Source organism: Streptomyces sp. NPDC029296, assembly GCF_055569255.1.
In genome coordinates this window covers 43,870-99,086 of record NZ_JBVHXT010000015.1, presented here as the reverse complement: position 1 = coordinate 99,086, position 55,217 = coordinate 43,870, and the positions used below count along the sequence as shown (strand labels likewise).

Genomic DNA, 55,217 nt, shown 5'->3' with positions numbered 1-55,217 from the left:
AGTACCCCGCTGAGCAGGAACGCCACGTTCCGCTCGGTCTCGGTCCAGGCCCGGGTGTCGAGTTCGACGGACTGGACGAGGGCGCACTGGACCCGGTAGCCGTGCTCGGTCAGGTCGCGGCCGACGCGTTCGGCGGCGTCCCGGGTGGCGGCGTGGGTGACGATGCGCTGCGGGCGCCGGTCGGCGACCGCGGAGAGGACGGCCGGTCCTCCGCCGCCGACCCGTACGACGTCCGGCTCGGGCAGGTCCTCCAGGACGTGCGGGGCGCCGCCATGGACGATCTGGAGCTGCACCCCGAAGCGGCGGGCGGCCCGCTCGGCGCGGGCGCAGGCGTGCGGGTCGCGATCGACGGCGATGACGGCCGCGCCGGCGCGGGCGGCCTCGGCGGCGAACGCGCCGGCGCCGCAGCCGATGTCCCACACGAGGTCGCCGGTCCGGGGCCCCAGGCGGGCGAGTTGGGCGGCGCGCAGCAGCTCCTTCTCCCCTTCGCCGAGACCACCGGCCGAACCACCGCCGGGGCCACCGGCCGAACCACCGGAGGGGCCACCGCCCGGGCCACCCCCCGGCCCGTCGCCGTAACCCGCGTCCACTTGGAGGCCGTACCCCTCATCGGGCTGTGGGCCGTAGCTCGCGTCCGGCTGTACCCAGCCCCGCGGGCCGGTGCCCGGGTCGCGGCCGGCGATCCAGCCGCCGCCCTCCCCCGCGCCGGCCCGCCCGCCGATGACGATGACGACGTTGGGGTCGCGCCAGGTGTGGTCGGCGGCCTTGTCGGAGGTGACGACGCTGACCTGTTCGCGTTCGGTGCCCAGTTCCTCGCAGATGACGAAGGTGCGGTGCACGCCCTCCAGCAGCAGCCCGAGTTCGGCGGGGCCGGCGCCCGGCGCGGTGAGGACGGCGACCTTGGTGTGGGCGCGGCAGACGTTCACGGCGCGGCGCAGGGTGCGCGGGTGGGCGACGACCACCTGGGCGTCGTCCCAGGGCATGCCCGCCCGGGCGAAGGCGGTGGCGACGGAGGAGACGGCGGGGACGACCTCGACCTCGAGGCCGAACTCGGGCGCGCGCAGGGTGCGGACGACGCCGAAGAAGCCGGGGTCGCCGTCGGCGAGGACGACGGCGGTGCCGCGGTGGGCGGCGATGCGGCGGGCGGCCAGGGGGAGGCTGCCGAGGCGGACGCGTTCGGCGGTGGGCGGTACCTCGGGCAGCGCCAGGTGGTGGGCGGCACCGGCCACGAGGGTGGCGGCGCCGAGGGCGCCGCGTGCCGCGGCGGTCAGCGGCGAGCCGTCCCAGCCGATCACCGTGACCCGGTCGGCCATCGTCGTCAGTCTCCAGTGGTTCTGCGCGGGTCTTCGGGGAGGGAGCCCGTTCGCGGGCTCCGTGAGCGTACCTGGTGACGCCCGGAAGTCTCAGTTCCAGTCCGAGTACGAGGTGAAACCACTCGCGTCGGCCAGCTGCTCGCCGACCCCGGCGAGGTCCTCGGGCAGCAGGCTCCAGACGATGACGTCGGTGCGTACCCGGGCCCAGCCGCCGTCCTCGGTCCTGGAGCGGGCTATCCAGGCGTTGCGCAGCACGCCCTCGCTGATGCAGCCGATCTTCTGGGCCACCTGCTGGGAGGCGGTGTTGCCGGCGGCGGTGCGCAGTTCCAGCCGCTCGAACTCCTGGTCGTGGAAGAGCCACTGGGCGATGGCGAGGCAGGATTCGGAGGCGTAGCCCTCGCCGCGGGCCCAGGGCGCGATGACGTAGGCCAGTTCGCTGGAGCGCACCCGCCAGTCGGTGTTCTTCAGGTGGACGAGGCCGACGAGCCGCTGGGTGAGGAACTCGGTGACGGCGAGGACGATGCCGTGGCCGCCGGTGCGCTCGCCGGGGGCGAGCCGGGTGATCCAGTGGCGGGCGTCGGCCTCGGTATAGGGGTGGGGGACGGTGGTCCAGGCGACGACCTGCTCGTCGTTCATCATCTCGGCCAGGGCGGGCACGTCGTCCTCGTCCAGGGGACGCAGCACCAACCGCTCCGTGCTGATGGAGATGTTGGGGAAGGTGCTCGTCATGCGCCGCTCCGTAACCTTCGGAAGATTCCTCGGAAGACCGTCCGGGCCGTCAGGTCCGCTGAACTGCCCAGCATGCAGCATGAAACCACCGAAGCGCACGACGGGGTCCGTTCCCGGCGAGGGAGCGGACCCCGTGCGTCGCCGGACGCGGTGGGCGGGCCGTCAGCCGCCGGTCGCGGGCAGGACGGAGCCGTGGTACTTGTCCTTGATGAAGGCGCGTACCTCGGGTGAGACGAGCAGGCCGGCGAGCTTCTTCACCCGTGGGTCGTCCTCGTGGCCGCGTTTGACGGCGAGGAGGTTGGCGTACGGGTTGTTCTTCGCCGACTCCAGCAGGATCGCGTCCTCGGCGGGGCTGAGGCCCGCGTCCTGGGCGTAGTTGTTGTTGATGACCGCGGCGTCCACGTCGTCGAGCGAGCGCGGCAGCTGGGCGGCCTCCAGCTCCTTGAACCTCAGGTGCCGGGGGTTGTCCGCGATGTCGGCGGGGGACGCGTCCGCGCCGGCGCCCGCCTTCAGCGCGATGACGCCGCCGGCGGCGAGCAGCTTCAGGGCGCGGCCCTCGTTGGTGACGTCGTTGGGTACGGCGACGGTGGCGCCGTCGGCGAGGTCGGTGACGTCCTTGGTCCGGTGCGAGTAGACGCCCATGGGCGGCAGATAGGGCTTGACGACCGAGACCAGGTCGGTGCCCTTGGACTTGTTGAAGTCGTCCAGGTAGGGCTGGTTCTGGTAGAGGTTGGCGTCCAGCTCGCCCTCCTGGAGGGCGGTGTTGGGCAGGACGTAGTCGGTGAACTCCTTGATCTCCAGCTTCAGGCCGGCCTTGGCGGCGAGGTGGTCCCTGACGTAGGTGAGCACCTCGCCGGCCGGGACGGCGGTGGCGCCGACGACGAGGGTGCCGTCCTTGCCACCGCCCTTGCCGGAGTCCGTGCCGGAGCCGCAGGCGGTGAGGCCGAGGCCGAGGGCCAGGGCCGCCACCGCGACGACGGACGTGCGCATGGCTTCAGTCCCCCTCCGCGGGTCAGAAGGAGGGGATGACCGAGCCCTGGTACTTGTCCTCGATGAACTTCTTGACCTCGGGCGAGGTGAGGAGCTTGGCGAGCTTGGTCACCCGCGGGTCCTTCTCGTTGCCCTCCTTGACGGCGAGGAAGTTGCCGTAGGGGTTGTCCTTCGGGGACTCCAGGACGAGGGCGTCCTTGGCGGGCTTCAGGCCGGCGGAGATGGCGTAGTTGCCGTTGACCACGGCCGCGTCGACGTCGTCCAGGGAGCGCGGGGTCTGGGCCGCCTCGACCTCCTTGAACTTGAGGTCCTTGGGGTTCTTGGTGATGTCCCGCGGGGTGGCCTCGTTGCCGGCGCCGTCCTTGAGGGTGATCAGCCCGTTGTCGGCGAGCAGCTTCAGGGCGCGGGCCTCGTTGACGGCGTCGTTGGGGACGGCGACGGTCGCACCGCTCTTGAGCTCATCGGCCTTCTTCACCTTGTGGGAGTACAGGCCGAGCGGTTCCAGGTGGACCGTGACGACGGGCACGATGTGGGTGCCGCGCTTCTTGTTGAAGTCGTCGAGGTACGGCTGGTTCTGGAAGTAGTTGGCGCCCACCGACCCGTCCTCGGTCGCCGTGTTCGGCGCGATGTAGTCGGTGAACTCCTTGACCTCCAGGTCGAGGCCCGCCTTCTTCGCCAGCTTGTCCTTGACGAAGTTCAGGATCTCGGCGTGCGGGGTCGGGCTCGCGGCGACGATCAGCGGGCCGCTGGTGTCGGAGGAGCCGGAGTCCTTGTCGGAGCCGCAGGCGGTCAGCCCGAGGGTGAGGGCCGAGGCGGCGAGGACGGCGGTGGTGAGCTTGGCGGTGTTACGCACGAAAAGTGCCTTTCCTTAAGGGTGGTGCGACCCCGGGTACGGGTGACCGGGGAGCCTGGGTGCCTTACGCGACCTTGCTGATCTCGGCCGCCGCGGGCTCCTTGGCCTTCAGCAGGCGGAGCTTCGGGGCGGGTCCGGAGCGGGCGCCGCGGCGGTGCAGGGAGCGGGCGGCGAAGTCGCCGGCGAACTGGATGAGGGAGATGACGACCGCGAGGATCGCCACGGTGATCCACATCAGTTCGGTCTCGAAGCGCTGGTAGCCGTAGCGGACGGCGAGGTCGCCGAGGCCGCCGCCGCCGACCGTGCCGGCCATGGCGGAGTAGCCGATGAGCGCGATGATCGTGGTGGTGGTGGACGCGATCAGCGAGGGCAGGGCCTCGGGGACGAGGACCTTGCGGACGATCGTCCAGGTGTTGCCGCCCATGGACTGCACGGCCTCGACGAGCCCCTGGTCCACCTCGCGCACGGCCGTCTCGACCAGGCGGGCGAAGAAGGGGATGCCGCCGATCGCGAGCGGCACGATCGCCGCGGTGGTGCCGATGGTGGTGCCGGTGACCCAGCGGGTGAAGCTCATCAGCGCGACCATCAGGATGATGAACGGCATGGAGCGGCCGACGTTCACGACCTGGCCGATCACCTTGTTGGCGAACACGTTCTGCAGCAGGCCGCCCCGGTCCGTGAGGACGAGGAGGATGCCGAGCGGCAGGCCGGCGACGACGGCGATCACGGTGGACCAGAGCACCATGGTGAGTGTCTGGCTACACGCGTCCGACAGCAGCGGCTGCATCTCCGACCAGGTCACTTGGCACCTTCCTTCACCAGCGGGGCGTCCTGGCCCACGACGTCGATCTGCAGTCCCTGTTCACGCAGGAAGCCGATCGGGACCACGTTCTCCTCGTAGCGGCCGGGAAGCTCGATACGCATCCGGCCGACCTGGAGGCCGCCGACGGTGTCGATGGCGGCGCCGAGGATGGAGATGTCGATGTTGTAGGTGCGGGCGAGCTGGGAGACGACCGGCTGGGTGGCGCTCTCGCCCTGGAAGGTGACGTCGAGGACGGTCCGGTCGGCGCCGGTGGCCTCGCCGCCCACCGGGAACAGCGCGGCGGCCAGCGTGGAGCCCGGGGTGGCCAGCAGCTCGCTGACGGTGCCGGACTCCACGATCCGGCCGCGCTCCATGAGGGCGGCGGAGTCGCAGATCGACTTCACGACGTCCATCTCGTGGGTGATGAGCAGGACGGTCAGGCCGAGCTGCCGGTTCAGGTCGCGCAGCAGCTGGAGGATGGAGCGGGTGGTCTCCGGGTCCAGGGCGCTGGTGGCCTCGTCGGAGAGCAGCACCTTGGGGTCGCCGGCCAGGGCTCGGGCGATGCCGACGCGCTGCTTCTGGCCGCCGGAGAGCTGGGCGGGGTAGGCCTTGGCCTTGTCGGCGAGCCCGACGAGGTCGAGCAGCTCCAGGGCCTTGCGCGAGCGCTCCTTGCCGGACGTGCCGAGGATCTCCAGCGGCAGTTCGACGTTGTCCTGCACGGTCCGCGTGGACAGCAGGTTGAAGTGCTGGAAGACCATGCCGATCCGGCTGCGGGCGCGGCGCAGTTCCCGGCCGGCGCGCGGGCCGCGTCCGGCCAGGGCGGTGAGGTCCTGCCCGGCGACGGTCACGGTGCCGGAGGTGGGGCGCTCCAGCAGGTTGACGCAGCGGATGAGGGAGGACTTGCCGGCGCCGGACTGGCCGATGACGCCGTAAACCTCGCCTTCGCGGACGTGGAGATCGACGCCGTCGAGGGCGGTGACCTCACGGCCGCGGGAGCGGTAGACCTTGGTCAGGCCCGAGGTGGTGATCACGTGGGTTTCCGTCACTGTCGAGTGCGCGGGCGTGGGTGGTGCCCGGGCACGGGTGCATGCGGTTGCGGCAGGGAGAGTGTCCGTGCGGCTTCGTACGGCCTACGGCGCACGGACATGCCACGGGTCTCGCTTCGGGGCGCGAGGCTCAGCTGATGCGGGGGCCCTCTAGAAGGCGCACATTCGACACATCAGGCAACACATACAACGAGCACCGGGCGTCGTGGTCGCCTCGGTCGCAAGGGTGCGGCAGCTCGTCGTGGTCATGCGATCAGTAAACCAGACGGACGGTCCCGACCGGTCGCCGCTGTCCGGATGGTGGACAGCGGCGGACAGCGCGGTCCGGGATCTCAGCCGTGGCGGGATATCGTCACGTCCCGGTCGGTGACCAGTACGGACAAGGCCGACAGGTCGTCCACCACCAGGTCGGCGTCCAGCTCGGCGGCCCGGTGGGTTGTGGCCAACGCCACGGTGGTCATGCCGGCCGCGCGCCCGGCCCGCAGTCCGGCGGGCGCGTCCTCGAAGACGACGCACCGCGCGGGGTCCACGCCGAGCTGCCGGGCGGCGAGCAGATAGGGCTCGGGGTCGGGCTTGCCGCGGGTGACGTCGTCGGCCGCGACCAGGGCCTTCGGCGCGATGCCGACGGCGCCGAGGCGGGCCTCGGCGAGGCGGCGGGTGGCGGAGGTGACCACGGCCCAGCGGTCGGCGGGGAGGGCGTCCAGGAAGTCCCGGGTGCCGGGCAGCAGGCGCACGCCCCCGTTCGGCACGTCCTCGACCTCCAGCTGCTCGACCCGGGCGACCGCCTCCGGCACCAGGCGGGCGGGCAGCAGGTCGGCGACGATCTCGACGGCCGTGCGGCCGTGCAGCTCCACGCGGCCGAACTCCTCGGCGGTGATCCCGTACTCCCGGGCCCAGCGGGCCCAGCAGCGCTCGACGGAGTCGAGGGAGGAGACAAGGGTGCCGTCGTTGTCGAACAGGAGGGCGTGCGCGTGGATCGTCATGGCCCCGACCCTACGGCGTTCGGCGGGGGCGGCGGCTCCGGCGGGTTTGCGCCGTAATAGGGTCACGGCATGCTCAACGCCCTGATGCTGGTGACCGGGGTCGCCGCGCTCCTGCTCGCCGCCTGGTGCGGCTGGGCCGCCTCTCGCGACCAGCCGACGAAGGACTGGCACTTCATCGGCATGGCCGTGGTGTCGGTGCTGGCCCTGGTGCAGCTGGTGGCCGGGATCGTGCAGCTGGCGCGGGGCGAGAAGCCGGAGCAGGGCACGACGATCTTCGTGGCGTATCTGCTGGGCTCGTTCGCGTGTGTCCCGGCGGCGGGGTTCATGTCGCTGGCCGAGCGGACCCGCTGGGGCTCGGTGACGGTCGCCGCGGCCGGGGTGGTGCTGGCCGTCCTGGAAGTACGGCTCTACGACATCTGGGGAGGCTGAGGTGACGGCGGTTCAGGAGAAGCCGGCCCGGCTGATCGGCGGGCCGGGCATGCTGCTGGTCTGGTTCTACGGCGTGATGGTGGTCGGCGCGCTGTCGCGTTCCGTCTACCAGATCGCCACGGAGTTCGACCGGGCGCCGCTGGCGTACACGCTGTCGGCCGTGGCGGGTGTGGTGTACGCGTTCATCACCTACACGCTGGTGCGGGGCGGCGAGACGGCGCGCAGGGCGGCGCTGGTGTGCTGCGCCGCCGAGCTGGCGGGGGTGCTGGTCGTCGGCACGTGGACGCTGGTCGAGCCGTCCGCGTTCCCGGACGCGACCGTGTGGTCGGAGTACGGCATGGGGTACGTGTTCATTCCCGTGCTGCTGCCCCTGTCCGCGATGTACTGGCTGCGGCGGGCACGGGAGCGCGGGGCGGCCTGAGACGGGCGCCCTTCCCCTCAGGCCGTGGCGACGAAGGCGCCCGCCTCCTTCTCCAGGATGATCAGCTCCACCCCGTCGCCGCCCTTGGCCCGGCCCACCGCCTCGTAGCCCGCCTTGCGGTACAGGCGGAGGTTGCCCTCGCTGCGGTGGCCGGTCTGGAGGCGGAACCGGGTGGCGCCGTGCCGCTCGGCCAGTGCGGCCTCGGCGGCGCGCAGCAGCCGGGCACCGATGCCGTGGCCCTGAAGGCGGGGGTGGACGCACAGCTTGGCGATGGCCGCCGCGCCGTCCTCGGTCGCCTTGCCGCGCACCGAGCCGACCACCTCCTCGCCGAGCCGGGCGACGAAGACGCAGTCGGAGGCGACTTCCCGGCGGACGGAGTCCAGGGTCTGCACGAGGGGGTCGATGCGGTAGTTGCCGTACAACGCGGCCTCGCCCTGGAAGCACAGGTACTGGAGCCTGAAGATCTGCTCCGCGTCCTGCTCGGTCGCCGCCGAGATGGTCACGCTCATGCCCATGTGCGCACGCCTCCCGCTCACCTGATCACCTGTCGTCCCCCACTCCTATCCCCGCGCTTCGCACGCCGCAACCTCCGGTGTGAGCAATCTGCGCAGACAAGCCAGACATCTGGCACGTTCCGGTCCCAGACTGCCCTGTGAGATACCCAACTCCCCCGAGATCTCCCGGTAGGTGAGGTCCTTCGGCGAGAGCAGCGCCTCCATCAGGCGCGGGCAGCGGCCGGGCAGGCGGCGGACCGCCCGGCGCAGGGCGCGGTGCCGGGCGGCGGCCAGGGCGTGCTGTTCGGGACCGGGGCCGAGGACGTCGGCGGGTTCCCCGTCGTACGGGCCCTCCCGCCAGGTGGCGTGCCGGCTGCGGCGGGCCTCGGCGCGCACGGCCTCGCGCAGCCAGCCGGGCGGGTCCGGCGGCGGCCCGTCGCTCTCCAGCCGCTCCAGCAGCCGCAGCCAGACGGCCTGTTCCAGATCGCCCGGCTCGCTTCCGCACGCATATGCCTCGGCGGAGGCCTCGGCGGCCAGCAGCGGGCGCAGGGCGGCTACCAGGTCGTGTGTCATATGCGGAACGACGAGCCGCCCCGGCGGCGGGTTGCCGGGGCGGCGCACAGTCACCCCGAACGGGGTGCCGGCCGGTGCGGTGGTTGACGTCGTCAGCCGGCCAGGAAGTCGGCGCGGGCGAGCAGTCCGGTGTCGGCGTTGTCGGTGAAGACGCCGTCGACGCCGGTCGCGAAGTACGTCCGGAAGGCGCCGAGGACGTCGCCGTAGCCGTCGGGGGCGCCGCCCTTGCGGTACTCGGCGGGCAGGAAGGGGTTCTCGTTGCGCAGGGTGTAGGGGTGGACGACGAGGCCCACCCGGTGCGCGTCGGAGACGAGCGTGGTGGGCTCGGCCAGGGTGCCGTCCGCCTTCTTCGGGATGACCAGGTCGACGGTGGGCCCGATGCCCTGCGCGTAGCCGGCGATCTCCCGCAGGCCCTTGGGGGTGACGAGGTCGGCGACCGTGCGCGGGTCGTCCGCCTCGACGAAGTCGTAGGGCCGGCTGTTCGCGGAGGAGAGGAGGACGACCAGGGGGTTGTCGACCAGCCGGTTCAGCCGCTGGATGCTGGTCGGCTCGAAGGACTGGAGGATCACCGGGGAGTGGCGGCCGTCCTTGCCGTACTTGCGCAGCAGCTTCGCCACCCGCTCCTCCAGGCCGAGGCCCAGCTTGCGGAAGTAGGTGGGGTGCTTGGTCTCCGGGTAGATCCAGACCTGCCGGCCGCGCCTGCGGGTCTGCTCGTCCTGCCACTTCAGGACCTCTTCGAAGGTGGGGATCTCCCAGCGGCCGTCGTAGAGGGTGTTGTGCGGCCGGTTGGCGGGGACGCGCTCGACGGCGCGCAGCGTCTTCAGCTCGGCGAGCGTGAAGTCCTCGGTGAACCAGCCGGTGGTGGGGACGCCGTCGAGCAGCTTGGTGGTCCTGCGGCCGGCGAACTCGGGGTGGGCCGCGACGTCCGTGGTGCCGCCGATCTCCGGCTCGTGCCGGCAGACCAGGTGGCCGTCCCTGGTCGGCACCAGGTCGCCCGCCTCGACCACGTCGGCGCCGAGGTCCAGCGCCAGGTCGTAGGAGCCGAAGGTGTGCTCGGGGCGGTAGCCGCTGGCTCCGCGGTGGCCGATGATCGTGGGCACCGGCAGGCTCTTCAGCCCGCGGCCCGCGCGCCCGGCCGTGCGGGCCCCCTCGGCCCGCGCGGTGCCGGGCAGTCCGAGGACCGCTCCGCCCGCGCCCAGCACGGCGGCGCCGAGCAGCGCCCGCCGTCCCGTCGCCCGCGTCTGCCCGTTGTCCTGGTCGCCGCCCATGAGCGCCCTCCTGCCGTTCGGTTCTCCGGTGCGCGCCGATCGTAGGGGCGCACACATGTCCGAAGGGAGGCTCTCGTCCGAACACCGGGGTGCCGTCGGATGTCCGGCGGACGGCGGAGGACGAGGGGGCGCCGGCCAGGGCCGGGGGCCCTGGCCGGCGCGATGTCCGTCACATGCGCACAAGGCTGTTACACGCCGTCCTGGTCACGGCACCGCAGGTAAACCCGTGTCAACAGTTCGTAAGACCTCGGCGAAGCGGGCGTCCCCGATGTGCGCGCGGACGTGCGCCGCGAGTAATGTCCTCACCTGCACAGACTCATATCGCCCCCTTTGACATCGGAGGACCCGTTGTCCCGCTTCGCGCTCATCAAGGCAGTGCTCGGACCGATCATGCGCCTGATGTTCCGCCCCCAGGTGGAGGGCGCGGAGCGCATTCCGGGCGACGGTCCGGTGATTCTGGCCGGTAATCACCTCACCTTCATCGACTCGATCGTGCTGCCGCTGGTCACCAAGCGGCAGGTGCACTTCATCGGCAAGGACGAGTACGTCACCGGAAAGGGCGTCAAGGGGCGGCTGATGGCCTGGTTCTTCACCGGCGTCGGCATGGTCCCGGTGGACCGGGACGGGGCGAACGGCGGTGTGGCGGCGCTGATGACGGGCCGTCGGATCCTGGAGGAGGGCCGGATCTTCGGGATCTACCCGGAGGGCACCCGCTCGCCCGACGGCCGGCTGTACCGGGGGCGCACCGGTATCGCGCGGCTGACGCTGATGACCGGCGCCCCGGTGGTGCCGTTCGCCATGGTGGGCACCGACAAGCTCCAGCCTGGGGGCAAGGGCTTCCCGCGGCCGGGCCGGGTGACCGTGCGGTTCGGCGAGGCCATGGAGTTCTCGCGCTACGACGGCATGGACCGCGACCGCTACGTCCTGCGGGCGGTGACGGACTCGGTGATGACCGAGGTGATGCGGCTGTCCGGGCAGGAGTACGTGGACATGTACGCCACGAAGGCGAAGGCCGCCTGAGACCTCGCGGACGGCGGGCGCGGCGACCGCGTCCGTCCGCCTGCCGGTGGAATCTGCCCCCGACACATCGGGCATTCGGCCGCACCACCGGGCCATATGACCACTCAACATGTCTTATTCAGACATGTTCACACCTTCTCGGCGTACCCTGCTCCGCACGCCCCTCGCCGCCGCGGGCGCGGGATTCCTGGCAGCCTGCACCAGCTCCGGACCGCGGTCCGGCTCCGGCCCCCTGCACCCCGGCGGCGGGGAGAGGTTCGTCCCGGCCGGGCCCAGGGGGTACGTCAATCCCTCGGACCCGGAGGTCCTGGCCGCCGAGCGCAGACGCGGGGCCGGCCGCGAACGCGTCTTCCGGTTCACCTCGGCCGAGGCCGAGGTGGACATCGGCGGGCGCTCCGTCCGGACCTGGGCGTACAACGAGGAGGTACCGGGCCCACTGGTGCGGGTCACCGCCGGTGACGTGCTCGATCTGACGCTGGCGAACCGGCTGCCCACGACGACCACCCTGCACTCCCACGGGGTGCGGCTGCGCTGCGACATGGACGGCGTCCCCGACCTCACCCAGCGGGCCATCCACCCCGGCACCGACTTCCGCTACCGCTTCACCGTCGCGCACCCGGGCACCTATCTGCTGCACTCCCACGTCGGGATGCAGCCCGACCGGGCCCTGTACGCGCCGCTCGTGGTGGAGGATCCCAAGGAACCCCTCTCCTACGACAAGGAGTGGGTGGTGGTCCTGGACGACTGGCTGGACGGCGTGGAGGGCTCCACCCCCGACAACGTCCTGGAACAGCTCAAGCCCGGCGGCGCCATGGACATGAGCGGCATGGCCATGGGCCCCGGCCACCCGACGAAGGCGCACCCGGCGCCGTCCAGGAAGTCCACCGGCCCCGACCGGGTGCTGCACAAGTCCCGCAGCCGCATGCTCCAGGGCGAGGGCGGCAGCGTCGCCTACCCGTACTACCTCGTCAACGGCCGGCTGCCCGACAACCCGTCGGTGTTCCGCTGCCGGCCCGGCGAACGGGTGCGGCTGCGGATCGTCAACGCCGGCTCCGAGACCGCCTTCCGGGTGGCGCTGGGCGGCCACAAGATGACGATCACGCACACCGACGGCTACCCGGTGCGGCACCGGGAGACCGATGCCCTCCTCGTCGGCATGGCGGAGCGGTACGACGTGCTGATCACCGCCCGGGACGGCATGTTCCCGCTCGTCGCGCTCCCCGAGGGCAAGAAGGGCAGGGCGCTCGCCGTCCTGCGCACCGGCAAGACGCGCAAGTCCCTGCCCCCGGGGGACGTCCACCCCCGCGAGCTCGACGGCAACACCGTTCCCGCGCGCCGGCTGCTGCCCCATGAGTCCGTGACCCTGGACGACCGGGTGCCCGACCGCGAGGTGCGCATCCGGATCACCGGGACGATGGCGAAGTTCGACTGGGGGTTCGACCACCGGACCTACACCCCGCAGCAGCGCCACCCGGTCCGCGCCGGGGAGCGGGTACGGCTCACCCTCATCAACGCCACCGACATGTGGCACCCCATGCACCTGCACGGGCACACCTTCGCGGTGACCGGGCTGGACTCGGCGGGCGCCCGCAAGGACACCGCGCTGGTGCTGCCGCACCGGAAGCTGGTGCTCGACTTCGACGCCGACAACCCGGGGCTGTGGATGCTGCACTGCCACAACCAGTACCACTCGGAGAGCGGGATGATGACGGTCCTCGGCTACAAGAAGTGACCCGGCGGGCCCGGTCAGCCGCCGGCGCTCTCCAGTTTCTGGTCCTTCAGCAGGAACCACGCCACCGCGGACGCCGCCAGCAGGACCACCGCGCCCGCCGCCGAGGCCAGGTGGAGGCCGTGGACGAAGGACTCGCGGGCCGCGTCCAGCAGGGCCCGCGCCTGGTGCGGGGGCAGCTGCGCGGCCGCCTCCGCCGCCGCGCCGAGCGACTCGTGGGCCCCGGCCGGGGTGCCGGCCGGACCCGGGAAGCCGCGGTAGACGCCGGTCACGATGGAGCCCAGCAGCGCGATGCCGAGGGCCGCGCCGAGTTCGTACGCCGTCTCGGAGACCGCCGAGGCCGACCCCGCCCGGTCTTTCGGGACGCTGGAGAGGATGACGTCGGCGGTCACCGTGAAGGAGAAGCCCGCGCCGACACCGACCACCAGCAGGGCCGCGCCGAGGACTGGATAGCCGGTGGACCGGCCGATCGTGGTCAGGAGCGCCAGGGCGACGCCGACCGCGGCCAGGCCGCCCGCGACCACCACGCGGACCGAGAAGCGCCGGGCGGCCCGGCCCGCGACCAGACCGGCCGCCACCGCGCCCACCGCGGCCGGCAGTTCCGCGAGGCCCGCCTCGAAGGGACGCCGGCCCTGGACGAGTTGCAGGAACTGGGAGAGGAAGAACACCAGCCCGGACATGCCGAGGACGGTGAGCAGGTCGGCGAGGACCGCCCCGCTGAAGCCGCGGCGCCTGAACAGCCGCATGTCCAGCAGCGGCACCGGCATGGTCAGCTGACGGCGCACGAAGCCGTACAGCGCCGCCGCGCCCAGCAGCCCGGAGCCGAGCGTCGGCCAGGAGAAGCCGTGCGCCGCCGCCTCCTTGACCGCGTAGACGAGGGTGATCACGCCGACCAGCGACAGCAGCACGCCGGCCAGGTCCCACGGGCCCGGGTGCGGGTTGCGGGACTCGGGCAGGGTGCGGACGCCGACCAGCACCAGGACGGCCATCACCGGCAGGTTGATCAGGAAGACCGAGCCCCACCAGAAGTGTTCGAGGAGGAAGCCGCCGGCGATCGGGCCGACGGCCGTGCCGGCGGAGGCGGTGGCGCCCCAGACGCCGACGGCCAGGCTGCGTTCGCGCGGGTCGTGGAAGATGTTGCGGATCAGCGCCAGGGTGGCGGGCATCAGGGTCGCGCCCGCGACGCCGAGCAGCGCCCGGGCCAGGATCATCAGCTCGGGCGTGGTGGCGTAGGCGTTGAGCACGGACAGCGCGCCGAACGCGGTGGCGCCGACGAGCAGGATCCGCTTGCGGCCGATGCGGTCGCCGAGGCTGCCCATGGAGACCAGCAGACCGGCGATGACGAAGGAGTAGACGTCGCCGATCCACAGCAGCTGGGTGCCGGAGGGGTCGAGGTCTTCGCTGATGTAGGGGGTCGCCAGGCCGAGGACGGTGGCGTCGACGGCCACCAGCAGCACGGCCAGGACCAGGACGGACAGCGCCAGCCAGCGGCCCGGGCGCTTCACCGCCTCGGTCGCCGGTGCCGGCCGCAGGGTGCTGGTCATGGTTCCTCTCTTCGCAGAGCACCGCCGAGCAGCAGCTCGGCGATCATGGTCGGGAAGTCCCGGGAGGCCACCCGGCCGTCCAGGGTGGCCCAGGCGCACGAGGCGATGAGCCCGTACAGCGCCTCGGTGAGCCAGACCGGACTGAGGTCGATGCGGAATTCGCCGGCGCGCTGACCGCGCTGGAACAGGGCGCCGATCCGGGCGTCCAGGCGCTGCCAGCCCTCGTTCAGCCCGTCGCCCTCCCACAGCTGGTTCTCGCCGTAGAGGAACGAGAGCAGTCCGGCGGCCGGCTGGATCTCCCGGACCAGCCGACGCACGGCCTCGGCCGCGGGCCCTTCCTCGGGCCGCGCCCGGTCCAGCGCGCCCGCGCACTCCGCGATGCCGAGCTGTTCCAGCGCCCGCACGAGCGCGTCGCGGCCGGCGAAGTGGCGGTGCAGCGTGGCCCGGCTGATCCCGGCGGCCTTGGCGACCTCGTCCATGGTCGCGGTGGATTTGCGGGTCAGCAGGGCGGCTGCGCTGCGCAGCACGTGGTCACGGTCCAGGGCCATGAGACGAGGGTAGCCCAGATGAGACATTAATGTCTCATCATGGGCATGCGTGACTCATTTCCGCAGGTCGTGCGGGGTGCTCGTCAGTGCCAGGGCAGCCGCCGGCGCCGCTCCCAGTAGGCGCCCGGGTCCTCCCGCAGCGTGGCGAGGGAGGCCAGCCGGTCCTCGTCGAGGTCGACGGCGGGCGCGTGCAGGTTGGACAGGAGCTGGGGCACGGTCGCGGCACCGGAGAGGACCACGCCCGCCCAGGGCCGGCGCAGGATCCAGGCGAGGGCGACCGCGTCGCAGCCGAGTCCGGTGGCGGCGGCCACGGCCTCGAGCGCGGCCGGGGCGTGCGGTGCGGCCAGCCGGCCGTTCGCCAGGCCCTCCTTGACGATCACGGTGAGCCCGGCGTCGTGCGCCTCGGCGAGGGCGGGGCCGGCCGAGGTCTCCAGGAGGTTGTACGTCGACTGGACGGTGCGGAAGAGGGGCTCGCCGCCGACCGTGACGGCGAGGGCCGCGCGGATGGCGTCGGCCTGGGCGGGGCCGCTGGTGGAGAAGCCGACGGTGAGGCCCCGGGCGGCGGCCTCCGCCAGCTTGGCGTGCAGGTCCTTGTCGGTCAGGGCCGGGCTGTCCGGCGTCACCGAGTGGATCTGGTAGAGGTCGAGCCGGTCGCCGAGCAGGGCGTCGGTCTCGGCGCGCTGCCGGTCGTAGGCGGCGGGGCTGTGGTCCTTGACCTCGTGCGTCCCGGCGTCCACCGACCAGTCGGCGGTGTAGGTGTAGCCCCATTTGCTGCCGATGACCACGTCGTCGACGCCGGGGTTCTCCCGGAGCCAGTCCGCGAGGAACTCCTCGGAGCGGCCGTAGGAGCGGGCGGCGTCGAAGTAGCGGACGCCCTGGGCGTAGGCGGCGTCGAGGAGTGCGTGGGTGCGGGTGCGCAGCGCTTCGGCGTCGCGGTGCTCTCCGAGGTCCTCGTCGCGGCCGAGGGTGATGTAGCCGGGGCGGCCCACCGCGGCGAGGCCGAAGCCGATGTGGCAGGTGGGGGTGGTCGCCGTGGCCAGTCGGGCGAAGGGCATCGCGGGGTCCGTTCGGTCGGCTCCGATGGGCTCGCTACCAACCTAACCCCGCGATGACCTCCGTGTTCGCCGGCGGGGCGCTCCCCTACCGCTTCTTCTTGGCCTCGGCCCACTCGTGCTGGTGTGCCACGTCCGCCTTGACCTCCGCCAGCTGGACGGCCACCGCGCTCGGGGCCGTGCCGCCCCGGGCGTCGCGGGAGGCCAGGGCGCCGGGGACGTTCAGGACCGTGCGGACCTCGGGGGTGAGGTGCGGGGAGATCCCGGCGAACTGCTCGTCCGTGAGGTCGTCCAGCTCCTTGCCCTCGGCCTCGGCGGCCTTGACGCACTCCCCCGCGACCTCGTGCGCCACCCGGAAGGGCACGCCCCGCTTCACCAGCCACTCGGCGATGTCGGTGGCGAGCGAGAAGCCGGCCGGGGCCAGCTCCTCCATGCGCTCGCGGTGGACGGTGAGGGTGGCGATCATGCCGGTGAAGGCGGGGAGCAGCACCTCCAGCTGGTCGCAGGAGTCGAAGACCGGCTCCTTGTCCTCCTGGAGGTCGCGGTTGTAGGCGAGGGGCAGCGCCTTGAGGGTGGCCAGCAGGCCGGTGAGGTTGCCGATCAGGCGGCCGGACTTGCCCCGGGCCAGCTCGGCGATGTCCGGGTTCTTCTTCTGCGGCATGATCGACGAGCCGGTGGAGAAGGCGTCGTGCAGGGTCACGAAGGAGAACTCCTTCGTGTTCCAGATGATGATCTCCTCGGCGATCCGGGAGAGGTTCACGCCGATCATCGCGGTGATGAAGGCGAACTCCGCGACGAAGTCCCGGGAGGCGGTGCCGTCGATGGAGTTGCCGGCGCTGCCGTGCTCGAAGCCGAGGTCCCGGGCGACCGCCTCCGGGTCCAGGCCCAGGGAGGAGCCGGCCAGGGCGCCGGAGCCGTACGGCGACACCGCCGTCCGCTCGTCCCACTGGCGCAGCCGCTCGGCGTCCCGGGACAGGGACTGCGCATGGGCGAGGACGTGGTGGGCGAAGAGCACCGGCTGGGCGTGCTGGAGGTGGGTGCGGCCGGGCATCGCCACGTCCGGGTGGGCCTCGGCGAGTGCGATCAGGGCGTCCTGGAGGTCGGCGATCAGGCCGCCGATGATCCGGCCGTGGTCGCGCAGGTACATCCGGAAGAGGGTGGCGACCTGGTCGTTGCGGGACCGGCCGGCGCGCAGCTTGCCGCCGAGGTCCGGGCCGAGGCGCTCCAGCAGGCCGCGCTCCAGGGCGGTGTGCACGTCCTCGTCGGCGATGGTGCCCACGAAGGCGCCCGACGCCACGTCCGCTTCGAGCCGGTCGAGGCCGGCCAGCATCCGGGTCAGCTCGTCCTCGGTGAGCAGCCCCGCCCCGTGCAGCACGCGCGCGTGGGCACGCGAGCCGGCGATGTCGTAGGGGGCGAGCCGCCAGTCGAAGTGGACGGACGCGGACAGCTTCGCCAGGGCCTCGGCGGGTCCGTCCGCGAAACGGCCGCCCCAGAGCCGTACGTCACCGCTGTTGCTGCTCACTTGGGTTGCTCCTCGAAGCTCGTGATGTGCCACCGCCTCCGCGCGCGTGCGGGGAGGCGGCCGTCGGGCCGGTGCGGGTGAGGTGACGCCCGCGGGTCAGGCCAGGTCGCGCTTGGCGGCGATCCTGGACGACAGGCTGTAGATGTCGATGAAGCCCTTGGCCGCCGACTGGTCGAAGGTGTCGCCCGTGTCGTAGGTGGCGAGGTCGAAGTCGTACAGCGACTTCTCGGAGCGCCGGCCGGTGACGACCGCGCGCCCGCCGTGCAGGGTCATCCGGATGTCGCCGCAGACGTGCTGGTTGGCCTCGTCGACGAAGCCGTCCAGGGCGCGCTTGAGCGGGGAGAACCACTGGCCGTCGTAGACCAGTTCGCCCCAGCGCTGCTCGACCTGGCGCTTGTAGCGGGCGAGCTCGCGCTCGACGGTGACGTTCTCCAGCTCCTGGTGGGCGGTGATCAGGGCGATGGCGCCCGGGGCTTCGTAGACCTCGCGGGACTTGATGCCGACCAGGCGGTCCTCGACCATGTCGATCCGGCCGACGCCCTGGGCGCCCGCGCGCTCGTTGAGCTGCTGGACGGCCTGGAGGACGGTGACGGGCTTGCCGTCGAGGGCGACCGGGACGCCCCCCTCGAAGGTGATGACCACCTCGTCGGCCTCGCGGGGGGTGGCCGGGTCGGCGGTGTACTCGTAGATGTCCTCGACCGGGGCGTTCCAGATGTCCTCCAGGAAGCCCGTCTCGACGGCGCGTCCGAAGACGTTCTGGTCGATGGAGTACGGGGACTTCCTGGTGGTGGCGATCGGGAGCCGCTTGGCCTCGCAGAAGGCGATCGCCTTGTCCCGGGTCATGGCGTAGTCGCGGACCGGGGCGATGCACTTCAGGTCGGGGGCGAGGGCGACGATGCCGGCCTCGAAGCGGACCTGGTCGTTGCCCTTGCCGGTGCAGCCGTGGGCGACCGTGGTGGCGCCGTGCTTCCTGGCGGCGGCGACCAGGTGCTTGACGATCGCCGGCCGGGACAGGGCGGAGACCAGCGGGTAGCGGTCCATGTACAGGGCGTTGGCCTTGATCGCCGGGAGGCAGTACTCGTCGGCGAACTCGTCCTTGGCGTCCGCGACCTCGGCCTCGACGGCGCCGCACGCGAGGGCGCGCTTGCGGATGACGTCCAGATCCTCCCCGCCCTGGCCGACGTCGACCGCGACGGCGATGACCTCGGCGCCCGTCTCCTCGGCGATCCAGCCGATGGCGACGGAGGTGTCCAGACCGCCCGAGTAGGCGAGTACGACGCGCTCGGTCACGGGGGTTCTCCTCACAGTGCATTCGCTGACATGCATGAGTATGCAGTGCTCTGCATGATTCGTCAATCAGCGTCAGGGGCGGAGAAATACTTAGACAGCCGAAGAAAATTCGCCGATAATCGTCGAACATGGGAAAGACGTACGAGCGCATAGACGGCAGGCTGCGTGCCTTCATCGAGGAGCAGCCCCTCTTCTTCACCGCGACCGCCCCGCTCTCCGGCGACGGCACGGTCAACCTCTCCCCCAAGGGGCTCAAGGGCTCCTTCGTGGTGCTGGACGAACTCACCGTGGCCTACCTGGACTTCGCCGGGTCCACCGCCGAGACCATCGCCCATCTGCGGGAGAACGGGCGGATCACGCTGATGTGGTGCGCCTTCCAGGGCCCGCCCAACATCGTGCGCGTGCACGGCCGGGGCGAACCCGTCTTCCGCGACGACCCGCGCTTCCCGGACCTCCTCGCCCGCTTCCCGGACATCGACCACACCGCGCACGGACTGCGCGCCGTCATCGTGGTGCACGCCGATGTGGTCCGCGACTCCTGCGGCTACGCCGTGCCCTTCATGGCGTACGAGGAGGACCGCGATCTGCACGGGCGGCGCTTCGCCCGCGAGGACGACGCCTCGCTGAGCGCGTACTTCACCAAGAAGGAGCACATCGCGACCAGCCTGGACGGACTGCCCGGGCTGCCGTTGCCGCTGCCGCCGTCTAGCGTCTGAGGCATGCGCCCCGGTGTGGTCCTCGCGCTCGTGTCCGTCTCCTGTCTCGCCCTGCTCGGCGCCGCCCCCGTCCGGGACCCGGCACCGCTGCCGGCCACCATGGCGGACACCGGCGGCGGCAGCCAGCTGATCGTCGCGGAGGCCCCGGACACCGGCGCCACCGAGGGCACGGTGACCTGGTGGGACCTGCGGGACGGGCAGTGGACCCCGGCCGGGTCCGCGCCGGCCCGCTTCGGCGCGGGCGGGCTGGTGGAGGGCACCGCCCGCACCCAGGGCACCGGGACGACGCCGACCGGCCTGTACGACCTCCCCTTCGGCTTCGGCGTCGAGCCGGCGCCGGCCGGGACGAGCGTGGAGTACCGGGCCGTCCAGGACGGTTCCTGGTGGTGCCAGGACAACGGCTCCCGCTCCTACAACCGCTGGGTCGACCCGCTGCCCGCCGACTGCCGCGCCGCCGAGTCCGAGCACCTGGCCGACCACCGCGAGCAGTACGCCCACGCCCTGGTCATCGGCTTCAACTACGACCGGCCCGTGCGCGGGCGCGGCGCCGGGATCTTCCTGCACGTCGACGGGCCGGGGGCGACGTCCGGTTGTGTGTCGGTGCCCCGGGACGCCATGGAGCGGATCCTGCGCTGGGCGGCGCCGGACCGCCGGCCGCACATCGCGGTGGGCACCGAGACCGGGGCCACCGCCGTCACCCGCTACTGAGGCACCCGCACCCGCGCGCCGCTGAACACCACGCGCGCCCGGCATGTATCCGTGGGCGCGCGTCCGGACATCTCCGCGCGGACCCTCCGGCGGAGGATCCCTGACCCCGGCCGGCACGACGTCTTCCTGTACGGGCCGCCCGGGTTCGCCCGGTCGGCGTACGAGGCGCGGCGCGGGGCCGGGGTGCCCGCCCGCCGTGTCCGCCCCGAGTCGTTCGCGCGGTGAGCGGAGCGGGCAGAGCGATGACGAAGAGCCGTCCCGTGCGGCGGACACGCCCGCGCCCGCGCCGGTCGGCGGCCGGGGCGTCAGGCCCGGCCGGGGCACGCACGGTCACCGGGGGCGGATCACGCGGGCGGAGGCGGTCCAGGCGCCCTCGGACGGCCCCGGCGACCGCGGGACGCGGCCGGCCCCCGGCCGGGCCGGGAGACGGCGGCGGCGGGAGGCCCCGGCATGCACGCCGTCTCCGGCACCGGCTGCCGCCGGTCCTCGCAGTGCGCCCCGGACCGGGCCGGTGCCGGAAACCGCCGCCGTCAGTGGCCGTTCTGCGCCAGCCTCAGCAGATGGTCCGCCAGTGCCTGGCCCCCCGTGGGCTCCCGGCTGATCAGCAGCAACGTGTCGTCGCCGGCGATCGTGCCCAGGATGTCGTGGAGTTCGGCCTGGTCGATGGCGGAGGCCAGGAACTGCGCGGCTCCGGGGGGCGTCCGCAGGACCACGAGGTTCGCCGAGGCCTCCGCGGAGATCAGCAGCTCCTGGGAGAGCCGCCGCATCCGCTCCTCCTTCGCCGACTCCCCGAGCGGGGCACGCGGCGTGCGGAACCCTCCCTCGCTGGGCACCGCGTAGATCAGGTCACCGTCGGTGTTGCGGATCTTGACCGCGTTCAGCTCGTCGAGGTCCCGGCTGAGCGTCGCCTGCGTGACGCTCAGCCCGTCGTCCGCGAGCAGCTTCGCCAGCTGGCTCTGCGACCGCACCGGCTGCCGGTTGAGGATGTCCACGATCCGGCGGTGCCGTGCGGTGCGGGTCTGCGGTACGGCGGGCCCGGCCCCCACGCCCTGGTCGTGGTCCTGCGCCTCGCTCATCGTCGTCTCATTCTCCGGATCGTCCGTCCCCAGCCACAGGGCTCGCTGCGTCGAGGATGCCGGGCAGCGCCCCGAGCAGCGCGTCCGCCTCGTCGTCGCGCAGGTTCAGCGGCGGCATGAGCCGTACGACGTCGGGGGCGGGCGCGTTCACGAGGAACCCGGCCTCCTGGGCCGCCGCCTGCGCCTGTGGCGCGTGCGGCCCGGTGAGCACGATACCCAGGAGCAGGCCCCCGCCCCGGACGCCGTGGATCAACGGGTGGTTCAGCGCCTCGATTCCCTCCCGCAACCTCTCGCTCTGCCGCTTGACGTGGTCCAGCAGGCCTTCGCCCTCGATGGTGTCGAGCACGGCGAGTCCGGCGGCGCAGGCGACCGGGTTGCCGCCGAAGGTGGTCCCGTGGTGGCCGGGCCCGAGCAGTTCGGCGGCCCGGCCGAAGGCCACGGTCGCGCCGAGCGGCAGCCCGCCGCCGAGCTGCTTGGCGAGGGTGACGACGTCGGGCAGTACGCCCTCGTGGGCCTGGTAGGCGAACCAGGTGCCGGTCCGGCCGATGCCGGTCTGCACCTCGTCCAGGACCAGCAGCGCGCCGGTGGCGGCGGTGATCGCGCGGGCGGCCTTGAGGTAGCCGGCCGGGGGCACGACCACGCCGTTCTCGCCCTGGATCGGCTCGAGGATCACGAGGGCGGTGTCCTCGGTGACCGCGGCGGCCAGCGCCTGGGCGTCGCCGTAGGGGACGTGGGTGACATCGCCGGGCAGCGGCCGGAACGGGTCCTGCTTGGCGGGCTGGCCGGTGAGCGCGAGGGCGCCCATCGTCCGGCCGTGGAAGCCGCCGTCGGTGGCGACCACGTGGGTGCGCCCGGTCAGCCGGCCGATCTTGAAGGCGGCCTCGTTGGCCTCGGCGCCGGAGTTGCAGAAGAAGACCCGGCCGTCCCGGCCGAAGAGGCGCAGGAGCCGTTCGGCGAGGGCGACGGTGGGCTCGGCCATGAAGAAGTTGGAGATGTGGCCGAGGGAGGCGATCTGCCCGCTGACGGCCGCGACGATGGCGGGGTGGGCGTGGCCGAGCGCGTTGGTGGCGATGCCGCCGACGAAGTCGAGGTACTCCCGGCCCTCGGCGTCCCACACCCGGGAGCCCTCGCCGCGGACGAGGGGCAGGCGCGGGGTGCCGTAGTTGTTCATCAGCGCGCCCTGCCACCGCGCGGTCAGTTCCTGGTTGCTCATGACTCCCCCTGTGCGTCCGGTACGACCATGGTGCCGATGCCCTCGTCGGTGAAGATCTCCAGCAGGATCGAGTGCTGGACCCGGCCGTCGATGACCCGGGCGGTGGTGACGCCGTTGCGCACGGCGTGCAGGCAGCCCTCCATCTTGGGCACCATGCCGGAGCCGAGGTCCGGCAGCAGCTTCTCCAGCTGGGAGGCGGTGAGGCGGCTGATCACCTCGTCGGAGTTCGGCCAGTCCTCGTAGAGCCCCTCGACGTCGGTGAGGACCATGAGGGTCTCGGCGCCGAGGGCGGCGGCGAGTGCCGCGGCGGCCGTGTCGGCGTTGACGTTGTAGACGTGTCCGTCGTCCTCGGAGCGGGCGATGGAGGAGACGACCGGGATCCGGCCGTCGGCGAGCAGGGCCTCGAGGGCGCCGGTGTCGATGCCGGTGATCTCGCCGACCCGCCCGATGTCGACCGGTTGCCCGTCGATCTCGGGGACGTGCCTCGTCGCGGTGATGGTGTGCGCGTCCTCGCCGGTGAGGCCGACGGCGAGCGGGCCGTGCCGGTTGAGCAGGCCGACCAGCTCGCGCTGCACCTGCCCGGCGAGCACCATCCGTACGACGTCCATGGCGTCCTCGGTGGTGACGCGCAGGCCCGCCTTGAACTCGCTGGCGATGCCGTGCCGGTCGAGGGCGGCGCTGATCTGCGGGCCGCCGCCGTGCACGACGACCGGCTTGAGGCCGGCGTGGTGCAGGAAGACGACGTCCTGGGCGAAGGCGGCCTTCAGTTCCTCGTCCACCATGGCGTTGCCGCCGAACTTGATGACGACGACCTTGCCGTGGTGCCGGGTGAGCCAGGGCAGCGCCTCGATGAGGATGCGGGCCTTGGGCAGCGCGGTGTGCTTACGGGTTGTCATGAGGAGTAGGCGCTGTTCTCGTGGACGTAGTCGGCGGTCAGGTCGTTGGTCCAGATGGTCGCGGTCTCGGTGCCCGCGGCCAGGTCGGCGACGATGTGCACCTCGCGGTAGCGCATGTCGACCAGGTCGCGGTCCTCGCCGACGGAGCCGTTGCGGCACACCCAGACGCCGTTGATGGCGACGTTGAGCCGGTCGGGTTCGAAGGCGGCCCGGGTGGTGCCGATCGCGGAGAGGACGCGGCCCCAGTTGGGGTCCTCGCCGTGGATCGCGCACTTGAGGAGGTTGTTGCGGGCGATGGAGCGGCCCACCTCGACGGCGTCCTCCTCGGTCGCCGCGTTGACGACCTCGACCTTGATGTCCTTGCTGGCGCCCTCGGCGTCGCCGATGAGCTGCCGGCCGAGGTCGTCGCAGACCCGGCGGACGGCCTCGGCGAAGTCGTCGTAGTCCGGGGTGAGGCCGCTGGAACCGGAGGCGAGCAGCAGCACGGTGTCGTTGGTGGACATGCAGCCGTCGGAGTCGACGCGGTCGAAGGTGACCCGGGTGGCCGCGCGCAGCGCCTTGTCCAGCACCTCGCCCTCCAGGTCGGCGTCCGTGGTGAGGACGACCAGCATGGTGGCGAGGCCGGGGGCGAGCATGCCGGCGCCCTTGGCCATGCCGCCGACGGTCCATCCTTCCCCGGAGACCACCGACGTCTTGTGGACGGTGTCGGTGGTCTTGATGGCGATCGCGGCCTTCTCGCCGCCGTGCTCGGACAGCTGGGCCGCGGCCGTCTCCACGCCCGCGAGGACCTTGTCCATGGGCAGCGGCACGCCGATCAGGCCCGTGGAGCACACGGCGACCTCGACGGCGCCCCGGCCGAGCACCTCGGCGGCCTTCTCGGCGGTGGCGTGGGTGTCCTGGAAGCCCTTCGCTCCGGTACAGGCGTTGGCGCCGCCGGAGTTGAGGACGACGGCCGAGACCTGGCCGCTCCTGAGGACCTGCTCGGACCACAGCACCGGGGCCGCCTTGACGCGGTTGGAGGTGAAGACGCCCGCGGCGGCACGGCGGGGCCCGTTGTTGACCACCAGGGCCAGGTCGGGGTTGCCGTTCTCCTTGATCCCGGCGGCGATCCCCGCCGCCGTGAATCCCTTGGCTGCCGTGACGCTCACGGTGCGACTCCGATCGTGGAAAGCCCGGTGGTCTCGGGGAGACCCAGGGCGATGTTCATGCTCTGGACGGCACCGCCGGCGGTGCCCTTGGTCAGGTTGTCGATGGCGCTGATCGCGATGACGCGGCCCACGGCGGCGTCGTAGGCGACCTGCACCTGCACGGCGTTGGAACCGTGGACGGACGCCGTGGCGGGCCACTGGCCCTCGGGGAGCAGATGGACGAAGGGCTCGTCGGCGTACGCCTTCTCGTAGGCGGCGCGGACGCCGTCGGCCGTCACGCCCGCGACCGCGGACGCGCTGCACGTGGCGAGGATCCCGCGCGGCATCGGGGCCAGGGTCGGGGTGAAGGAGACCTTCACCGGCCGCCCGGCGACGGCGCCGAGGTTCTGGATCATCTCCGGGGTGTGCCGGTGGCCGCCGCCGACGCCGTAGGGCGACATGGAGCCCATGACCTCGCTGCCCAGCAGGTGCGGCTTGGGGGCCTTGCCCGCGCCGGAGGTGCCCGACGCGGCGACGATCACCGCCTCCGGTTCGACGAGTTGGGCCGCGTAGGCCGGGAACAGGGCGAGGGAGACGGCGGTCGGGTAGCAGCCGGGCACCGCGATGCGCCTGGACCCCGTGAGCGCGGCGCGGGCGCCCGGCAGTTCGGGGAGGCCGTAGGGCCAGGTGCCGGCGTGCGGGGAGCCGTAGAAGGCCTCCCAGTCGGCCGGGTCCTTCAGCCGGAAGTCGGCGCCCATGTCGACCACGAGGACGTCGGGGCCGAGCCGTTCGGCGACGGCGGCGGACTGTCCGTGGGGCAGCGCGAGGAAGACCACGTCGTGCCCGGCGAGGGCCTCGGGCGTGGTCTCGGCCAGCACCCGGTCGGCCAGCGGCAGCAGGTGCGGCTGGAGCGCACCGAGCCGCTGCCCCGCGTTGGAGTTCCCGGTCAGGGCACCGATCTCTACCTCGGGGTGCGCGAGGAGCAGACGCAGGACCTCTCCGCCCGCGTATCCGCTCGCTCCGGCCACCGCCGCACGTACTGCCATGTCCATCCTCCTCTGATGGCATGACTATACGTATCGCTGCACTTTTATGCAATGGACTGGGGCAGCATCACCCAGCGGGAGACGACGAAGGTGACCGGGATCGCCGCGGCGGAGGCGAGCAGCGGGGCGAAGCGGCTCCCGGCGTGCAGGACGTCCACGATCACGTACACCCCGGCTGTCGTGATGAGGAAGTTGGTGAGGTTGGTCAGCGGGAACAGCAGGAATTTCCGCCAGGTGGGCCGGGTCCGGTAGGTGAAGCGGGCGTTCAGGAAAAAGGAGCCGACCATGGCGAGCGTGAAAGCCAGGATGTGCGCCGCGAGATAAGGCAGGCCGGTCAGGAACAACAGGTAAAGACAGTAGTAGGTCGCCGTATTGACGACACCGACCACCGCGAAGGTCAGTATCTGCCGCATCAGGGAATGAGGTCCTTGGTCCGTTCCACGTTGGTCGCCTTCACCAGGAAGTGCGGGCGCCCCTTCACTTCGTAGTAGATGCGGCCGGTGTACTCCCCGATGACTCCCAGCATGACCATCTGCACGCCCGCGAGGGCGGTCACGGCGGTGATGATGGTCACATAGCCGGGGGTCTGGACGCCGTGGACGAGCGCGGCGCCCACGATCCAGGCGGTGTACAGGCCCGCGCACAGCAGCAGGGTCACCCCGAGCCAGAGGGCGGCGCGCAGCGGGCGGTTGTTGAAGGACAGCAGGCCGTCGAGGCCGTAGTTGAGCAGTCCGCGCAGGTTCCAGGAGCTGCGGCCGGCCTCGCGGACGGCGTTCCGGTACTCGAAGGTGGTGCTCGGGAAGCCCACCCAGGCGAACAGTCCCTTGGAGAAGCGGTTGTACTCGGTCAGGCCCAGCACCGCGTCCACCACCCGGCGCGACATCAGCCGGAAGTCCCCGACGCCGTCCACGAGTTCGACGTCGACCAGGCGGTTGACGAGCCGGTAGTACAGGCGCGCGGTGAGGGTCCGGGTCAGCCGGTCGCCGGTGCGGGTGCGCCGGGCGATGACCTGGTCGTGGCCCTGTTCGCGCAGCTCGACCATCCGCTTGATCAGCCGCGGCGGGTGCTGCAGGTCGGCGTCCATGACGATCACCGCGTCGCCCGCGGCGTGCCGCAGGCCGGCGAGCAGGGCCGCCTCCTTGCCGAAGTTGCGGCTGAAGGAGACGTAGCGGACCCGGGAGTCCTGCCCGGCCAGCTCCTCCAGGAGGGCGAGGGTGCGGTCCCGGCTGCCGTCGTCGACGTAGACGAACTCCATGTCGTGGCCGAGGGGCAGCAGTTCCTCGGCGACGTTCTGGACCTCCTCGTGGAAGCGGGCGAGGACGGCCTCCTCGTTGTAGCAGGGCGCGACGATGGATATCAGCACGGTGGATTCCCCCTGGGCGCGGTCAGTGAGCGGTGGTCACCCGCTCGCGCGGTGATGTGGTCGTGGGCGGCGCCGGGGCGCGGCGGCGGCGCAGGGCGGTGCCGGCGGTCAGTACGCCGAGGACGAGCAGCGAGGCGCCCCCGACCGCCGTGCCCAGCCGGAGGCCGGGAGGGTGATAGGTGCAGGTCAGAGTGGTCGCCGCAGGGCCGAGGGGGATGGCGATCAGGCCGTGGTACTCCCCCGCCGGCCGGGCCGGGCCGTCTCCCGCGGCGCACCGCCAGCCGGCGATGCGGGGCGCGGCGAGGACCGCGAGGCCCCGGCTCCCGGCGGGCAGCCGGGCGTGGACGGTGCCGTCGGAGACGGTGACGTCGGTGGCGCCGGCGGCCGTCAGGCGCGCGGCGGCGGTGCGCAGCCGGCCGGTGTCCAGGCAGCCGATCGCGCCGGGCGGGATCCTGCCGGGCCGGTCCGGGGTGAGCCGGACGGTCAGCCGCCCGGAGGCGGGGGCGGTGCCGAGCGGGGCCAGGGCGGCGCGGTTGCGCGTGTCCTTGGCGTGGAAGACCACGGGGGCGCCCCCGTCGAGCCGGGCGGTGCCGGAGTAGTGCGGGGCCCACAGGTGCACCTCGGTGCCGGCCGGGCAGCGGGCGGTGATCTCCGGCCGGGTCCGGGCGGTGCCGGAGCCGACCCGGCGGTCCGGCAGCGGCCTGCCGGAGTCGTCCCGGACGGTGGGGGCGGGGACGGTGTAGACGCGGCTGCCGAGCAGGATCTCCTGGTTGCGGTAGGGCGAGTCGCCGAAGGGCCGGGTGTCCGGGTGGGTCCGCACGGTCACCAGGGGCGGCACGTCCCGCCGGGTCAGGCGCACCGGGCGCTGGTGCGGCGGCGTGTGCTTCTGGTGCGGGTCGGACGGGGAGTGCACCCGGGCGCCGACGGAGAAGAGCACGTCCGTGACGGCGTTGTCCAGGCTCTGCACGCTGCGCCCCCGCGAGGTCCAGCCGCCGCCGAGCGCGGTCAGGGTGCGGCTGAGGACGTCGGAGGTCAGGCTGCTGTAGTACTGGGCGCCCTCGCCGCCCACCAGCAGCGGGTCGTTGCCGACGGTCTGCTCCCGGCCGGGGTCGGTGCGGTGGCGGGGCCAGCCGTCGGCCTCGGCGATCAGCGCGGACTGCCGGTCCTGCCGCTCGCCCCAGGGCGCGTAGTCGTCCAGGTGGGCGAGGTGCAGCCGGGTGGTGACGGCCGTGGTGGCGGCGCTCTCCCCGGTCTGGGCGCCGAGCAGCAGGACGACGGCCAGGGCGGCGAGGCCGCGGCGCCGCCCGGCGCGGGCCAGCAGCACCAGCCCGCCGAGCGCGCCGGCGACGGCGAGCAGCAGCACCGGCCAGGTGAGGGGCCGCAGCACGGCGCTGCGGCCGGCGAGGGCGGCGATCAGGGCGAACAGCGCGGTGGCGGGGCCGAGGGCGCGCGGGCCGGGCAGGCCGTGCGACAGGGTGTGCCAGGCGGCGATGACGAGCAGTCCGCACACCACGAAGGTCTGCCGGTAGGGGCTGCCCTGCGGGGTGGCGAAGGCGTGCCAGACCAGGTGGGTGGGGGCCCACTGGAGGGACAGGACCGCCAGGACCGCCAGGGCCGTCCAGCCGGCCCGGACCCGGCCGGGGACCGCCCGGTGGAAGGGCAGGGCGAGGGCCAGCAGCAGGGTGGTGGTGCCGGCGTAGAGGGCGGGTGAGCCCCAGCCGTACGCCGTCGGCAGCAGCCGGGCGAGCACGTCCTCGGCCGGCACCGGGGCGAAGGCGCGCACCCGGCCCGGGTAGGCGTGCCGGGTGCCGGAGTAGACGGTCAGCACCAGCGGGGCGGCGAGGCCCACGCCGAGGGCGGTGGTGAGGGCGGCACGGCCGGCCGCCGCGAGGGCCTGCCGGCGGGGCGGCCGGATGAGGACGAGGCGGAGCAGCAGCACCAGGGCGGCGCCGAGCGTGGCCATGTAGGCGGTGTAGAAGTTGGCGGTCCAGGCGAGCGCGACGACCAGCACGCCGGGCAGCCGCCGGCGTCCGGTGCGCGCCCACTCGCCGGCCAGGCACAGCAGGGGCAGGGCGATCAGCCCGTCGAGCCACATCGGGTTGTAGTCGGCGTCGGCGAGGGTCCAGCCGCACAGCGCGTAGGAGGCGCCGAGCAGGCCCGCCGCCCACCAGCGGCCGGGCCGGAAGACCAGCAGCAGCCCGGCCATGGCCGCGGCGGCGCAGGCGATCTTCAGGACGGTGATCACGTACACCGCGAGGTCGATCTCGTCGCGGGGGAAGAGGGCGACCAGGAGGGCGAACGGGCTGCCGAGGTAGGTGCCGAGGTCGGGCAGGAAGGAGGCGCCGTAGCCCGACTGCCAGTTGACGAGGAGGCCGCCCTCGGCCCTGCCGTGCAGCAGGTCCCACAGGTGGGCGTGGAAGGGCACGAACTGGTTGCCGAGGTCGTTGACGGCGCGGGTGCGCGGCCCGAAGGGGTAGCTGCGCGCGAGGGCGTCACCGGCGCAGAACGCGGTGACCGCGAGGGCGGCGGCGAGCAGGCAGGCGGCCCGCCCCGGCCGGGACACCGCTTTCACACCCGGTTCCCGTCCGGGCGCGGCCAGGAGTTCCCCCGGGCATTGCCGGGTGCGTCCGGCCGAGTGCTGCGATGCATTTTCGGTGTCCTCACAGAATGCGTACCCCGTCTATTCGCGGACTTAGACGGAGGACCATTCCGAATGGTTGTGTGCTCACCGAAAAATCGGGCGACTTCCTCCGGAGCGGGGAAACGCCGCGTGAATTTGATGACCGAAGGGGAAACTCCGGATTTCCGGCAGGTGTTTTTAGGGTGAACCGGCCTTCCGGGCCGCGTAGGCACGGGCCGCCCGGACCCGGTTGCCGCACTTGGTGGTGCACCAGCGGCGGGCGCCGTGGGAGCGCAGGAACCAGCGGGCGCAGCCCCGGGCGGCGCACTCGGTGAGCTGGGCCGCGTCGGCACCGGTGAGCAGGTCGCCGGCGTCCTCCGCGAGCAGGAAGAGCGCGGCGGCGACCGGGTCGCCGGAGTCGGGGACGTCGCAGCGGCGAGGGCCGTCGGCGCCCCAGACCAGGCGGGGGGTGGCGGGGGCGGCGGCGAGGGCGGCGTTCAGGGTGTCGAGGGCGTCGCCGGGTGGCCGGCCCCCGGCGGCGCGGGCCGCGAAGAGGGCCCGCAGCGCCTCGCGCAGGTCCCGCAGCCGGCCGGACTGACCGCCGTCGAGGTCCGCCCGGTCGGGCAGCAGGGCCTGCCGGACCAGCCACAGGTGCGCGGCCTCGGTGCCGTCGAGCAGGTCGACCCGGCCGTGACTGACGGTGAACCGGGTGTTGACCAGCGCCAGCGAGGTGTACCGGTCCTCGCCGGGGACCGGGAGCCGGTGCAGGTACACGGGTGTCTCAAAATCCACGTCCCTCATGGTATTCCTTGCGGTTCTCCGTGAGAATGACCTAGCGTGCCTCACGGAGAAGCGAAGAGAAAACCGTGAGAGGTGAGCTGTCGTGGCCTTCGATGTGGACGCGCTGCGCAAGGACTTCCCGATCCTGGGGCGGACGGTGGCGAGCGGCGCGCCGCTGGTCTATCTGGACTCCGGGGCCACCACGCAGAAGCCGCTCCAGGTGCTGGACGCCGAGCGGGACTTCTACCTGACCCGCAACGCCGCCGTGCACCGCGGCGCGCACCAGCTGGCCGGCGAGGCGACGGAGGCGTACGAGCAGGCGCGGCACGCCATCGCCCGGTTCGTCGGCGCCGCCGACGACGAGGTGGTCTTCACCAAGAACACCACCGAGGCCGTCAACCTCGTCGCGTACGCGCTGGGCAACACCGGCCGGATCGGTCCCGGCGACCGGATCGTGGTGACGGAGATGGAGCACCACGCCAACCTGGTGCCCTGGCAGCAGCTGGCCGGGCGGACGGGCGCGACGCTGGACTGGTTCGGCCTGACCGACGAGGGCCGGCTGGACCTCACCCGGGCGGACGAGCTGCTGGACGAGCGCACCAAGGTGCTCGCCCTCACCCACCAGTCCAACGTCCTCGGCACCCTCAACCCGGTGCGGGAGCTGGCCGACCGGGCCCACGCGGTGGGGGCGCTGGTGGTGGTGGACGGCGCCCAGTCCGTGCCGCACCGCCCGGTGGACGTGACGGAGCTGGGCGCGGACTTCCTGGCCTTCTCCGGGCACAAGATGCTCGGCCCGAACGGCGTCGGCGTGCTGTGGGGCCGCGCGGAGCTGCTGGCCGGCCTGCCCCCGTTCCTGACCGGCGGCTCGATGATCGAGATCGTGGAGATGGACCGCACCACCTTCCTGCCGCCGCCGCAGCGCTTCGAGGCGGGTGTGCCGATGACCGCGCAGGCGGTGGGGCTCGCGGCGGCGGTCGAGTACCTGGAGCGGCTGGGCATGGCGGAGGTCGCGGCGTACGAGGACACGCTCACCGCCCGCGCCCTGGAGCTGCTCGCCGAGGTGCCGGGGGTGCGGATCGTCGGCCCGGACGACCTCACCGACCGGGGCTCGGCCGTCTCCTTCACGGTGGACGGCGTCCATCCGCACGATGTCGGGCAGGTGCTGGACGAACGGGGGGTCGCCGTCCGGGTCGGCCACCACTGCGCCCGGCCGCTCGCCCGGCGCTTCGGCGTGGCGGCGACCACCCGGGCGAGCTTCTACGTCTACAACACGCCGGAGGAGGTCGACGCGCTGGTGGCGGGGGTGCGGGCGGCCCAGCGCTACTTCGGCGTCTGAGCGCGCCCGCCCTCTCCTACTTCTGCCGGATCCTCAGGAACGTGACGGAGTTCGCCGGGAAGGTGTACGTGAACGTCCCCGCGACCCCGGTGACGGTGGACGTGCGCGGGGCGACCGCCGTGGACGTCTCGGAGTTCACCGCGTCCGGCGCGGCGGCGAGCGTGACGGCCTTCGCCCGGGAGGCGACCTTCGCGCCGCCGAGGTCGATGGCGGTGCGGGCCGCGGCGGACCGGGCGTTGACGACCTTGACGATCAGCTCGCCGGTCCTCGCGTCGCGCGTGACGACCTGGCGGAACGGTTCGGCCGGCCGGTCGTCGGTGAAGCCGCCCCACTCCTCGCCGTCGAGGTAGAGGGTGACCTGGCGGCCGCGCACCTTGACGTCGATGTCGTAGGCGCGGCCGGTCTCGATGGAGCCCGCCTTGGTCGTCAGCGTGGACTTGCCGCCGTCCACGGCCTGCTCGACGGCCGACTGGGTGTTGTTCCAGCCGCCGAGGTTCCACCAGAACCAGTTCCCGGTGTCCTTGACGCCGAAGGCGACGAGGAAGCCCTCCTTGCCGGACATCTTGGTGGCCTTCACGTGCAGGTCGTAGTCGTGCCAGGACGGGTCGCCGGCCTGGACCATGGTGTTCTCGGCGGTGTCGTCCGTCTGGACGTACCGGCCGTCCTGGACGGTCCAGCTGCCGGCCCCGGTGTGGGTCCACTTCGAGGCGTCGCCGGAGAAGTCGTCGCCGAGCAGGGTGGAGCCGTCGGCGCCGGTGACCCGTACGTCGTCGTAGGCGGCGCCGGTGTTCCAGGTGGACAGGCCGACCGCGCCGGTGATCGGCCCGCTGACGCCCGGGGTGCCGGTCGCCGTGCTCGGTACGACGCGGTCGCCGACGTTGGTCATGAACAGCTTCTGGACCTCGTAGTTGGCCGTGCCCCAGGAGGCGTGGTTGTTGAACCACACCAGGTCCGGGCGCCACTGGACGTAGTCCTCGTTGGCGAACAGCGGGGCGTAGGAGGCGAGTTCCACCACGTCCGCGTTGCGTTCCAGGCCGGTCATGAAGGCCGCCTCGGCGAGACCGTTCTCGAAGGCGTTGCCCTGGGAGGCGTACTCGCCGAGGAAGACCTTGGGTCCCGAGCGGTCGTAGGAGTCGTAGCGGTCGTTGTTCTGCAGGAACCACCGCGGGCTGTTGTAGTAGTGCTCGTCGACCATGTCGACGCGGGCGTCCCGGTTGAGCTTCCAGGCGGTGTCGAAGGTCGTGCCGGAGTCGTCCGGGCCGGAGTTGGAGACGACCTTCATGTACGGGTACTTCGCCTGGACGGCCGCGCGGAAGCGCTGGAAGCGGGCGAAGAACTCGGCGGGCAGGTTCTCCTCGTTGCCGACCTCGATGTGGGTGAGGTGGAAGGGCTTGGGGTGGCCCATCTTCGCCCGGACCCCGCCCCAGGTGGAGGTCGCCGGGCCGTTGGCGAACTCGACGAGGTCCAGGGTGTCCTGGATGTGCCGTTCGAGCAGGGCGTCGTCGTCCACGGCCTTGTTCTGGCCGCAGCCGGTCACCAGGGCCGGTACGACGGGCAGCGGCATGGCGCCGATGTCCTCGGCGAACCGGAAGTACTCGTAGTACCCGAGGCCGTAGCTCTGGTTGTAGCCCCAGAAGTTGGCGTTGGTGGCGCGCTCCTCGACCGGGCCGACGGTGTCCTTCCACTGGTAGGAGCGTGCGCGCTGCCAGCCGGACGCCTCGCTGTAGTCCCGCATGGAGCCGGTGTTGACCAGGCAGCCGCCGGGGAAGCGGACGAAGCCCGGACGCAGGGCGGCGACCTTCTCGGCGAGGTCCTTGCGCAGGCCGTTGGGCTCGTGCTTGTAGGTGTCGCGCGGGAAGAGGGACACCATGTCCAGTGCGGTGGCGGCGTCGGCGGCCACGGCGAGCCGGCCCGTGGTGCTGGTGCGGGTGGCGGTGAACGTCGCCTTGTACCGGACCCAGCCGTTCTTCCCGACGGCGATCCGCCGGGCGGTGGCGAGCGTGCCGCCGGAGTCCTGGAGGGTGACGGCGAGCGTGCTGCCGGCCTCGGCGCGGGCCCACACCGAGAAGTCGTACCGCTCGCCGTCCCGTACCGCGATGCCGGCGTTGTAGCCGGCGTTGGTGACGGACGAGCCGGCGCCCAGCGCCAGGTAGGTGCGGTTGCGGTCGTTGAGGCGGCCCGGGTCGTTCACCGCCCGGGCGGTGCCGGAGACCGTCCAGGCGGTCAGCGGGGTGTACGAGGCGTTGTCGGCGGTGGAGTACTCGAAGGACCGGTTCTGGACGAGTTCGGCGTACAGGCCACCGTCGGCGGCGCGGTTGATGTCCTCGAAGAAGACCCCGTACAGGGTCCGGGGGATCGCGGGACCGGTGGCGGAGGGGTCGACGGTGATCGCGTAGTCGGTGGCCTCCTCGGCGTGGGCGGGGGCGGGCAGGGCGGCGGTGGCGAGCAGGACGGCGCTCGCCCCCAGGCCGAGTCCGAGGCGGGTGGTGCGTGACATGGATACTCCGCAGCTCGATGTTCGAAATATCAGACATTGGTCAGCACTTCGAACGGCAAGATAGGGAAGGGGTATGAGCACGTCAATGGCGCGGACGGGACCGGACGGAAAGAGGGGCAGGCCGCGAGAGATGCGTGAGGAAGAGTTCTGGCCGGTGGCCGATCTGCCGGCCTATCTGTCCGGGCGCTGGCACGTCGAGCGCGCGGTGCGGGACCTGGCGAGCGGGGACGACGGGCACTTCTCCGGGACCACGGTCTTCGGCCCGCTGGAGGGCGGCGGGCTGCTGCACGAGGAGTCGGGCGTCTTCACCTGGCGCGGAGTGGCCCGGCCGGCCACCCGGACGCTGCGGTTCCTGCCGGGGCCCGCGCCGGGCCGGGCGGACGTGCGCTTCGCGGACGGGCGGCCCTTCCACGACCTGGACCTGACCACGGGCCGGTACGTCGCCGACCACCCGTGCGCGGCCGACCTCTACCGGGGCGAGTTCACGGTCCTGGACGCCGGCCGCTGGCGCACGGTGTGGCGGGTCGGCGGTCCGGCGAAGGACCTGGTGCTCACCACCGACTACACCCGCGAGCGCTGAGGCGCACGCTCACTCGAAGGAGTGCGCCATGTACTGCTCCGGGCGCTCCAGCGGCCGGAAGCCCAGCTTCGCGTAGACCCCGTGCGCGTCCTCCGTGGCGAGCAGCAGCCGGCGCAGCCCGAAGGGCGCCAGGTGCTCGCGGATCCGGCCGACGAACGCGGTGCCGACGCCCTTGCCGCGCACCGACGGGTCGACGTACACATCGGCGAGCCAGGCGAACAGTGCCTGGTCGGTGACCACGCGGGCGTACGCCACCTGCTCGCCCGAGGCCGTGGCGTAGACCCCGAAGTTCAGCGAGGACGCCATCGCCCGCTCGTGCTTCTCACGGGGGCGGCCGAGCGCCCAGTACGCGTCGGACGACAGCCAGCCGTACACGCGGTCGGTGTCGACGCGGGCGGGGTCGGCGGAGAACTCGTAGCCCTCGGGGAGGTCGGGTGCATCACTCATGGGGTGATCCTCACAGGCCGCCCCTCGCACGGACGAGCGGTTTTCACCGCACCTCGTCGTACGCCGCCCGCAGCCGGCGCACCCCCTCCGCGATCTCCCCGGTGCCGGCCACCGCGGCGAAGCTCAGCCGCAGGTGGGCGGCGGGCGGTTCGGCGCTGAAGTAGGGGCGGCCGGGGGTGAGGGCGACGCCCGCGCGCAGCGCCGCCGCGGTCAGCGCGGCCTCGTCCAGGCCCTCGGGCAGCCGCAGCCACAGGTGATAGCCGCCGGCCGGGACGTGCGGCAGGGCCAGCTCGGGCAGCTCCCGGGCGAGCGCGCCCGTCATGGCGTCGCGACGGGTCTTCAGCTCGGCCGACAGCGCCCGCAGATGGCGCGGCCAGGCCGGGGAGCCGACGAGCTCGAGGGCGGCCTCCTGGAGCGGGCGGGGCACGAAGAAGCTGTCCACGACCTGGATCGCGCGCAGGCGTTCCAGCACCGGCCCGCGCGCGGCCAGCGCGCTCACCCGGAAGCTGGGCGAGGTCGCCTTGGTCAGCGAGCCGACGTGGACGACCACGCCGTCCGGGTCGTCGGCGGCCAGCGGGCGGGGCAGCGGCCCGGCGTCGGCGTGCACGAGACGGCGCACGAAGTCGTCCTCGACGACGAACGCCCCGGCCTCGCGGGCGATGCGCAGCACCTCGGCACGCCGGGCGGGGGCCAGCACGGCACCGGTCGGGTTCTGGAACAGCGGCTGGCAGACGAAGACCCGGGCGCCGGTGGCGCGGAAGGCGTCCGCGAGCAGGTCGGGGCGTACCCCGTCGGGGTCCACGGGCACCGGGACGGGCCGCAGCCCGGCCGCGCGGGCGAGCGCCAGCATGCCCGGGTAGGTGGGCGACTCCACCAGCACCGGGGCGCCGGGCGGGGCGAGCGCGCGCAGGGCGGTGGCCAGGGCCGCCTGGCCGCCCGCGGCGATCAGCACCTCGGCGGCGGTGACGGCACCGCCGATGCCGCGCGCGAACCACTCCCGCAGCTCGAAGAGCCCCTCCAGCGGCGGTCGCTCCCAGGCGCCGGGCCGCCGGCCGGCCCGGGCGAGGGCCGCCGCCATGGCCCGCTCCGGTTGCAGACAGGGGTGCGGATAGCCGCCGCTGAACTCCAGCACCCCGGGCGGCGGGGCGGCCAGCGACACGGTGACGCCCGAGGCGTCCACCGTGCGCGGGACGAGGTCGGCCGCGCCGTCCGCGCTGAGGGCGACCTCCTGCCAGGAGGTGTCCCCGGCGGGGCCCTGCGCGCGGTGCGGCCGGGCCTTGAAGGCGCCGGCCCCGGGGCGGGTGACCACCAGGCCCTCGGCGGCGAGCCGGGCGAGGGCCCGCGAGACGGTCACCGGGCTCACCCGGAACCGCTCCACTAGGGCCCTGCTCGACGGGAGCTTTCCACCTGGAGAGTAGCGGTCGAGTTCCCGTCGGAGCTGTTCAGCCAAATCACCCACACTGCTACGCTGTTGCATGAGAACACAGAGTAGCGCTACTGCCGTGAGCCCGATAGCGGTCACCACCCCCGAAGACCCGCGGGGCCTCGGGACCGTCCAGGCCGGGCTCGGCGTGATCGCCTTCTCGCTGACCTTCCCGTCGACCGCCTGGGGCCTGGAGAGCTTCGGCCCGTGGTCGCTGGTGGCGGTGCGCGGGGTCCTCGCCGCGCTCGTCGCCGGGGGCTGTCTGCTGGCGCTGCGGGTACGGCTGCCGGCGCGCCGCCATCTGGCCGGGCTGGCCGTGGTCGCCGCCGGGGTGGTGCTGGGCTTCCCGATGCTGACCACGCTCGCCCTGCGGACGTCCACCACCGCCCACGCGGCCGTGGTGGTGGGACTGCTGCCGCTGACCACCGCCGTGTTCTCGGCCCTGCGCACCGGCGTCCGGCCCTCCCGCCGGTTCTGGCTGGCGGCCGTGGCGGGCGCGGCGGCCGTGATCGCCTTCACCCTCACCCAGAGCGGCGGCGCCCTCACCACGGCCGACGCGTATCTCTTCGCGGCGCTGCTGGTCTGCGCGGCCGGGTACACCGAGGGCGGCCGGCTGGCCCGGGTGATGCCGGGCTGGCAGGTCATCGGCTGGGCGCTGGTGCTGTGCCTGCCGCTGAGCGTGCCGGCCGCCGCGGTGGCGCTGGCGTACGAGCCCGTGCACCTGACCGGGCACGGCGTCGCCGGGCTGCTGTGGGTGGCGCTCGGCTCGCAGTTCCTCGGTCTGGTCGTCTGGTACCGGGGCATGGCCGCCATCGGCATCCCGCGGGCCAGCCAGTTGCAGTTGGCCCAGCCCCTGCTCACACTGGTGTGGTCGGCGCTGCTGCTGGGCGAGCACTTCACGGTGGCCGCACCGCTGACCGCCGTGGCCGTGCTCGTGTGCATCGCCGTCACGCAGCGGTCGTGAGCGCAAGGAGGGCCCAGATGCACGCGTCCAAGGGCGACCGGCTCATCACACACGGCAGGGTGGTGGGCCAGCACGACCACGTGGTGGAAGTGGTCGAAGTACTCGGTCCCGAGGGCAACCCGCCGTACCGCGTCCGCGCCGAGAACGGACACGAGACGATCATGTCCCCCGGCCCCGACTGCCAGGTGGAGCGCAAACACGAGCAACAGCGGTAGTCAGCGCGGTGGCGTCGCCGGCCCCCGGTAGTGGTCGGCGACCACGCGCGCCATCGCCCCGGCCGGGTCGGCCGCCAGGTCCCCGGCGGCGAAGAACACGTGCCCGCGCACCCGCGGGTGGCGGGCGGCGAGGGTGAGATGCCGGGACAGTTCGGCCGGGTCCTGCCAGGCCGGCGGCTGCCCGGCCGCACCCGCCTTGTACAGGGCCTCCCCGATGTACAGGTGCGTCGCGGTGGACCGGGCGACCTCGGCCCACCAGGCGACGAGGGTCGCGTAGTCGGCGGCGGGATCGCCGATGTGCCAGTACAGCTGTGGGACGACATAGTCGATCCAGTGCTCGCGGACCCAGGTGCGGGTGTCCGCGTACAGGTCGTCGTACGTCTGGACGCCCGCCCGGGTCTCGGAACCGCGCGGGTCGGTGGCGGCGTTGCGCCAGACCCCGAACGGGCTGATCCCGAACCGGGTGCCGGGCCGGACCCGGCGGATCCCCGCGGCCGTCTCCCGCACCAGCGTGTCGATGTTGTCCCGGCGCCAGGCGGCCCGGTGGGGGAAGGCCCCGCCGTGGCGGTCGTAGGCCTCGTCGTCGTCGAAGGTCTGCCCGGTGACCGGATAGGGGTAGAAGTAGTCGTCGAAGTGGACGGCGTCGACCGGGTAGCGGGCGACCGCGTCCAGCATCGCCCGCTGCACGAAGGCGCGGACCTCGGGCAGCCCCGGGTTGTAGTACAGCCGGCCGCCGTACGGCACCACCCAGCCGGGATGCCTGCGGGCCGGGTGGGAGGCGGCCAGCCGGGTGGGGTCGGTGTGGTTCGCGACCCGGTACGGATTGAACCAGGCGTGCAGTTCCAGGCCCCGGGCATGGGCCTCCTCGACGGCGGTGCCCAGCGGGTCCCAGCCCGGGTCCCGGCCCTGGGTGCCGGTGAGCCACTCGGACCAGGGCTCGTACGACGACGGCCACAGCGCGTCGGCGGCCGGCCGCACCTGGAGGATCACCGTGTTGAGCCGGGCGCGGACCGCGCGGTCGAGGTGCGCGGTCAGCTCGGCGCGTTGCCGGGCCGCCGTGAGACCGGACCGCGAGGGCCAGTCCCGATTGGCGACCGTCGCGATCCAGACGCCCCGCAGCTCGGCGGCGGCCCGCGGCGGACGGTGCGGCGGGCCCGCGGCGACGGCGCTCGCCCCGGGCGGCGGCGCGCCCGGGCCGGGGGCCGGCACGGCCAGGGCGGACAGCGCGGCGCGGGCCAGGACCCGCCGCGAGACGCGTGCCATCGGGCACCTCCCCGTACACTCCGGATCCGCTCGCTCACGGATCGTTCCGCGCTCCAGGATGCCCCCACCCGGACGATCGATCATCGATACTTGGCGGTAACGTGCACGATCGGAGCAGGCGCCGAAACCCGGGTCCTGCCAGCCAGCCGGAAGACCAGCGAAGGGGACGATGTGACCGACATCGAGCGCGTCGGAGTCGTGGGCTGCGGCCAGATGGGCGCGGGCATCGCCGAGGTGTGCGCCCGTGCGGGACTGGACGTGAAGGTCGCCGAGACCACCGGCGAGGCCCTGGAGATCGGCCGTACCCGGCTGTACAACTCCCTGGCCAAGGCCGCCGAGCGCGGCAAGATCACCGAGGCGGAGCGGGACTCCGCCCAGGCCCGGCTGAGCTTCACCACCGACCTCGGCGAGTTCGCCGACCGGGACCTGGTGATCGAGGCCGTCGTGGAGAACGAGCAGGTCAAGACCGAGATCTTCCAGGTGCTCGACCAGGTGGTGACCCGGCCGGACGCCATCCTCGCCTCCAACACCTCCTCCATCCCGCTGGTGAAGCTGGCCGTCGCCACCTCCCGCCCGGACCACGTGGTCGGCATCCACTTCTTCAACCCGGCCCCGGTGCAGCAGCTGGTCGAGCTGATCCCGGCGCTCACCACCTCCGAGGGCACGCTGAGCCGCGCCCAGGTCTTCGCCGAGAAGGCCCTCGGCAAGCACGCCATCCGCGCCCAGGACCGCTCCGGGTTCGTGGTGAACGCGCTGCTGGTGCCCTATCTGCTCTCCGCGATCCGGATGTTCGAGTCCGGCATCGCGAGCCGCGAGGACATCGACAACGGCATGGAGATGGGCTGCGCCCACCCGATGGGCCCGCTGAGGCTGTCCGACCTGATCGGCCTGGACACCATCGTCTCCATCGCCAACTCGATGTACGCCGAGTACAAGGAGCCGCTGTACGCCGCTCCCCCGCTGCTCCAGCGCATGGTGGAGGCGGGACGGCTCGGCCGGAAGACCGGCTCGGGCTTCTACACCTACGGCTGATTACGAAGAGCGACGCCCATCGGGCCCGGCACCGGAGAACGGTGCCGGGCCCGACTGTTTCACACACCGTGTGCGCGCCGGGCACGCAGATGCCCGCCGCACACGCTCCCCACGCACCCACCAGGCGAGTTGACTCATCATGCGCATGCAAGGGATGCGGAATCATTCATTTCGACTACCGAGAGGAGCGGACCCGTGACCGTCGAACCGGAGCATCCCGTGGTCCATGGAGAACTCGCAGAGTTACGGCGCCGCCTTGATGTGGCGTACGCCCGAGTCGAGGGAGGCCTGGCACTGCTCCGCCACCGCACCGAGGAGACCGCCAAGGAACTGGACGATCTGAACGCCCGGATGGCCTCGCTGGAACACGCACGCTGGCCGCTGCCCTCGCTCGCCGCGCTGACCGCGGTCGGCGCGCTCGTGGTGACGCTGTGGCAGGCGTTGTCGGCCCACTAGCCCTCGGCGAGCCTGAGGTGGTGCAGCAGCAGTAACGCGGCCGCCATGTTGGCGGCCGGGACCTCCCCACGGGCGATCAGGTCGGGGACGAGTTTGAGGGGGACCCATTCCCGCCGGTCCGACTCGAAGTCGTCCACGGGGTGTCCGACGTACTCGCCCCGGTCGGACCAGTAGACGTGGTGCCGGGCGTCGGTGAGTCCGTTGGACGGCTCCACGCTCATGAGGTGGTGCAGGGGCCCCGGCCGCCAGCCGGTCTCCTCCTCCAGTTCCCTGGCCGCCGCGCGCTCGATGTCCTCGCCGTCCTCGACGACGCCCGCCGCCAGCTCCCAGCCCCAGCTGTCGGTGATGAAGCGGTGCCGCCACAGCAGCAGCACCTCGTTCGCCTCGTTGACGATCGTCGCCACGGCCACGGGCCGCAGCCGGATGACGAAGTGGTCGAGGTGCCGGCCGTCCGGCAGCTCGACATCCGCGAGATTGACACGGAACCAGCGGTTCCCATACACGGTTTTTTCACAGTGTTTCGTCCACTGCACGGTATGCCACCTTCCGTCGGGGAGTGGCAATATCGCAGCAGGGACCGTGTACCCCACAGTGGGCCTACAACGGCACGCGCAGCGCTCCGTCGATCAGTTCGGCGGCCTCGGCGGTGCCGGCCGAGCCGCAGCGCACCAGATGCTCGCGCACCGCGCGCAGCCGGTCGCGCAGCCGCTGGGACTCCATGCCCCGGGCCTGCTCCGCCATCTGCACGGCGGAGGCCGCGGCCCGGTCGGCGTTGCCCCGGCGCAGCTCGATGGTGCTGAGCATGGCCAGCCGGTGCACCCGCCCCCGGTCGTGGGCGGGGGTGCCGACGGCCGCCGCCGCGTGTTCCCGGGCGGCGGTCAGGTCGCCGAGGCTGAGCAGCGCCTCGGCCACCTGCACATGGACCAGCCCCGGCTGTACGTATCCGGTCTCGTCGGGCTCGTGGCCGCGCCGGATCCGCTCGGCCGCCGTCTCCGCGCGCCGGATGCGGGACAGCGCGCCGCCGCCGTCGCCGAGGTGGGCGTACGCCTTGGCCTGCATGGCGTACAGGTCGGAGGCGAGGGCCGGGGTGATGTGCCGGCCGGCGGTGCGCAGCGCGGCCTCGGCGAAGGCGACGGCCTGCCGGTACTCCCGCATGAACAGCGACTGGTTGACCAGCAGCGCGATCACATACGCCCCGAGCCCCCGGTCCCCGCTGGCCTTGGCGAGCCTGAGCGCCTGGTGGAAGTAGCGCTGGGCCAGTCCATGGGCGTCGGAGTCGTACGCGCAGATGCCCGCGACGGCCACCAGGGCGCCCGTGGCCCGGTGCAGTTGGCGTCCGGTGGCGTCGGGGTAGCTGCCCCGCAGCAGCGGCGCGGCCTCGGCGTTGAGGAAGCCGACGACCCGGGACCGGGTCGCGATCCCGCCGGCCTTGCGGTACATCTGCTCGTAGTGCGCCCGGGCGGCACGCAGCACCTCGATGTCGGCCGCGGTCACCCGCTGCCGGCCGCCCCGGGAGACGTCGACGTCCTCGGGCGGGTTCTCCCACTCCCACACCGGCATCACGGCGGGCGTCCCGGTGACCGCGGGGGCGCCCAGCACATGGGGCCGCTGCTGTTCGTCCGACCGCCACAGGGCGGTGGCCCGCTCCACGAACCCGCCCAGCGAACCGGCGTGCGGGCCGCTCGGCTCGCCGGGCACGCCGAGCCCGATGTCGTCGAGCGTGACGGGCCGCTGGAGCCGGGCCGCCAGCACCTCGCAGATCAGGTCGGGCACCTGGCCGCGGGGCCGCTGGCCCTTCAGCCACCGTGCCACGGCGGTGTGTTCGTAGCGCAGCGCGAGACCGCGTGCGCGGCCCGCCTGGTTGACGTGGGCGGCGAGGCCGGCGTGCGAGATCCCCGCCTCGTCCAGGATGGCGTCGAGCAGAGTGTTGGGCTGCATGGGATGACCCCCGGATGGCCTGGTGCGGTCAGCGTAGTGGCTCCGCCTTCACACGGGGTGTGAACCGGGCGCCGGGATCGGTCCCCGCCGCCTTCGGCCCGGGTCCGCGCGCGTGGGACGGCACCAGGGACTCCCCCGGCGGCAGCCGGCGGCAGGACGGCCAGGGGTGGCCGCAGTCGAGGGCGCGCACCTCGCCGTCGGGGCCGGTCCCCGGGAGCAGGACGGTGACGGACTCCTCCCGGACCGGGGCCTTGACGCGGATCACGCCTGTGGTCCCCCAGGGGGCCCGACACGGAATCGGACCGGCCTCGAAAGGCCGGTCCGATTCTGTCGACGGCGCCCCGAAGGGGGTGCGGGGAACCGCGCGACCGGCCACGGACGACCCGCGCCCGGCCGCGCACGGAACCCTCGACGGCGCTCAGCCCCTCAGCACCGCTCCCGTCCGCTCGCCCGCGAGGGCGACCGCCGCGTCGCGCGCCGCGGACGCCTCGTCCACGGTGAGCGTCCGGTCGCCGGCGCGGAACCGCAGCGCGTAGGCGAGCGACTTGCGGCCGTCACCGAGCTGCTCCTCGTTCTCGTACACGTCGAACAGCCGGATGGACTCCAGCAGTTCGCCCGCGCCCTCGCGCAGCGCCGCCTCGACCTCCGCGGCCGGCACGGGCTTGTCGACGACGAGGGCGACATCCTGCGTGGCGACCGGGAACGCGGAGATGCCCGGGGCCCGCACGACGCCGTCGCCGGCCGCCTCCAGGGCGTCCAGGTCCAGCTCCATCGCGCAGGTGCGCTCGGGCAGGCCGAGGCTCTTCAGGACCCGCGGGTGCAGCTCGCCGGCGTGGCCGACGACCTTCTCGGTGCCGCCCGCGACGACCACCAGCTCGGCGCACCGGCCGGGGTGCCAGGGACCGTACTGGCCCTTGCGCACGATCAGCTCCGCACCTGCCTCGCGGGCGAGGGTGCGCGCCGCCTCGACGGCGTCGGCCCAGTCCGCCGGGCGGCCCTTGCCCCACCAGCCGGCCTGCTCGCGCGCCCCGGCGAGGACGACGGCCGCGTGCCGCGGCTGCTCGGGCAGCACGGCGTTCAGCGCGGCGATCTCCTCGTCGGTGGGACGCCGGTCGACGGGCAGGTGCGCGGCGGCGCGGTTCTCCTCGCGCGGGTGGAAGACCAGGCCGGTCTCGAACAGCGCCAGGTCGTGCGAGCCCCGGCCCGCGTTGCGCCGCAGGGCGCCGAGCAGGCCCGGCAGCAGCGTGGTGCGCAGCGCGGGCTCCTCGTCGCTGAGCGGGTTGACCAGCTTGAGGACCCGGCGGGCCGGGTCGTCGGCGGCCAGTCCGAGCTGGTCGAAGACCTGCTCGCCGAGGAAGGGGTAGTTCGGCGCCTCGACGTACCCGGCGCCGGCCAGCGCGCGGCCGGCCCGGCGGTGCAGCCGCTGGCGGTGGGTCAGACCGCGGCCGGAGGAGGGCTTGGGCAGCGTCGAGGGCAGGTTCTCGTAGCCCTCCAGGCGGATGACCTCCTCCGCGAGGTCGTTCGGGTCGGCCAGGTCGGGCCGCCAGGACGGGACGGTGACGATCAGCTCGTCCTGCCCGTAGACGTCGCAGCCGACCTCCTGGAGGCGGCGGACGACGGTCTCACGGCCGTAGGTGACGCCCGCGACCTTGTCCGGGTGGTCGGCCGGGAGGGTGATGGTGTGCGGCGCCGAGGGCGCGATGACCTCGGTGACACCGGCCTCCGCCGTGCCGCCCGCGAGCAGGACCAGCAGGTCCACGGTGCGCTGCGCGGCGGCCGCGGCGGCCTGCGGGTCGACGCCGCGCTCGAAGCGGCGGGACGCCTCGGACAGCAGCTTGTGCCGGCGGGCCGTACGGGCGATGGAGACGGCGTCGAAGTGGGCGGCCTCGACGACCACCTCGGTCGTCGCGTTCTCCACGTCCTCGTGGTCGGCGATCTCCGTGTTGGCGCCGCCCATCACGCCGGCGAGCCCGATCGGGCCGCGCTCGTCGGTGATGACCAGGTCCTCGGCGTGCAGCGTGCGCTCGACGCCGTCGAGGGTGACGAGCTTCTCGCCCTCCTCCGCGCGGCGCACGCCGATCGTGCCCTGGACCAGTTTCCGGTCGTAGGCGTGCAGCGGCTGGCCCAGCTCCATCATCACGTAGTTCGTGATGTCCACGGCGAGCGAGATCGGGCGCATGCCGACCTTCTGCAGCCGGCGCTGGAGCCAGATCGGGGAGCGCGCCTCGGGACGCAGTCCGGTGACCGTGCGGGCGGTGAAGCGGTCGCAGCCGTACGGCTCGGAGACCTGGACCGGGTGGCCGAAGGCGTTCGGGGCCGGTACGTCGATCAGGGCGGGGTCGCGCAGCGGCAGGCCGTAGGCGATGGCGGTCTCGCGGGCCACGCCGCGGATGGACAGGCAGTCGCCGCGGTTGGCGGTGACGGCGATGTCCAGGACCTCGTCGACCAGCTCCAGCAGCTCGATGGCGTCCTTGCCGACCTCGGTCTCCGGGGGCAGCACGATGATGCCGTGGCTGCCGTCGTCGCCCATGCCCAGCTCGTCGCCGGAGCAGATCATGCCGTGCGAGACCTTGCCGTAGGTCTTGCGCGCGGCGATGGAGAAGCCGCCGGGGAGCGTGGCGCCGGGGAGGACCACGACGACCTTGTCGCCGACCGCGAAGTTGCGGGCGCCGCAGACGATCTCCTGGGGCTCACCGGTGCCGTTGGCCTGGCCGACGTCGACCGTGCAGAAGCGGATCGGCTTCTTGAAGCCCTCCAGCTCCTCGATGGTCAGCACCTGGCCGACGACCAGCGGGCCCTTGAGGTCGGCGCCGAGCTGCTCGACGGTCTCGACCTCCAGGCCGGCCGAAATGAGCTTGGCCTGGACGTCGCGGCCGGTCTCCGTCGCCGGCAGGTCGACGTACTCCCGCAGCCAAGAAAGCGGGACCCGCATCAGATCTCCATCCCGAACGGCCGGGTGAACCGGACGTCACCCTCGACCATGTCTCGCATGTCTTCGACGTTGTGGCGGAACATCAGCATCCGCTCGATGCCGAACCCGAAGGCGAAGCCGCTGTACTTCTCCGGGTCGACGCCGCAGGCGGTGAGCACCCGCGGGTTGACCATGCCGCAGCCGCCGAGCTCGATCCAGCCCTCGGACGAGCAGGTGCGGCAGGGCCGGTCGGGGTTGCCGACGGACTCGCCCTTGCAGACGTAGCAGAGCATGTCCATCTCGGCGCTCGGCTCGGTGAAGGGGAAGAAGTTCGGGCGCAGCCGGGTCTTCATGCCCTCACCGAACAGGGACTGGACCATGTGGTCCAGGGTGCCCTTGAGGTCGGCCATGGTCAGGCCCTCGTCCACGGCGAGCAGTTCGACCTGGTGGAAGACCGGGGTGTGGGTGGCGTCCAGCTCGTCGGTCCGGTACACGCGGCCGGGGCAGATCACGTAGACCGGCAGCTCGCGCTCGAGCAGGGAGCGGATCTGCACGGGCGAGGTGTGGGTGCGCAGCACCACACCGGACTCGGCGCCGCCGTCCGGGCCCTGGACGAAGAAGGTGTCGGCCTCGCCGCGGGCCGGGTGGTCGGGGCCGATGTTGAGCGCGTCGAAGTTGAACCACTCCGCCTCGGCCTGCGGGCCCTCGGCGACCTCGTAGCCCATGGCCACGAAGATGTCCTCGATGCGCTCCGAGAGCGTGGTGAGGGGGTGGCGGGCACCGGCCGGGACGCGGTCGTACGGCAGCGTGACGTCGACGTCCTCCTCGACCAGCACCCGGGCGTCGCGCTCGGCCTCCAGTTCGCTCTGGCGGGCGGCGAGTGCCTTGTTCACCGCGCCGCGGGCCATGCCGACGCGCTTGCCGGCCTCGGCCTTGGCGTGCGGGGGCAGGGCGCCGATCTCGCGGTTGGCGAGGGCCAGCGGGGAGGCGGGGCCGGTGTGGGCGACCTTGGCCTCGTGGAGCGCGTCGAGGGAGTCCGCGGCGGCGAAGGCGGCGAGCGCCTCGTCCCGCATGCGCTCGATCTCTTCCGGTTTCAACGCCTCGACCTCGACAGGGTCGTACGACTTATTGGGTGCCGACATCTCTTCCCGTGCTTCCGATTGTCCCCCAGCTGACGCTGGGAGGTGCCCCCTGGCGGATGGTCCCCGTCACCGACTCGAGGGCCGAGTGCAGGACACAAAGGTGCCAAAGGCCGAGTCTAACGGGGCGGAGGTGTACGAAGAGCCCGTGGGCCGTCAGGCGAGATACGCCGGGGCCGACACGGGCAGGGTAAATCGGAACTCGGCTCCGCCGCGGTGGGCGCGGCCGACCGTGATGGTGCCGCCGTGGGCCTCCACGATGCCCTTGACGATGTACAGTCCGAGTCCGGTGCCGCCACGCTTGCTGCCCCGCCAGAAGCGGGTGAAGACGCGGTTCATGGACTCCTCCGGGATGCCGGGGCCTTCGTCGCTCACCGTGACCGATGTGCCGGTTTCCTCGCCCTCGCGCGGGGACGCCGAGGGCGTGACGTCAATGGTGACGGTTCCCTCGCCGTGCCGCACGGCATTTTCGATGAGGTTGCTGAGCACCTGGTCGATCTTGTCGGGGTCGGCCCACAGGTCGGGCAGCGGCTGTTCGATGCGGAGCAGGAAGCGCCCGGCGGGCTGGCCGGCGGCCACATAGGCCTGGATGTGCCGGGAGACGGCGGCCCCGATGTCGACGGGCTGGCGGCGGACCTCCAGGCGGCCGGAGTCGATGCGGGAGATGTCCAGCAGTTCGGCGATGAGCCGGGTGACCCGGTCGGCGTCGGCGTCGACGGTCTCCAGCATGAGCCGCTTCTGGTCGTCGGTGAAGCGTTCCCACTTGGCGAGCAGGGTGGCGGTGAAGCCCTTCACGGAGGTCAGCGGGGAGCGCAGTTCGTGGGCGACGGTGGCGATCAGCTCGGCGTGGCTGCGCTCGGTGCGGCGGCGGGCCTCGGTGTCCCGGAGGGAGACGACGACGGATCTGACCGGCCCGAGCGGTTCGTCCCGCGCGTAGCGGGCGGAGACCAGCACCTCCCGGCCGCCCGGCAGCAGCAGGTTGCGTTCCGGCTGCCGGACCCGGATGGCGAGTCCGCCGTAGGGGTCGGTGAGCTGCCACCAGCGGCGTCCCTCCAGGTCCTCTAAGGGCAGCGCCTTCTCCAGCGGCTGCCCGAGGGCGTCGGCGGGCCGCATCCCGGTGATGCGCGCGGCGGCGGCGTTGAAGCAGGTCACGCGGCCTGTTTCATCGGCGATGACCAGGCCGTCGGGCAACTGTTCCGGGTCGAGGCCCCGGTGTCCGCCCGGCCCGGGCACGGATGTGTCCCGCGCGTCCCGTCCCTCCGGCGCGGTGCTCGTGCCGGCCACACTCATCCCCGTACCCCACCTCTCGAACGGCGCAGGGCCCCGCGCTGGTCACCCTACTAGCTCTGGGTGACGGAGCGGCACCCTCCGGAGGCGCGCTGGGCGCGTGCCGAGGCGTAGAGGCATACGGCGGCGGCCGTGGCGAGGTTCAGGCTCTCGGCCCTGCCGTGGATCGGGACGCGTACGACGGCGTCGGCGAGGGTGCGGGTCTCCTCGGGCAGTCCCCAGGCCTCGTTGCCGAACACCCAGGCGGTGGGGCCGCCCATGGTGCCCTTGTCCAGTTCCTCGTCGAGGTCGCGGTCGCCGGCGCCGTCGGCGGCGAGGACGCGCACGCCGGCCTCCCTCAGGCCGGCCACGGCCCGCTCGACGGGCACGCCCACGGCGACGGGCAGGTGGAAGTGGGAGCCGACGGAGGCCCGGACGGCCTTCGGGTTGTACAGGTCGACGGAGGCGTCGGTGAGGATCACGGCCTCCGCCCCGGCGGCGTCGGCGCAGCGCAGCACGGTGCCGGCGTTGCCGGGGTCGCGCACGTGGGCGAGGACGGCGACCAGCTTCGGCCGGGCGGCGAGGATGTCCTCGAAGGGGGTGTCCAGGAACCGGCAGACGCCGACCAGGCCCTGCGGGGTGACGGTGGTGGAGATCTCGGCGATGACCTCCTCGGAGGCCAGGTGCACCCGGGCGCCTGCCTCGCGGGCCTCCCCGACGATGTCGGCGTACCGCTCCGCGGCCTCGACGGTGGCGAACAGTTCCACGAGCGTCGCGCCGCCGTCGGCTCCCCGGTGCCCGGCGCCCTCCCGCACGGCCTGCGGCCCCTCCGCGAGGAACAGCCGGTCCTTCCCCCGGAAGTTCCGCTTGGCAAGCCGCCGGGCAGCAGAGACACGCGCGGACCGGGGGGAGATCAGCTCGGGGCTGACGGGAGGCATCCTCTTCGTCACTTTCAGGAGAGTCTTCTCGTTTCGGCACCGGCTGGTGCGGCGCGCCCCGAGGGGACGCGGGGAACCGCGCGAGCGACCACGACCGACCCGCGGCCGAACGGCTCGCGACGGGCCCCAACAACAGGACCCGCAAGCCATGAAAGCCTGCGGGTCCTACGGTGAACGTCGGCTCAGAGCCAGCGCAGCGTCACGCGGCCTTCGGCGCGTTGACGTCCGACGGCAGCGCCTTCTGCGCGACCTCGACGAGCGCCGCGAAGGCGTTCGCGTCGTTCACGGCCAGCTCGGCCAGGATCTTGCGGTCGACCTCGACGTTCGCGGCCTTCAGACCCTGGATGAAGCGGTTGTAGGTGATGCCGTTGGCGCGGGCAGCGGCGTTGATGCGCTGGATCCACAGCTGACGGAAGTCGCCCTTGCGCTTCTTGCGGTCGTTGTAGTTGTAGACCAGCGAGTGGGTGACCTGCTCCTTGGCCTTGCGGTACAGGCGCGAACGCTGACCGCGGTAGCCGGAGGCCTGCTCCAGGATCGCCCGGCGCTTCTTGTGGGCGTTGACTGCCCGCTTGACGCGTGCCACTTGTTAACTCCTTGTAGCGGGGTCGTGGGGGTCCTCACACGACCCGGAAACGATTCGGTCCCGGTCCCGACGCACGGCGCTCGCAGAGCGCCGCAGCGTCACTTGCCGAGAAGCTTCTTGATCTTCGCGGCGTCGCCCGGGGCCATCTCGGCGTTGCCGGTGAGGCGACGCGTGACGCGGGACGACTTGTGCTCGAGCAGGTGGCGCTTGCCGGCGCGCTCGCGGAGCACCTTGCCGGAGCCGGTGACCTTGAAGCGCTTGCTGGCACCGCTGTGCGACTTGTTCTTCGGCATAGCGCCGTTATCTCCTCGTCGGTGGCGCTCCGGTGCCCGGTCGTGAAAACCGGGCACAGTGGAGCGTCGCTCTCTTCTATCGGTTACATCCTCGGGGACGCACAGGTGCGCATCCCCCGGGGATCACGCCTCGGCCGGCTCCTCGGACGGCGCCTCTGACGCCTCGGCCTCGGCAGGGTTCTGCGACTTGCCGGGGTTCGCCTTCGCCTCGGCCTTGCGGGCCTCCTGCGCCTGACGGGCCTCGGCCATCGCCTCGGTCTTCTTCTTGTGCGGACCGAGGACCATGATCATGTTGCGGCCGTCCTGCTTCGGGTTCGACTCCACGAAGCCGAGGTCCTGGACGTCCTCCGCGAGCCGCTGCAGCAGTCGGTAGCCCAGCTCGGGGCGGGACTGCTCACGGCCACGGAACATGATCGTGATCTTGACCTTGTCGCCCTGCTTGAGGAACCGGACGACGTGACCCTTCTTGGTGTCATAGTCGTGCGGGTCGATCTTCGGCCGGAGCTTCATCTCCTTGATGACCGTGTGCGCCTGGTTCTTGCGCGCCTCACGGGCCTTCATGGCCGACTCGTACTTGAACTTCCCGTAGTCCATGAGCTTGCACACGGGCGGACGGGCGTTCGCCGCGACCTCGACCAGGTCCAGGTCGTACTCCTGCGCAAGCTCCAGTGCCTTCGCGAGCGGCACGATGCCGACCTGCTCGCCACTGGGACCGACAAGTCGCACCTCGGGAACGCGAATCCGGTCGTTGATGCGGGGCTCGGCGCTGATGGATCCTCCTCGGTAGCACCACGCGACGGTCTGGCGGACAGCCGCGTAACGTCTGTGTTCGTTAGACCTAACCGCGCCGAAGCAACAAAAATGCCCCGGACGATCACATGCGGGGCTCCCATACGTCCGGAGCACCGCCGCGATGTCGCGGGGCGCGCTTTCGGGCGACTCCATCGCCCGTACGGAACGATGGCGGTCGCCTGACCGGACCCGCCGTCCCGGGGGACGGAGCAGGTGGGAGATCGGAGCCTCCACTTGTGGGCCGAACACGCAGGTGTCCGGCCGGTCGTTTCCCCCAGACTACAGGGTTGCCACAGAGGGTGCCAAACCGTGCGCCGCGGGCCGTGCGGGGCGGGCTCCCGCGGGCCGGGGCACGCCCGGCGGGGCCTATCGTGTGGGGCATGAGTGACACCCCTCCTGAGTCCCCCGACTTCGACGCGATGACCCGGGACATCGCCGAGGTCCCCGCCGTCGAGGTGATCGTGACGGTCGCCGTCAACCTGATGAGCGCCGCCGCCGTGAAGCTCGGGCTGAGCGAGGAGGGCGAGAAGTTCAAGGACCTGGACGAGGCCCGCAAGCTGATCACCGCGCTCGCCGGCCTGCTGGACGCGAGCACGACCGAGGTCAGCTCCTTCCACGCGGCCCCGCTGCGCGACGGCCTGAAGTCCCTCCAGCTGGCGTTCCGCGAGGCGTCGGTCGTCCCGGACGAGCCGGGCCAGGGACCGGGCGAGAAGTACACCGGCCCGGTCTACGGCTGACCCGCTCCCCCTTCTTTCAGGGGGTCTGCTCCTTCACGTACAAGGGCTCGCCCGGAGGCGTGGTCCCGGCCGGCAGCAGTGCCAGGTCGAGGCCGCGCACCAGGCGGGCCCGCAGTGTCTCGTCGGCGGCGAGCCGTCCGGCGACCGCGCGGGCGGCCTCGGCGGGCGGCACGGCCGGGTCCAGGACGAGGGCGAGGGTGCCGTCGGCCCGCCCGGGCCCGAGGTGGGCGCGCAGCACGGCGGGCTCGGCGGCCACCGCCGTACGGACGGCCGCCACCACGGCCGGGTCGGCGAGCGGGTCGGTGCTGGTGCGGCCCTCGGCGAGGGCGAGCAGCGCCGGGCCGGTCAGCTCGAACGGCACCGGTCCGGCGAGGTCCAGCACGATCGTGTCGGCCTTCTCGTGCACGGCGGCCCGGAGCGCCTGGTGCAGGGGCACGGCGACCGGGCGGGCCCCCGGGTCCCAGCGGGCGAGGGAGTCGGTGGAGGTGAAGGCGGGGAGCGCGGTGCGGTCGCCGGCCTTCAGGGTGGGTACGGCCATGTCGCTGGTCTTCTCGCGGCGCAACCCGTTCTCGTCCTCCTCGGCCTCGCCGAGCACGGCGACGACGGGGACCAGCAGACGGGCGCCCCTGAGCGCCTCCAGGACGGGCCCGAGGGCGTCGCGGTCCTCGGCCCAGGCGGCGAGCGCGGCGCTCAGCCGGGGATCGGCGGAGCCGTCGTCGTCGGAGAAGCCGGGGTCGGGAATGTTCTTGTTCGCCACGGTCACCGACCCTATAGCGGTCCGTGCGGAGGGAGGCCGCCGGGCCGGTGGCGGCGGACGGGAGCGGGGGAAGACGGCGCCACCGCGCACCCGCGCACGCCCGGGGCGCCGGGTCAACTCCTCTAGACTCCGGGGAAGTTGACCACCAGCAGGCCGGACGGCGGCGTTCTCCACACCGTGCCGGGGCCCGGTCGTGGAAGGAGCGCGGTGCCTCCCGTACACCCGACTCGCCGTTCCCTCGTCGTCGGTGGCCTCGCGGCCGCCGCGGCCGCCGCTCTGACGCCGCCGGCGTACGCGTCGTCATCCGGTCTCGTCCCCGTCCGCCTGGCCGGTCCCACCGGGCCGCTTCCGGTGGGCGCGGTGGAACTGCACCTGGTCGACCGGTCGCGCACCGACCCGTGGGCGGGCGGGCCGCGCGAGCTGATGGCGACCGTCGCCTATCCGGCCGCCGACGTCCGAGGCCGCCCGCCGCTGCCGTGGCTGCCGCCGGGCGCCACGCGGGCGCTGAAGGCCCGATACGGCGGTGTGCTGGACGGCTACGCGCTCCCGCTGACGCACAGCGCGGACCGGGCTCCGGCCCGGCCGGGCCGCCGTCCGGTGCTCCTGTACTCCCCGGGCGCGGGCTCGGACCGCACGTTCAACACCCTGGTGGTCGAGGAACTGGTGTCCTGGGGCTATGGGGTGGTCACGGTCGACCACCCCCACGACTCGGGCGAGGTGGAGTTCCCGGACGGCCGTGTGGTGCGCTCCGCCGGCGAGCACACCGAGGAGGAGGTCGTCGCCGCGGTCGCGGTGCGCGCCGCCGACCTGCGGTTCGTGCTCGACCACCTCGGCGGGCCGGGCCGGCTCCCGCGCGGGCTGCGCGGCGCCCTCGACCTGACGCGCGTGGGGGCCTTCGGCCACTCCCGGGGCGGTGCCGCGGCGGCGGCCCTGATGGACCTGGACGACCGGGTGCGGGCCGGCGCCGACCTGGACGGCACGGTGTTCGGTCCCGTGGTCGGGCGCGGTCTGGACCGCCCGTTCCTGCTGCTGGACACGGCGGACCACGACGGTCTGGCCAAGGACCCGCACTGGCCCGAGTTCTGGCGCAACCTGCGCGGCTGGCGGCGCTGCCTGCGGCTCGCGGACGCCGGGCACCTCTCCTTCACCGACATCGTGGCCCTCGCGCCGCAGCTTCCGCCCGGGCTGCCGCTGGACGTCGGCACGGTGCCCGCGGACCGGGCGGTGGCGGCCGTCCGGGCCACGGTGCGGGCCTTCTTCGACCTCCAGTTGCGCGGCCGGCCCGACGCCGGACGGCTGCTGCGGGGCGCTTCGGCGCGCTACCCGGAGATCGGGTACGTCGCCGGGTAGCGGAGCCTCACAGCGGCCGCCCGCGGTTGCGCCACAGGATCACCCCGGCCACCAGGAGCACCGCGCCCGCGCCGCCGGCCAGCGGCGCGGCCCAGTCGGCGGTGCCGGGGCCGGGCCGCGGGGCGTCCGGTCCGGGTCCGAAGTACTTCCCGCCGTACGACGCGGCGTGCAGGCGGCGCGGCCGCAGGAGGGCCGCGGACCTCAGGGCCGCCGCCGGGTCGATCATGCCGAAGCCCCGGGAGTCGTCCCGGCCGCCGGCCGGGGCGTCCCGCGCGGTGTCCTCCAGCAGCTTCTTGATCTGGGCCGGGGCCAGGTCCGGGTGGACGGAGCGGATCAGGGCCGCCGCCCCGGAGACGAAGGCGGAGGCGGCGCTGGTGCCCCAGCCCGCGTAGTACTTGTGGTCGGGGTCGGCGATGACGACGTCGACGCCGGGCGCGCTGACGGCCGCGTACCAGCGGCGGGTGGAGAAGGCGGCGCGGACGCCGTACTTGTCCACGGCGGTGGCGGCGATGACGCCCGGGTAGGCGGCCGGGTAGGAGACGTGGTCGCCCTTGTCGCCGCCGTTGCCCGCGGAGGCGACGACGACCACGCCCTTGCCCAGGGCGTACTGCACGGCCTCGTCCTCGCCGGATTCGGGGTGGGCCGAGCTGGAGTCGTCGCCGAGGGAGAGGTTGATGACGTCGGCGCCGTGGTCGGCGGCCCAGCGGATGCCGTCGGCGAGGGCGGTGCCGCGGGTGGTGCGGGCCTTGGCGCGGGCCGGGTCGCCGTCCTCCAGGATCACGCGGACCGGCAGGATCCGCGCCTCGGGGGCCACGCCCAGGACGCCGTCGCCGGCGCCGGGACCGTGGCCGTGCCCGGCGATGATGCCGGCCATGGCGGTGCCGTGCCGGGCCCAGAGGCGGTCGCCGGGCCCGGCGCCGAAGCCGATCATGTCCTTGGCGGGCAGGACGTTCCCGGCGAGGTCGGGGTGGCCGGCCTCCACGCCGGTGTCCAGGACGGCGACGGTGACGCCCCGGCCCCTGGTGGTCTGCCAGACCTCGTCCAGGTGGAGCGCGGACAGCGCCCACTGCTGGGCGCGCAGGCCGTCGGCGTGGGCCGGGGCGGCGGGCAGCAGGGCGAGGGAGCCGGTGAGCAGCAGGCTCGCCGCGGCGGCGAGGGCCCTCGGCCGGCCGCCGGTCGATCGGGTCGATCGGGTCATACGGGCTTCTCCGTGGCCGTGCCGACGGTCTTGCGCAGCCGTCGTTCGATGCGGTCGGCCAGGCCCTTGGCCTCGTTGCCGAGGCCGGCCTGGGCCGGTGCGGTGGCGGCGCCGGCCCGGACGGCGTCGGCGGCGGGCTGGGGCGCGTCGACGACCCGGCCGTCGGCCCAGCCGGAGACGGCGTACGCCACGACGGGGGCGTCGGTGAGGACGGAGAGCGTCCAGGAGGCCCGCTGCCGGTCGCCGAAGCCGGCGGCCGCGGTGCCGGCGGCGGCGTACGGCCGGGGCATCAGGTCGGCGCGCCGGTCCAGGCGCTCGTCGCGGAAGCGGGCGGCGAGCGCGGCCATGGCGGCGGGGTCGGCCGTGGTGAACAGCAGGCCGACGGTGGTGACGTGGCTCTGGGTGGCGTCGGTGTAGGTGGCGCGCAGCAGTCGCCGGCAGCCGGCCGGGGCGAGCGCCCGGGCCAGCAGCGGGTCGAAGGCGTGGGCGCAGCCGCCGTCCGGGGCCACGGCGATCCGGGTCCAGGTGCGGTCGGCTCCCCCGGGGCCGGCGCCGGTGCCCTGGACGGTGGGCGGGAAGAGCCGGTCCACGGGCACGCTGTGCCAGAGCGCCCCGGCGGTGCTGTAGGCGGTGCGGGCGGCGTCGTCCCCGCCGTCCCCGGTGAGCCGGCTTCCGACGGCGGCGCCGCCGATGAGGCCGAGTCCGAGCACGAGACAGGTGGCGGCCGCGGCGGTCCGCGGCCCCACGCGGGGGCGCGGGCGCGTGCCGGACAGTTCGGGTTCCGCGAACGACACGACGGGCCGGCCGGCCGGTGCGGCGCTCCGGGCCCGGCCCGGGCCGGGGGGGGGGGGGGGGGGGGGGGAAAGGGGGGGGGCAAGGCCCAGCGCTCCCGCTGCCGGGGTGCTAGCTGGGGCGGAGGGAGAGGGGTGGGGAGCAGGAGGTTTTTTTCTC

At 73.0% G+C, this 55,217-nt stretch carries 55 protein-coding genes and 1 pseudogene (1 of these 56 running past the window's edge); 15 read left to right on the top strand and 41 right to left on the bottom strand.

The features are described 5' to 3' along the window. The 7 genes from cbiE to ACZ4W9_RS15535 form a co-directional block, all read right to left on the bottom strand. Nucleotides 1-1,313: the 5' portion of a precorrin-6y C5,15-methyltransferase (decarboxylating) subunit CbiE gene (gene cbiE, locus ACZ4W9_RS15565; protein ID WP_467935862.1), read on the bottom strand. The gene continues 19 nt to the left of window position 1, outside the view; 1,313 of the gene's 1,332 nt are visible here — the first part of the coding sequence; its start codon is at nt 1,311-1,313; its stop codon lies off the left edge, out of view. 90 nt (nt 1,314-1,403) lie between these two features. After that, nucleotides 1,404-2,042: a GNAT family N-acetyltransferase gene (locus tag ACZ4W9_RS15560; protein WP_467935860.1), complete on the bottom strand. Its 639-nt coding sequence runs from the start codon at nt 2,040-2,042 to the stop codon at nt 1,404-1,406. A 162-nt stretch (nt 2,043-2,204) separates the two neighbouring features. After that, nucleotides 2,205-3,032, bottom strand: a complete 828-nt coding sequence (locus tag ACZ4W9_RS15555; protein WP_467935859.1) for a MetQ/NlpA family ABC transporter substrate-binding protein — start codon at nt 3,030-3,032, stop codon at nt 2,205-2,207. A gap of 22 nt (nt 3,033-3,054) precedes the next feature. Beyond that, a complete protein-coding gene (locus ACZ4W9_RS15550; RefSeq protein ID WP_467935857.1) occupies nt 3,055-3,885 on the bottom strand; it encodes a MetQ/NlpA family ABC transporter substrate-binding protein in 831 nt (276 codons plus the stop codon). Nucleotides 3,886-3,949: 64 nt separating this feature from the next. Next, nucleotides 3,950-4,687: a methionine ABC transporter permease gene (locus tag ACZ4W9_RS15545; protein ID WP_467935856.1), complete on the bottom strand. Its 738-nt coding sequence runs from the start codon at nt 4,685-4,687 to the stop codon at nt 3,950-3,952. Next, on the bottom strand, nt 4,684-5,718 hold the full coding sequence (locus ACZ4W9_RS15540) for a methionine ABC transporter ATP-binding protein (RefSeq protein WP_467935855.1): 1,035 nt from the start codon (nt 5,716-5,718) through the stop codon (nt 4,684-4,686). Before ACZ4W9_RS15540 ends, ACZ4W9_RS15545 begins: the two co-directional genes overlap by 4 nt. A gap of 347 nt (nt 5,719-6,065) precedes the next feature. Then, a complete protein-coding gene (locus ACZ4W9_RS15535) occupies nt 6,066-6,716 on the bottom strand; it encodes an HAD family hydrolase (RefSeq protein ID WP_467935853.1) in 651 nt (216 codons plus the stop codon). A gap of 69 nt (nt 6,717-6,785) precedes the next feature. On the opposite strand from ACZ4W9_RS15535, the gene ACZ4W9_RS15530 reads away from it, so the two are divergent. After that, a complete protein-coding gene (locus ACZ4W9_RS15530; protein WP_467935851.1) occupies nt 6,786-7,145 on the top strand; it encodes a hypothetical protein in 360 nt (119 codons plus the stop codon). Between the two features lies 1 nt (nt 7,146). Then, nucleotides 7,147-7,566, top strand: coding sequence for a hypothetical protein (locus ACZ4W9_RS15525; RefSeq protein ID WP_467935849.1), 420 nt, complete (start codon nt 7,147-7,149; stop codon nt 7,564-7,566). Nucleotides 7,567-7,583: 17 nt separating this feature from the next. Here the strand turns inward: ACZ4W9_RS15525 and ACZ4W9_RS15520 are convergent, their stop codons facing one another. The 3 genes from ACZ4W9_RS15520 to ACZ4W9_RS15510 form a co-directional block, all read right to left on the bottom strand. Beyond that, nucleotides 7,584-8,081, bottom strand: a complete 498-nt coding sequence (locus ACZ4W9_RS15520; RefSeq protein WP_467935956.1) for a GNAT family N-acetyltransferase — start codon at nt 8,079-8,081, stop codon at nt 7,584-7,586. A 45-nt stretch (nt 8,082-8,126) separates the two neighbouring features. Continuing rightward, the gene (locus tag ACZ4W9_RS15515; protein WP_467935848.1) at nt 8,127-8,633 is read right to left on the bottom strand and encodes an RNA polymerase sigma factor; all 507 of its coding nucleotides are present in this window, start codon (nt 8,631-8,633) and stop codon (nt 8,127-8,129) included. A gap of 92 nt (nt 8,634-8,725) precedes the next feature. After that, nucleotides 8,726-9,901, bottom strand: coding sequence for a glycerophosphodiester phosphodiesterase (locus tag ACZ4W9_RS15510; protein ID WP_467935847.1), 1,176 nt, complete (start codon nt 9,899-9,901; stop codon nt 8,726-8,728). A gap of 330 nt (nt 9,902-10,231) precedes the next feature. Between ACZ4W9_RS15510 and ACZ4W9_RS15505 the strand changes: the two genes are divergently transcribed. Both ACZ4W9_RS15505 and ACZ4W9_RS15500 read left to right on the top strand, forming a co-directional pair. Further along, nucleotides 10,232-10,921 (top strand): lysophospholipid acyltransferase family protein, encoded by a 690-nt coding sequence (locus ACZ4W9_RS15505; protein WP_467935846.1) that lies wholly within the window; start codon nt 10,232-10,234, stop codon nt 10,919-10,921. A 124-nt stretch (nt 10,922-11,045) separates the two neighbouring features. Continuing rightward, complete coding sequence (locus tag ACZ4W9_RS15500; RefSeq protein WP_467935844.1) at nt 11,046-12,653, top strand: multicopper oxidase family protein; 1,608 nt, start codon at nt 11,046-11,048, stop codon at nt 12,651-12,653. Between the two features lie 14 nt (nt 12,654-12,667). On the opposite strand, the gene ACZ4W9_RS15495 is transcribed toward ACZ4W9_RS15500, so the two are convergent. The 5 genes from ACZ4W9_RS15495 to ACZ4W9_RS15475 form a co-directional block, all read right to left on the bottom strand. Continuing rightward, on the bottom strand, nt 12,668-14,194 hold the full coding sequence (locus ACZ4W9_RS15495) for an MFS transporter (protein WP_467935842.1): 1,527 nt from the start codon (nt 14,192-14,194) through the stop codon (nt 12,668-12,670). Then, entirely contained in the window at nt 14,191-14,742 is a 552-nt protein-coding gene (locus ACZ4W9_RS15490) for a TetR/AcrR family transcriptional regulator (RefSeq protein WP_467935841.1), read from the bottom strand. Before ACZ4W9_RS15490 ends, ACZ4W9_RS15495 begins: the two co-directional genes overlap by 4 nt. Nucleotides 14,743-14,825: 83 nt before the next feature. After that, the gene (locus ACZ4W9_RS15485; protein WP_467935839.1) at nt 14,826-15,797 is read right to left on the bottom strand and encodes an aldo/keto reductase; all 972 of its coding nucleotides are present in this window, start codon (nt 15,795-15,797) and stop codon (nt 14,826-14,828) included. A gap of 85 nt (nt 15,798-15,882) precedes the next feature. Beyond that, nucleotides 15,883-17,316, bottom strand: a complete 1,434-nt coding sequence (gene argH / locus ACZ4W9_RS15480) for an argininosuccinate lyase (protein ID WP_467935837.1) — start codon at nt 17,314-17,316, stop codon at nt 15,883-15,885. A 96-nt stretch (nt 17,317-17,412) separates the two neighbouring features. Next, nucleotides 17,413-18,606, bottom strand: a complete 1,194-nt coding sequence (locus tag ACZ4W9_RS15475) for an argininosuccinate synthase (protein ID WP_467935835.1) — start codon at nt 18,604-18,606, stop codon at nt 17,413-17,415. Nucleotides 18,607-18,734: 128 nt separating this feature from the next. Between ACZ4W9_RS15475 and ACZ4W9_RS15470 the strand changes: the two genes are divergently transcribed. The 3 genes and pseudogenes from ACZ4W9_RS15470 to ACZ4W9_RS15460 all read left to right on the top strand — a co-directional run. After that, nucleotides 18,735-19,322, top strand: coding sequence for a pyridoxamine 5'-phosphate oxidase family protein (locus ACZ4W9_RS15470; protein ID WP_030781143.1), 588 nt, complete (start codon nt 18,735-18,737; stop codon nt 19,320-19,322). 3 nt (nt 19,323-19,325) lie between these two features. Next, nucleotides 19,326-20,030, top strand: coding sequence for a L,D-transpeptidase family protein (locus tag ACZ4W9_RS15465; RefSeq protein WP_467935833.1), 705 nt, complete (start codon nt 19,326-19,328; stop codon nt 20,028-20,030). A 54-nt stretch (nt 20,031-20,084) separates the two neighbouring features. Then, nucleotides 20,085-20,255, top strand: a pseudogene (locus ACZ4W9_RS15460) (ferric reductase); the annotation flags it as partial. Between the two features lie 305 nt (nt 20,256-20,560). On the opposite strand, the gene ACZ4W9_RS15455 reads toward ACZ4W9_RS15460, so the two are convergent. The 9 genes from ACZ4W9_RS15455 to ACZ4W9_RS15415 all read right to left on the bottom strand — a co-directional run bounded on the left by ACZ4W9_RS15455 (nt 20,561) and on the right by ACZ4W9_RS15415 (nt 30,172). Continuing rightward, entirely contained in the window at nt 20,561-21,106 is a 546-nt protein-coding gene (locus ACZ4W9_RS15455; RefSeq protein ID WP_467935831.1) for an arginine repressor, read from the bottom strand. Nucleotides 21,107-21,113: 7 nt separating this feature from the next. Then, nucleotides 21,114-22,319 carry an acetylornithine transaminase gene (locus ACZ4W9_RS15450; protein WP_467935829.1) on the bottom strand — a complete coding sequence of 402 codons (1,206 nt, stop codon included), beginning with the start codon at nt 22,317-22,319 and terminating at the stop codon, nt 21,114-21,116. After that, a complete protein-coding gene (argB, locus tag ACZ4W9_RS15445) occupies nt 22,316-23,215 on the bottom strand; it encodes an acetylglutamate kinase (protein WP_467935827.1) in 900 nt (299 codons plus the stop codon). The genes ACZ4W9_RS15450 and argB overlap by 4 nt, the downstream gene beginning before the upstream one ends. Continuing rightward, on the bottom strand, nt 23,212-24,363 hold the full coding sequence (gene argJ, locus ACZ4W9_RS15440; RefSeq protein WP_467935826.1) for a bifunctional glutamate N-acetyltransferase/amino-acid acetyltransferase ArgJ: 1,152 nt from the start codon (nt 24,361-24,363) through the stop codon (nt 23,212-23,214). Before argJ ends, argB begins: the two co-directional genes overlap by 4 nt. After that, complete coding sequence (gene argC, locus ACZ4W9_RS15435; protein ID WP_467935824.1) at nt 24,360-25,388, bottom strand: N-acetyl-gamma-glutamyl-phosphate reductase; 1,029 nt, start codon at nt 25,386-25,388, stop codon at nt 24,360-24,362. The genes argJ and argC overlap by 4 nt, the downstream gene beginning before the upstream one ends. A 44-nt stretch (nt 25,389-25,432) precedes the next feature. Beyond that, entirely contained in the window at nt 25,433-25,801 is a 369-nt protein-coding gene (locus ACZ4W9_RS15430) for a GtrA family protein (RefSeq protein ID WP_467935823.1), read from the bottom strand. Continuing rightward, complete coding sequence (locus tag ACZ4W9_RS15425) at nt 25,801-26,751, bottom strand: glycosyltransferase family 2 protein (RefSeq protein WP_467935822.1); 951 nt, start codon at nt 26,749-26,751, stop codon at nt 25,801-25,803. The genes ACZ4W9_RS15430 and ACZ4W9_RS15425 overlap by 1 nt, the downstream gene beginning before the upstream one ends. A gap of 22 nt (nt 26,752-26,773) precedes the next feature. Beyond that, nucleotides 26,774-29,323, bottom strand: a complete 2,550-nt coding sequence (locus ACZ4W9_RS15420; RefSeq protein WP_467935820.1) for a YfhO family protein — start codon at nt 29,321-29,323, stop codon at nt 26,774-26,776. Between the two features lie 246 nt (nt 29,324-29,569). Next, on the bottom strand, nt 29,570-30,172 hold the full coding sequence (locus ACZ4W9_RS15415; RefSeq protein WP_467935819.1) for an ABATE domain-containing protein: 603 nt from the start codon (nt 30,170-30,172) through the stop codon (nt 29,570-29,572). A gap of 82 nt (nt 30,173-30,254) precedes the next feature. On the opposite strand from ACZ4W9_RS15415, the gene ACZ4W9_RS15410 reads away from it, so the two are divergent. Then, nucleotides 30,255-31,487 carry a cysteine desulfurase gene (locus ACZ4W9_RS15410; RefSeq protein WP_467935817.1) on the top strand — a complete coding sequence of 411 codons (1,233 nt, stop codon included), beginning with the start codon at nt 30,255-30,257 and terminating at the stop codon, nt 31,485-31,487. Between the two features lie 16 nt (nt 31,488-31,503). Here the strand turns inward: ACZ4W9_RS15410 and ACZ4W9_RS15405 are convergent, their stop codons facing one another. Further along, a complete protein-coding gene (locus ACZ4W9_RS15405) occupies nt 31,504-33,984 on the bottom strand; it encodes an alpha-L-arabinofuranosidase C-terminal domain-containing protein (RefSeq protein WP_467935815.1) in 2,481 nt (826 codons plus the stop codon). A 130-nt stretch (nt 33,985-34,114) separates the two neighbouring features. Here ACZ4W9_RS15405 and ACZ4W9_RS15400 point away from each other — a divergent pair, with 130 nt between their 5' ends. Beyond that, nucleotides 34,115-34,564: a DUF6314 family protein gene (locus ACZ4W9_RS15400; protein WP_467935814.1), complete on the top strand. Its 450-nt coding sequence runs from the start codon at nt 34,115-34,117 to the stop codon at nt 34,562-34,564. A 9-nt stretch (nt 34,565-34,573) separates the two neighbouring features. Here ACZ4W9_RS15400 and ACZ4W9_RS15395 read toward each other — a convergent pair whose 3' ends face one another. Together ACZ4W9_RS15395 and ACZ4W9_RS15390 are read right to left on the bottom strand one after the other, a co-directional pair. Beyond that, nucleotides 34,574-35,011 carry a GNAT family N-acetyltransferase gene (locus ACZ4W9_RS15395; protein WP_467935812.1) on the bottom strand — a complete coding sequence of 146 codons (438 nt, stop codon included), beginning with the start codon at nt 35,009-35,011 and terminating at the stop codon, nt 34,574-34,576. Nucleotides 35,012-35,054: 43 nt separating this feature from the next. Further along, complete coding sequence (locus tag ACZ4W9_RS15390; RefSeq protein ID WP_467935810.1) at nt 35,055-36,488, bottom strand: aminotransferase-like domain-containing protein; 1,434 nt, start codon at nt 36,486-36,488, stop codon at nt 35,055-35,057. Between ACZ4W9_RS15390 and ACZ4W9_RS15385 the strand changes: the two genes are divergently transcribed. Next, nucleotides 36,487-37,398 (top strand): DMT family transporter, encoded by a 912-nt coding sequence (locus ACZ4W9_RS15385; RefSeq protein WP_467935808.1) that lies wholly within the window; start codon nt 36,487-36,489, stop codon nt 37,396-37,398. The two genes, ACZ4W9_RS15390 and ACZ4W9_RS15385, sit on opposite strands and share 2 nt — an antisense overlap. 17 nt (nt 37,399-37,415) lie before the next feature. After that, the gene (locus tag ACZ4W9_RS15380) at nt 37,416-37,613 is read left to right on the top strand and encodes a DUF1918 domain-containing protein (protein WP_467935806.1); all 198 of its coding nucleotides are present in this window, start codon (nt 37,416-37,418) and stop codon (nt 37,611-37,613) included. Here ACZ4W9_RS15380 and ACZ4W9_RS15375 read toward each other — a convergent pair whose 3' ends face one another. Next, nucleotides 37,614-38,876 carry a glycoside hydrolase family 10-like protein gene (locus tag ACZ4W9_RS15375; RefSeq protein ID WP_467935804.1) on the bottom strand — a complete coding sequence of 421 codons (1,263 nt, stop codon included), beginning with the start codon at nt 38,874-38,876 and terminating at the stop codon, nt 37,614-37,616. Between the two features lie 171 nt (nt 38,877-39,047). Here ACZ4W9_RS15375 and ACZ4W9_RS15370 point away from each other — a divergent pair, with 171 nt between their 5' ends. Then, nucleotides 39,048-39,908: a 3-hydroxybutyryl-CoA dehydrogenase gene (locus tag ACZ4W9_RS15370; RefSeq protein ID WP_467935802.1), complete on the top strand. Its 861-nt coding sequence runs from the start codon at nt 39,048-39,050 to the stop codon at nt 39,906-39,908. Nucleotides 39,909-40,103: 195 nt separating this feature from the next. Beyond that, nucleotides 40,104-40,364: a hypothetical protein gene (locus ACZ4W9_RS15365; protein WP_467935800.1), complete on the top strand. Its 261-nt coding sequence runs from the start codon at nt 40,104-40,106 to the stop codon at nt 40,362-40,364. Here ACZ4W9_RS15365 and ACZ4W9_RS15360 read toward each other — a convergent pair. The 10 genes from ACZ4W9_RS15360 to infC all read right to left on the bottom strand — a co-directional run bounded on the left by ACZ4W9_RS15360 (nt 40,361) and on the right by infC (nt 50,203). Further along, nucleotides 40,361-40,897 (bottom strand): NUDIX hydrolase, encoded by a 537-nt coding sequence (locus tag ACZ4W9_RS15360; RefSeq protein WP_467935798.1) that lies wholly within the window; start codon nt 40,895-40,897, stop codon nt 40,361-40,363. The genes ACZ4W9_RS15365 and ACZ4W9_RS15360 overlap by 4 nt on opposite strands. A 64-nt stretch (nt 40,898-40,961) precedes the next feature. Next, entirely contained in the window at nt 40,962-42,302 is a 1,341-nt protein-coding gene (locus ACZ4W9_RS15355) for a transcriptional regulator (protein ID WP_467935796.1), read from the bottom strand. 28 nt (nt 42,303-42,330) lie between these two features. Further along, complete coding sequence (locus tag ACZ4W9_RS15350) at nt 42,331-42,567, bottom strand: hypothetical protein (protein ID WP_467935794.1); 237 nt, start codon at nt 42,565-42,567, stop codon at nt 42,331-42,333. A 153-nt stretch (nt 42,568-42,720) separates the two neighbouring features. Beyond that, the gene (gene pheT, locus ACZ4W9_RS15345) at nt 42,721-45,234 is read right to left on the bottom strand and encodes a phenylalanine--tRNA ligase subunit beta (protein WP_467935792.1); all 2,514 of its coding nucleotides are present in this window, start codon (nt 45,232-45,234) and stop codon (nt 42,721-42,723) included. Further along, the gene (gene pheS / locus ACZ4W9_RS15340; RefSeq protein ID WP_467935790.1) at nt 45,234-46,355 is read right to left on the bottom strand and encodes a phenylalanine--tRNA ligase subunit alpha; all 1,122 of its coding nucleotides are present in this window, start codon (nt 46,353-46,355) and stop codon (nt 45,234-45,236) included. The genes pheT and pheS overlap by 1 nt, the downstream gene beginning before the upstream one ends. A 153-nt stretch (nt 46,356-46,508) precedes the next feature. Continuing rightward, nucleotides 46,509-47,642 carry a sensor histidine kinase gene (locus ACZ4W9_RS15335; RefSeq protein ID WP_467935789.1) on the bottom strand — a complete coding sequence of 378 codons (1,134 nt, stop codon included), beginning with the start codon at nt 47,640-47,642 and terminating at the stop codon, nt 46,509-46,511. A gap of 50 nt (nt 47,643-47,692) precedes the next feature. Continuing rightward, complete coding sequence (locus tag ACZ4W9_RS15330) at nt 47,693-48,556, bottom strand: TrmH family RNA methyltransferase (protein WP_467935954.1); 864 nt, start codon at nt 48,554-48,556, stop codon at nt 47,693-47,695. Between the two features lie 199 nt (nt 48,557-48,755). Next, entirely contained in the window at nt 48,756-49,139 is a 384-nt protein-coding gene (gene rplT, locus ACZ4W9_RS15325) for a 50S ribosomal protein L20 (protein ID WP_006141703.1), read from the bottom strand. A 98-nt stretch (nt 49,140-49,237) separates the two neighbouring features. Further along, nucleotides 49,238-49,432 carry a 50S ribosomal protein L35 gene (rpmI, locus tag ACZ4W9_RS15320; protein WP_004933563.1) on the bottom strand — a complete coding sequence of 65 codons (195 nt, stop codon included), beginning with the start codon at nt 49,430-49,432 and terminating at the stop codon, nt 49,238-49,240. Nucleotides 49,433-49,555: 123 nt separating this feature from the next. Continuing rightward, nucleotides 49,556-50,203: a translation initiation factor IF-3 gene (gene infC, locus ACZ4W9_RS15315; RefSeq protein ID WP_078844373.1), complete on the bottom strand. Its 648-nt coding sequence runs from the start codon at nt 50,201-50,203 to the stop codon at nt 49,556-49,558. Between the two features lie 401 nt (nt 50,204-50,604). On the opposite strand from infC, the gene ACZ4W9_RS15310 reads away from it, so the two are divergent. Next, entirely contained in the window at nt 50,605-50,961 is a 357-nt protein-coding gene (locus ACZ4W9_RS15310; RefSeq protein WP_467935787.1) for a DUF1844 domain-containing protein, read from the top strand. Nucleotides 50,962-50,977: 16 nt separating this feature from the next. Here ACZ4W9_RS15310 and ACZ4W9_RS15305 read toward each other — a convergent pair whose 3' ends face one another. Beyond that, nucleotides 50,978-51,718 (bottom strand): SseB family protein, encoded by a 741-nt coding sequence (locus tag ACZ4W9_RS15305; RefSeq protein WP_467935785.1) that lies wholly within the window; start codon nt 51,716-51,718, stop codon nt 50,978-50,980. 207 nt (nt 51,719-51,925) lie between these two features. Here ACZ4W9_RS15305 and ACZ4W9_RS15300 point away from each other — a divergent pair, with 207 nt between their 5' ends. Beyond that, entirely contained in the window at nt 51,926-53,068 is a 1,143-nt protein-coding gene (locus ACZ4W9_RS15300) for an alpha/beta hydrolase family protein (RefSeq protein WP_467935783.1), read from the top strand. Between the two features lie 7 nt (nt 53,069-53,075). Here the strand turns inward: ACZ4W9_RS15300 and mycP are convergent, their stop codons facing one another. After that, a complete protein-coding gene (mycP, locus tag ACZ4W9_RS15295; protein WP_467935782.1) occupies nt 53,076-54,266 on the bottom strand; it encodes a type VII secretion-associated serine protease mycosin in 1,191 nt (396 codons plus the stop codon). After that, nucleotides 54,263-55,060: a hypothetical protein gene (locus tag ACZ4W9_RS15290; RefSeq protein WP_467935780.1), complete on the bottom strand. Its 798-nt coding sequence runs from the start codon at nt 55,058-55,060 to the stop codon at nt 54,263-54,265. Before ACZ4W9_RS15290 ends, mycP begins: the two co-directional genes overlap by 4 nt. Between the last annotated feature and the right edge of the window lie 157 nt (nt 55,061-55,217).

Bases quoted from the DNA above. Each gene is read 5' to 3' on its own strand.
- ACZ4W9_RS15560 (WP_467935860.1), bottom strand. From the start codon at position 2,042: ATGACGAGCACCTTCCCCAACATCTCCATCAGCACGGAGCGGTTGGTG.
- ACZ4W9_RS15555 (WP_467935859.1), bottom strand. From the start codon at position 3,032: ATGCGCACGTCCGTCGTCGCGGTGGCGGCCCTGGCCCTCGGCCTCGGC.
- ACZ4W9_RS15535 (WP_467935853.1), bottom strand. From the start codon at position 6,716: ATGACGATCCACGCGCACGCCCTCCTGTTCGACAACGACGGCACCCTT.
- ACZ4W9_RS15530 (WP_467935851.1), top strand. From the start codon at position 6,786: ATGCTCAACGCCCTGATGCTGGTGACCGGGGTCGCCGCGCTCCTGCTC.
- ACZ4W9_RS15520 (WP_467935956.1), bottom strand. From the start codon at position 8,081: ATGGGCATGAGCGTGACCATCTCGGCGGCGACCGAGCAGGACGCGGAG.
- ACZ4W9_RS15515 (WP_467935848.1), bottom strand. From the start codon at position 8,633: ATGACACACGACCTGGTAGCCGCCCTGCGCCCGCTGCTGGCCGCCGAG.
- ACZ4W9_RS15510 (WP_467935847.1), bottom strand. From the start codon at position 9,901: ATGGGCGGCGACCAGGACAACGGGCAGACGCGGGCGACGGGACGGCGG.
- ACZ4W9_RS15500 (WP_467935844.1), top strand. From the start codon at position 11,046: ATGTTCACACCTTCTCGGCGTACCCTGCTCCGCACGCCCCTCGCCGCC.
- ACZ4W9_RS15495 (WP_467935842.1), bottom strand. From the start codon at position 14,194: ATGACCAGCACCCTGCGGCCGGCACCGGCGACCGAGGCGGTGAAGCGC.
- ACZ4W9_RS15490 (WP_467935841.1), bottom strand. From the start codon at position 14,742: ATGGCCCTGGACCGTGACCACGTGCTGCGCAGCGCAGCCGCCCTGCTG.
- ACZ4W9_RS15485 (WP_467935839.1), bottom strand. From the start codon at position 15,797: ATGCCCTTCGCCCGACTGGCCACGGCGACCACCCCCACCTGCCACATC.
- ACZ4W9_RS15470 (WP_030781143.1), top strand. From the start codon at position 18,735: ATGGGAAAGACGTACGAGCGCATAGACGGCAGGCTGCGTGCCTTCATC.
- ACZ4W9_RS15465 (WP_467935833.1), top strand. From the start codon at position 19,326: ATGCGCCCCGGTGTGGTCCTCGCGCTCGTGTCCGTCTCCTGTCTCGCC.
- ACZ4W9_RS15455 (WP_467935831.1), bottom strand. From the start codon at position 21,106: ATGAGCGAGGCGCAGGACCACGACCAGGGCGTGGGGGCCGGGCCCGCC.
- ACZ4W9_RS15450 (WP_467935829.1), bottom strand. From the start codon at position 22,319: ATGAGCAACCAGGAACTGACCGCGCGGTGGCAGGGCGCGCTGATGAAC.
- argB (WP_467935827.1), bottom strand. From the start codon at position 23,215: ATGACAACCCGTAAGCACACCGCGCTGCCCAAGGCCCGCATCCTCATC.
- argC (WP_467935824.1), bottom strand. From the start codon at position 25,388: ATGGCAGTACGTGCGGCGGTGGCCGGAGCGAGCGGATACGCGGGCGGA.
- ACZ4W9_RS15430 (WP_467935823.1), bottom strand. From the start codon at position 25,801: ATGCGGCAGATACTGACCTTCGCGGTGGTCGGTGTCGTCAATACGGCG.
- ACZ4W9_RS15415 (WP_467935819.1), bottom strand. From the start codon at position 30,172: ATGAGGGACGTGGATTTTGAGACACCCGTGTACCTGCACCGGCTCCCG.
- ACZ4W9_RS15405 (WP_467935815.1), bottom strand. From the start codon at position 33,984: ATGTCACGCACCACCCGCCTCGGACTCGGCCTGGGGGCGAGCGCCGTC.
- ACZ4W9_RS15400 (WP_467935814.1), top strand. From the start codon at position 34,115: ATGCGTGAGGAAGAGTTCTGGCCGGTGGCCGATCTGCCGGCCTATCTG.
- ACZ4W9_RS15395 (WP_467935812.1), bottom strand. From the start codon at position 35,011: ATGAGTGATGCACCCGACCTCCCCGAGGGCTACGAGTTCTCCGCCGAC.
- ACZ4W9_RS15385 (WP_467935808.1), top strand. From the start codon at position 36,487: ATGAGAACACAGAGTAGCGCTACTGCCGTGAGCCCGATAGCGGTCACC.
- ACZ4W9_RS15390 (WP_467935810.1), bottom strand. From the start codon at position 36,488: ATGCAACAGCGTAGCAGTGTGGGTGATTTGGCTGAACAGCTCCGACGG.
- ACZ4W9_RS15380 (WP_467935806.1), top strand. From the start codon at position 37,416: ATGCACGCGTCCAAGGGCGACCGGCTCATCACACACGGCAGGGTGGTG.
- ACZ4W9_RS15375 (WP_467935804.1), bottom strand. From the start codon at position 38,876: ATGGCACGCGTCTCGCGGCGGGTCCTGGCCCGCGCCGCGCTGTCCGCC.
- ACZ4W9_RS15355 (WP_467935796.1), bottom strand. From the start codon at position 42,302: ATGCAGCCCAACACTCTGCTCGACGCCATCCTGGACGAGGCGGGGATC.
- pheT (WP_467935792.1), bottom strand. From the start codon at position 45,234: ATGCGGGTCCCGCTTTCTTGGCTGCGGGAGTACGTCGACCTGCCGGCG.
- pheS (WP_467935790.1), bottom strand. From the start codon at position 46,355: ATGTCGGCACCCAATAAGTCGTACGACCCTGTCGAGGTCGAGGCGTTG.
- ACZ4W9_RS15335 (WP_467935789.1), bottom strand. From the start codon at position 47,642: ATGAGTGTGGCCGGCACGAGCACCGCGCCGGAGGGACGGGACGCGCGG.
- ACZ4W9_RS15330 (WP_467935954.1), bottom strand. From the start codon at position 48,556: ATGCCTCCCGTCAGCCCCGAGCTGATCTCCCCCCGGTCCGCGCGTGTC.
- rpmI (WP_004933563.1), bottom strand. From the start codon at position 49,432: ATGCCGAAGAACAAGTCGCACAGCGGTGCCAGCAAGCGCTTCAAGGTC.
- ACZ4W9_RS15310 (WP_467935787.1), top strand. From the start codon at position 50,605: ATGAGTGACACCCCTCCTGAGTCCCCCGACTTCGACGCGATGACCCGG.
- mycP (WP_467935782.1), bottom strand. From the start codon at position 54,266: ATGACCCGATCGACCCGATCGACCGGCGGCCGGCCGAGGGCCCTCGCC.